This is a genomic window from Thalassomonas sp. RHCl1 (genome assembly GCF_947387555.1).
GTDB lineage: Bacteria > Pseudomonadota > Gammaproteobacteria > Enterobacterales > Alteromonadaceae > Thalassomonas.
The window spans coordinates 403,700-461,193 of the sequence record NZ_CANDNZ010000003.1 but is presented as its reverse complement, the minus strand read 5'-3'; the positions used below and the strand labels follow the sequence as shown (position 1 = coordinate 461,193).

Sequence of the window (57,494 nt, the reverse complement as noted above, 5' to 3'; positions counted from 1 at the left end):
ACGTCAGCACCATGCTTAAACCATAGCTTCATATCGTTTGGATAAGTATTTTCATCCGTATGATCATCAAAAAGTAGATACGGACAAGAAAACTCCTTCGATAATTGTTTAATTACCGAAGTTTTACCGCTGCCGGAAACACCGCTTATCGCTATTACTTTTACTTCATTCATATTTATATATTTTCTTATTATTCAAATCGCTAGCTGCTAAGCCACCTGATAAACCCGATAAAGAGTAGACTGGCTATAACCGTGCGCAACAAAAACATAATGTTGTAGCCCCAGTCCCTGCTCTTAATTGCTGTTGCCTCCTCAAAAAAAGTCGCTATCTCCTCGAAAGCCACTAAACTATCTTCTGGTGCGACAACATCATAGGTGGCGTTGTCACCGTAGGGCTCCTCGATGGTGAATGAATTTCCTTTATAGGTAAATTCGCAAAAAACATCGTCATCAAAGAACCTTGGCGATTTTGTGATCGTTACACCAGGAATCGCAGAAGCTATCTTGGTCATGCCGTTGCGAGAAATCTTGGCATTATCGACCACAAAGCAACGAAATTGCCCCTCATCATTCATGTATCTTTCTATCTTCATACTGGACAACAATGCCACATTAAGCGGCTAAATATCCCTGGTTATTGTGTTAAACAATTCACTGTATTTTTTCCGTTTGAATGTCTTGGCAGCAGCGGCCCTTTCCTCGTTTAGAAACGCTATTTTTGTAAAGCGCTCATTTATGAGCCACAGTGTTCAAAGTGCTTTTAGGCTGAATAAAGTTTTAATCGAAAGGTCAGCAGCCTCTGGATTATTCCGCTTGTGGTATTTTTAACGTTTGTCCAATTCGTATCGTATTTGAGGTGAGGTTATTTATCCTTTTTAAATGCCCGACAGAAACCTTATAGCGATGCGCGACAACAGACAGTGATTCGCCTCGGGTGACTTTATGCACTCTCACGCGATTGGCAGCTAACAAAGTACCTTCAGACGGGCTACGACTAAAATAATTATCTATCGCCGTATATATTGCTTTTGCTAACTTTTGTTGATGGGCAGAACTGTTGAGATTCTTTTCATCTGTCGGGTTAGAAATAAAACCGGTTTCAATTAACACCGATGGAATATCGGGGGCCTTAAGTACAGCCAAGCTTAATCCTTCCGGTTTTTTCTTATGCAGCTTAGTGACTTTTTTTAATTGCCTGAGAACATGTGTAGCAAATTCATAACTGCTTTTCATGGTATGTTCTTTTTTCATATCCGCCAGGGTAATCGCCAGATTTTTATCTTTCGTTTTTTTAATCGTTTCACCCGCACCGCCTAACAGCTCAGACTCTTTTTGACGGTTAGCAATCAAACGGGCAAACTCAGAGTTTGCCCTTCGTGGCGATTGTACCAATACCGAAGCGCCACTGGGTTTCGGTGAGGTAAATGCGTCTGCATGGATAGAAATTAATAAATCGGCTTTATTTTTACGTGCTAATTTGGGTTTGCGGTCATGGGTGACATAATAATCACCTTGGCGGATCATCACCGCTTTCATGCCCGGATGATTATTTATCAGTTTCGCTAATTTTTTCGCTATTTTTAAGGTGACGCGCTTCTCATAACTGCCTTTGGCGCCAATAGAGCCGGGATCTTCACCACCATGGCCGGCAACTATGGCAACAACAATATCGCGTTTTGAGTCAGTACTTTTATTGCTAATGACTTTACTGTCGCGGTCTTTATCATATAAATCGACAACCAGACGATTTCCATATTGGCCTATTGGCGCTAATGGAAACACGGTGACCTGATACTTATCTGCAAGCTCTAACACGATACGAGTTGAATCTTTATTTTTTGGCTTACTTTTTCGTATTTTTTTAATACGACGATCATCTTTAATGCTGTTTTGGAAAGAAATTAATGATTTACTATCCTTAAAATCAATAACTAAACGTTGTGGAGAGGATAAACTGAAATATTTATAATCAGGCTTTTTACTTAAATCGAAAACAATACGGGTACTTTCAGGAGCGGGCCATACACGTATACCGTTAATATGATTAGCCGCATGAACCTGAAGAGAAATACACAGCGCAAAAAAGACGGCTAATCGTTTCAGAGCATAACTAAAGTTTATTTTGTTTTTGTAATTTGTAATCAACTCATTCCCTTAGATAAATATCAAAGTATAAGTGGCTTGGGGGGCGCTACATCTCTTAAATCAGGCCGCTTATTTTCTAGCTGTGATGTTAATTCAAACCGTTTGAAATTACCGCAAAAGACTAAAGAAGTTTTTTCCCTGTTCAGTGCATTGTAACTGCCAACGATTAAAGCTTTATTTATAAGTGATTTATTAAGGGTCAGCATTGCCGAATAATAATCACCAATATAGCGGTCTGTTTCCAGATAATACAGCTCTATTTGAAAGAGTTCCGGCACATATGACGTTATGCCATTTAAAAAAAATTTGTTTCCTTGATATCTTTGACAGGAAAAAATACTTCGTATGTCTTCATGTTTTTTCCGGCACTGTTTTCAATTTCAACGGCAAAAGGAAGAAACGCTTTTTCTGTCAGTTCTCCACAAGCAAATACGTGCATTGCAAAGAAATATAAAATGAATACAGAAAACTTCAAATAATGCTCCAAAACGTCTAACGAATGACATGGACTTGCTAGCTGGTTACTACACCAGGTTACAATTATTGCTTGCCCGCCATATGAAGTAAAAATAAAGCGAAACCAGCGAATAAAACAAGACCAAGGATAATCATAATTGTTAACGTCTTTGATTCTCGCATAGAATCTGCCAACTCTTTACCTGGCGACAAGCCTAAAGCAATAAGGACACTTTCAATAATACTCATAATTAACTTTCCTGTTTATCTGCTAAGGGGTCATAGCTGAAAAGAGCGCAGCTATTGCGATTATTGAACTTGTTAGCTGTTGTTTTTACTTAAGCCGTCAATAAAACTTTTTTTAGTTTGATAAGTAAAATAAATACCGCTGCAAACCAGTGTGATTAATTGCAGGTTCAACCCTGGTAATTCTGGCTTTAAAGAAATTTCCTTTTTTAAATAAATCTTGAGAAGTCACCTATGCTCTCTAAGCTCCTAACTATTAAGCATTTAATAAAGCGTAAAATATACATTTTATACTCCTATATCAATCTATCTGCTGAAATTTCCAATATTAAGAAAATGAACGGAATACGAAACTTTTGTCTAACCACACTTTTACGCAAATATTTTTCGTAGGGTTATCATTCTTGATATAAATGCAGAGTCTTACAGCTACAAATGCGTGTTTGCCTGGTACATAGCGTCTTCGGTTGCATATGCCCATCTCTGCCGGCGGCGATAAGAGATATACTATAATGATCCTGCGCTTTTATTGAACTGAGTGTCTATTGAATGGCAGGGTTGTCCTCTATATGCCGAATATGCTTGTCCATGGCACTACTCTTAACGAATCTGTTCACCCATGCCCAGCCTGTCATACATATCGGCGCGCCATTGCCGTTTACGGGAAAACTGGCGTTAGAGGCGGCCAAACAACAGCGGGGTTATGAGCTTTGGGCCGACATTATTAACAAACAGGGAGGGATCGATATAGGTGGCAGAAACCATGCTGTTAGAATTGTTTATATTGATTATCAATCGGACTCGGCCAAAGCCCGGGAAGCTGTCGAAACCCTGGTCGGCAAAGATAACGTTAACCTCCTTTTTGCGCCCTACGGCTCTATGGCGGCAAGAGAAGCTTCTGCAGTAGCGCAAAAACATCATGTTCCGATGATCGCAGTAACAGCCTCTTCTTATCAAGCTTATAGCCGGGGGCACAAATATCTTTTTGGCATATTCACACCTAATGAAACACTAATTGAGCCGCTGATGGATTTGGTAAAGCAAACTTTGCCCCTGACTGACAAGGTGGCTTTGCTGGTACGCAAAGATCTTTTTCCGCTCTCTATTGCGCGGGAAGTGAAGATATCCAGCCAAAAGCGGGAAATGAACATAGTTTTGTACAGCCCTTACGCTATTGACGCCAGTGATCATTCGTTAGCATTGCAGCAGTTAAAAAATTTGCGTCCGAATTGGATATTTGCACTCGGGTATACCGCAGACCTGATATTTTTAAGGCAGCAAATGGCAAAGCTTGACATCACAGCCCCGGTGTTAACTATGATTGCTGCACCAGCTTACCAGGAATTTATCGACGCTGTCGGCCCCTTGGCTGAGAATGTCACCAGTGCGGCCTGGTGGCATCCCGCAGTTCAGTACACCGGCAGTGACATTTTTGGGACAACAGCAAACTTCGTTCAGGCTTTTCAAAACCGCTACGGTAAATTACCGGACTATGTTGAAGCCTCTGCTGCTCTTGCCGGTGTCTTATTTCAGCTCTCTTTAGAGCGTGCCGAGAGTATTGAGGGTGAATTGGTGCGTAATGAACTGGCCAAAATCAATGAAACGACTTTTTGGGGGCCGGTCAGATTCGGACAAAATGGACAAAATAATGCTTTGATCCCATTGGTTTTTCAAATTCAGCAGAGTAAACCGGTGATCATCTATCCAACAGCTGTCGCCACCGGTAAGCTATTGTTGGGGGTTAAATAGGGGGACGTGAAAATCAGCATTTTTATGCCAACCGTTTTGCTGGTTTCACGCTGGCAAATAACACTGCACTCGCGTTATTCGCCTTGGATGATTAATTACTTTGTACCCGCATTTCAATGGCGCTGTGTAGCCAATATTCAATATTGTAATCCACTAACTCTTGCTGCGCGTTGAAGCGTTTTCTGATGATTTTCAAGCAGGCGGCACCGCCGTTTAAGTTAAGCTGTTCGGCCTTATCATCGGGCAGGGCAGTGACAATAATGTCACTTTGCTCGTGGCTGATTTTGACTTGATAGTCATCCTGAAAAATGGTGGTGATCGAGCTATCCAGGGCTTTTTCAGCCAGGCCGGGAAACTGCTGCGCCGGACAATAAATTTCTTCAACCATCACAGGCCGATCATCGAGGTAGCGGATACGATATAGCTCATAAAAATCGCTTTGCTTATCGAGGGCAAAGGCCTGAAAAATCTCATCGCTGACCCGGGTTTGTTTGCAGGTTAACAAGTCGGTTCTTGCTTTTAGTCCCTGGTTTTTTGCCAGTTGATAAAAATTAACTTTTTGGATCGGATCCCACAGCAGGCGCTTCGGGCATAAAAACCAGCCGATGCGGTTTTGCCGGTAGATCACCCCTTCGGCTTCAAGGCGCATTAACGCCTCGCGCACTGTTACCCGGGTGGAATTAAACTGCTGTTGCAGCTGCCTTTCCGAGGGTAATTTTCCCGGGGTTTTATCACTGTCGGTCATCTCCCCTGAAAGCGTCAGCTCGGGCAGGGCATCTTTAATCGTTTGGTATAATGGCATGCTAATTATTCTTATCTGCTTTGCCGGCACTGGCGGCAAGTTTGGCCAGCTGGCAGTCTAACCAGTATGGCGGTTGTTCCAGATCTTCCATATGCTCTTTGCGCTTTACTGCTGCTTTGACCATCTTGGCTCCTAAGCTTCTTATCGGCTCGGGGGGGAAGTGCGCCAACGGGCCCCGGGCCATAGGCGAGCGGGAGTGTTCATTTTTCAAGTCTAACACTAAAGAACTTAAGAAATCACCACCTAAAAAGCTTTGTACCACGCCGTTGCCGGAATAGCCTAAGCCATAGAAAATGTTAGGGTTATCCTTTAGCGCGCCAAAAAAGGGCAAGCCGGTGGCGGAGCGATCCGAAGCGCCGGCCCAGCTGCGGGCAAACTTTGCCGGCAATTCAGGGAAAAATGCGCTAAAAGCCCGCTTTAATTGCCTTTGATAACGTGAAGGCTGATCAAACAAGGGGCGCATCTTATTGCCATAAGAAAAGTAATTGCCGCCTTTACCCAGCATCAAACGCCCCTCTGGCGTGGTGCGGTAGTAATGGACAAAAATCCGGCTGTCTGCCACCGCCATGCCATGATTTAGCCCTTGTGCCGCCAAAAGCTCCGGCATAGGCTCAGTGATCAGCATATCTGAAGACACCAATACTATGCTGCGCTTGAGCTCTTTGACGATTTCCGGGGTCCAGGCATTGGTGGCTAACACGCACTTTTTACTGCGGATGCTGCCAAAGGGTGTGTTTAATACAACAGGATTAGATTTGTGTAGCTGAGTTAACGGGGTGTGCTGGTATATTTTAACCCCCAAGGACAGCGCCACTTTTACCAGTCCCATCACTAACTTGGCTGGCTGCAAACTGCCGGCGGCCGGATTGAAGATAGCATCGATATTTTTTGCTGAGCCGCCCAGCAAGCGTTTGTGGTCATTTTTTTGCCAGCCGCTTACCCGGCTTTGCTGTAAAAAGGCGTATAAGTGGTTTAATTGCTTTATCTGGCAAGAGTTGGTGGCTGTGTATAAACTGCCGTCAATGCGGATGTCGGCATCAATACCGTGCTGCCGGCAAAAACGCTCGATGTCAAACACCGCCTGCTCGGAAAGTTTGATCAATCTTATCGCCTCTTCATAGCCATAGTGTTTTGCCAGCGATGCATATTTGGTGGAAAAGGTCAGCATACAACCGCCGTTTCTTCCCGAGGCTCCCTGGCCGCAGCGGTCTTTTTCTATAAGCACTACCTGGCTGTCGGGGGCTTGCTGTTTGATTTTGATTGCTGTCCATAAGCCGGTAAAACCGCCGCCGACGATGGCGACGTCGGCGGTGATATTGCTGTTAAGGGTAGGTAAGTTAAATTCCCCTTGCTCGGTTATCGCCTGGTCAAACCAAAAAGGTTGAAAGACATCTGTCATTTGCTTACTTTCCAGAATGTGATTTCCATTTGCCATAAACAGTTTATGGCCGTTCGCCGCGAGTGCGTCTGGCCATAATTTCCTGTACCACTAAGGTGGCGTCGGCGAGTGAGTCCACCACATAATGGGCGCCCGCCTGATATAGCTTGTTGTAGGCCCGGGTGGTTAATTCTGCCTGCTGATCCAGGGTTAATGCCTGCCATTCATGCTCGGTTAAGCCGATGGCGTTACCGGTTACGGCAATGCCGACACTCCACATACCGGCGGTTAAACCTTCGGTGACCCCCGGGGCTGAATCGTCAAATTTGATGCAGTTGGCGACATCTTTTACCCCAAGTTCAATCACGTTTTGCAGCGCCATCCAGGGACCGGGGCGGGAGCCGGGCGCTAAATCATCGCTGGCAACATAGTTGTCGGGCTTATAGCCAAAATCGGCGGCGACCGGCACTAAAGCTTCCATGACTGCCCTGGGGTAGCCGGAGCAGGAGCCGATTTTAATGTTTTGGCTTGCCAGCCACTCAAGGGTTTCCAATACTCCGGCAATCGGTTCGGCATGTTCTACCACCTTGGCGATTTGCAGCGGCATAAAGGTTTGGTAAATCTGATCTACGGTGTCATCCGTCATGCTTTGACCGAACCGGGCACGCCAGCGGGCATCTACTTCGGGCAATAAACCTAAGGCTTTGATGTGGTCCCATTTGCCCATGCCCATGGGAATACGGGCTTCGTTTAAGCTGATGTCAAAGTTGAATGCCTGTTTGAAGGCCTCGACAAAAATGCTGGTGGGGGCAACTGAGCCGTAGTCAACCACGGTACCGGCCCAATCTAAAATAACGGCTTCAATCTTGTTCATGTTTACTCCTGGTAATCATCCGGAAAATTTGTCAGGGAAAATGACCGGCTAAGCCATTTAAAGGTCAAGCCGGTGTTATTTACTATGGTTAGAAAATGGCTAGAAAAAGTCGTACTTAATGCCTATTTGTCCGCGCAGGCCGTAGTATTCAATCTGGTTGGGGCGCTGCTCTGAGCCGGTGTAATATTCCAGCGGCTCGTCGGTAAGGTTGTTGAGCTCCAGATATACCATGGCATTGTCGGTCAGGTAATAAGAGGCAGTGGCGTCAACACTGGTATAGTCACCATAGTATGTGTCTAAGTCGGTATTGCTGCCGTGATCTTCAATATATTCCCCTTTATGGTTGACGGCGACACGGGCGCTAAAATCGTTGTTGTCAAAGTAAAAGGCGAAGTTATAAAGCTCATCTGCCTGGCGGGAGATTTTCACTTTATCTCCACGGCCGGGGATATCCATTTCTGAGTCCATCAGCGTGAAGTTAAAGCTAAAGCCAAAGTTTTCCATCGCCGGGGAAATAAAACCTAAGCTGGTGTTGGTGGCAAACTCGATGCCGTGCAGCCAGGCATCGTCGCCGTTGAGCGGGCTTTTCACTGTCACCGACTGGTCACGGTAGCTGCCCTGGTAGGTTTGTGAAAATACCGGGTCGGTGATTTGCTTATAGAAATAGCCGACGGAGAACATGCCGGCATTATCGAAATAATGCTCGTACATTAAATCAAAGTTGTTGGAATAGGTAGGGTCGAGTTCCGGGTTACCCGACTTCAACTGGTTTTCCATTTCCAGATATGTGGCCCCCGGTGATAACTGGCCAAAGTCCGGACGGGCGAAGGTGCGGGTTAACGCCATTCTTACCTGGCGTAAATCATCAAGCTCATAGGTGAGATGCAGCGAAGGTAATACCGACCAGTATTTTTTACTGCCTTTTTCCGGCTCGACGCTGGTGCCGCTGTCATTTTCTACTGCAACATAGCCGTCAACTTCGGTGTCGGTATGGGTGGCCCGGATCCCGCCTAACAGGGTGAGTTCGTCATTTAACTGATAGGTGGCCATGCCGTAAAGTGAGGTGTGGCTTTCATTTAAGTCAAAATTGCGGTTTAAGCCGCCGCCGTTTTCAACGGTTTGTGAGTCTTCCGGTAAAAAGGTGAGTTTGTGTTGGTTTTGTTGCCACCAGCGCTTTAAGTCGTTGACCGGGATCACCTGGGAGAAATGCTGGTGGTAACTGAGCGGCATATCGCCGTCGAGGTAGTCGCTGCGCCCCGGCTGGTCTTTTAGCTCAACCCCCAAGTCATCGGCGATATCTGCCATGGTCGGTGTCGGGCCGTATTCGGCTTCATTCCAGCCGTAGAATTTATCGTAAAAGCTGGCGTTGCGCTCTTTTTCACGGTATTTAAAGCCGGTTTTTAATTCCAGCTGTGAGTCATAGGCATGGGTTAAATCCAATTGCAGTACGATTTTGTCACGCTCTTTAACATCTATGCCGTATAACTCGACATCCGCCAATATCGCCTGTTGTGGATCCATGACCCAGTCGTCCGGTAAATGGCTGCCGATTTCACGGCCGGGATCTGTGCCGCCGTCTATGGTGTTATACACCAGGCCGCTGCCGGTGTCGCTGCCGTTACGCTGGCCGACGTCATCATCAAATTCCACCGCTTGTTTGAATTTAACCACGTAATAGGCATTGTCTTCCTTGTTAGGAATATCGCCGTACTCAAAGGTATTTTCATAGGTGCTTAATTGCCAGTTGAGCTGGGTGTTTAAGTCAAGATCATGCTCGCCGCCGATTTGAAAACCGTGCATTTGTGTGATCAGCTCATTGTAGATTTCCTGTAGCTCCACCCGGTTTTTATTAAAGCGGATACGGTGTTTGTAGTGGGTTTCTTCATCGCTGAGGGTGCCGTACATGGCTTTGGCGAATACCAGGCCGTTATCGAGCAGGTATTCCGCCGAGGCATTTAAGCCATAGGTGGTGCGGGTGCCGGTATAGTCGCGCAGCTCCAGGCGGTGAACACCGGCGATACCGTCGTCGTCAATGGCGCGGCGCGGCTCATAGTTATCCGTGGCCCAGTCTCGCTCCCAGGCGGTGGCGTTGACCAGGTAACCAAAACGCCCGTTTGCCGAGCGGTCGCCGTATAAAACATTAAACGACTGGCTGCCACCTTGTGCTTTTTCCGAGTCGCCGGCGGCGATATTGATGGTAAAGATTTGCTCGTCCGGAGCCCGGCTGGTGATAAAGTTAACATTACCGCCGATGGCATCACCTTCCATATCCGGGGTAATGGCTTTGGAGACTTCCACCATTTCGATCATATCGGTGGGGAAAAAGTCAAAGGCGACGGCGCGGCTGGTGGTTTCTTCTTCCGCCGTGGGCAGGCGATCGCCGTTAATGCTGGTGGAGTTCCACTGCGCCGGCAGGCCGCGTACCGCGACAAAACGTCCTTCCCCCTGGTCCCGCTCAATGGAGATGCCCGGCATGCGCTGCACCGCCTCGGCGGCATTGCGGTCGGGCAACTTACCTATGCCGTCGGCAGATAAGATATTTTTGATATTGTGCGCTTCTTTTTGCATATTCATGGCGAGCATATTGCCGCGATGCATATAACCCAGGGCCACCACTTCTTCAATGGCTTGTGCTTCCTGTAAAGAGTCTGCGGCATAGCTTAGCTGCAGGGCGCCGAGATTGACTTCCTGGCTGTCGGTGACGTTAATCATCACTTCTTTGGGCTGGTAACCCAGATAATCAATTTTTAGGGTATGCTGTCCGGGAGGTAAATGGCTGAGATTAAATTTCCCCTGCTTGTCGGAAGCGGTGACAAAATTGGCGCCAACAATAGAGATCTTAGCCCCGGATAATTTACCGGAGGCATCACTAATTTCACCTATCACCGATCCGTCGGCAAACGCATTTATGCTGGTTATTGCCATGATGGCTGCCGCAACTGGCTTGAGCTTTAACATTTTATGACCCTTATCTTTATGTTGGCACTTAACTTATGAATGAGTGAGTTGTTTATGTTTTTCTGGCTTTTTTGGTCTATACCAGTTTTTTTATAATGTTAGGCCGGATAAATGACAGTTTGGTTACAGTCAAATTAAGGAAATAATAAGAAATTATTAATTGGTCTATACCAGCTTGATTCAACAAAATCTGTCGGTAAACTAGCGGAAAAACTTAATGGAAGCCCAGTGATGAAAAAAGACTCAAGCATTGCCGAACCCTGTATTGAGGTTAATAACATGCCTTCAATCCACCAGAGTAATATTAAGCTGCATCAGGTGCCGGTAATTCCCGCCACTCAGGCAAATTTTTCCCCGTTTGGCCGCTTGGTTAAAAGCTATGATAATGAGCAAGTGATCATTGAAACCTGGCCTGCGCCCGGCTGGCGTAAGGTCGAACAAGGTACGGGTAATGAAGGAGGCATCACCGAAGGCCGGTTTATTTTCGAGCGAAAAGGAGGTTTGATGCTGGCGCGAAATCATGCGGTAGACGGCAATTATATCTCCGGCTGGTTTGCCGATCCGGCAACAGCATCCGAGTCGCAAACCGATATTGATTATAGCCGGGTGCTGATCAGGGAGGCTAACTATCACCCGGACGGCGGCCAGGTATTTTATCCCGCTGACGGCACTCCTTTTATCGCCTTGCTGGCATTACCGGGGGATGATATTTCGCCGGATGACTTTGTCGGCTTTTATTGTGACGGCAGTTTCGGTATTCAAATCTTGCCGAATATCTGGCACCAGCCGATATTTCCCCTGGCGAAAAATGCGAATTTTCAAGGTAAACAGGGCAAGGTACATGCTTGTATTGCCTGTGATTTTGTTGAAGAGTTTGGTTGTTATTTAAGCCTTGAGTTGGCTCAGCCTAAGTAAAATCATGTTAAGAAAAATTAAATGAAAGTAGGGCATAACCAGGGGGAATGCCTTGACAACTGCGTGTTTGAGCTTGATTTAACTCCTATCGATATTGACGCTACCAAAGTTTGGCTAGCTTTTTAGCATAATAAAAATTGCCTTGCTGCACACTGCTAATAGAAGCATGCCGATAACTTCTGTTAATAGTCAGGTGCAGCAATTTGCAAAATAAGCGCTTGCTCCGAAAATTTTTGCCCGAGGGTCATCGCTAGAAATAGCAATAGCATCACTTCGATTTTTCATTTGGGGTGTATGAGAATTGCTTGTCATATAAAAAAACACAGCGCGAGCACTTCTCAAAAAATTTATTTTTCTTTAAATCGGCTTTAAAACTTCGGCTTACGGGGCCAGCCAAAATAGACCTGAGATCACCATTGCGCTTGAAGTTGCCAAGTTCCAGCCCGAGGCAATTAGTGACACTGCCATCACCATAGATACGACAATCTGACCAGGGAATTTTACATGCGCCATAGCTTGATTTATTAAAGCTGTCGGTGTTGAGAATATTTAACTTATCCAGTTCCTCAGCCTGATTGAAGTCAATAATTTTTGGCCGAAAATAACTCTTGATGTCTCGTGCCTGATTGTAATGTCGGATCTTTTCCAGCATAGCCATGATCACATCCCAGTTTTTATAGTTTGGCGGGGCTTCTGGAATATTGAGGGAATCATAGGGGCGCATTTTATCGCATAGCTGCATTTCTGTGCCGTTTAAGGTGCAGTAAGTTACATAATCACATTCAAGTTCTTCATGGAGAAACCTGTGTGTGTCAAATAAATCATGCGCTGTTTCATCTAACAATACGCAAGCAGCGCCAAGTTTAGGCTTATTTGCTTTGTGCTTTCGCTTTTCATTGTAAGATTTTATGCCATCGACCAGGCGGGTCCATTGCCGCTTGGTAAAATCCCGGTTGTAATTGCCGATACAGTCAATGGAAACGGCAATATCTTCCAACTTATCTGCTTCGAGTAAAACATCAACTTTTTTTTGTGTTAATAGGGTGCCGTTGGTCACTATGGTGCAGCGAAATTTATTGGCTATGTAGGAATATATTTCGTCAAAGTGATTGTAGAACATGGGCTCGCCGCCAAATAAAATAACCCTGGAGTAATCAGGCAGCTGATCGGTAACTTGTTTCCAGTCATCCAAACCCATTTTAAACTTACCGCAGTGCTTTTCAAGAAAACAGAAGGGGCAATTTAAATTGCACTCATTGGTCAGTCCCAAAACATATCGGACCGGCATATTGAAATTTTCATCCCTGTAAATATCACTGATTAAATTATTTTCCTCACGGAACAAACGGGTATCATCGTTCGTTGTTTTCATCGACTTTGTACCTGAAATATCATGTTAAAAAAGGGAGTTAATATCACTTTTGAGCATATAAGGTTGTGCAGAAATTCTTTTTGATTCTGGTCAATTTTTCTATCGACAGCTTAGCAAATGAGTACGACCTGCTTTTATAGTTTCCTGAATATGATGAAACGCAATAAATCATATTTAAGGGGCTTTGATTGCTGGTGTTGATTTTTAATGATATTGTCTTGTTATTCATTGGTTAATTTTTTGTTTGTTTGTTTGTTTGTTTGTTTGTTTGCGCTGCGTGTGGTGCGCAAACAGTAATGATGATTTTGTCGAATTTGAGCGAACAAGGAGTTCCATATATGAATAAAAGACTAATAACGTTATTACTCAGTGTAGGAGTAGGAGTTGGTATGCTGAATTCGGCATCAGCAGCTGAGGGTTTCCTGTCGTATTATTGCGGGCAGCAATATGATCTTTGCATCAGTTCAGGTGAAAACCGCGTGGAATGCGGAATCCAATATAAATCCTGTATGGTGTTCTAATCACCCGTTTATTAAGGCCATTATCAGCATCAAATCTGATAATGGTGGTTAGTACTGACTGCTGGCGCTTGTGTTACAGCTGACATTAACTGCCCAGATAAAGACCTTATCTCTTTAAGTTTATTGTCGAACAAACGAATATATTGGCTAATGTAAAAAACGGATTATGCTTGATATAAATCAGTTTGGCTGTTCAGCATAGTTTCTGTTAAATCAATAGATTTAGAATCGAATAATTAGGTGCTTATGCGTTGGAATAGAAATAAAACACATGCTTTTGTTATCGTAGCATTACTGCTTCTCATACAGTCATGCACAATATTTAGAACACATATAGATACAGCCTGCGCAAGTCAATTTGCTAACCAATATACAAGCCCCAAAAAATCTCGCTTTGTTCTCCCCTGGAAAGTAGGTGAAAGTTATACGCTAACACAGGGAAATTGTACTATGGAGTCACATAACCTGGCAGAAAAACAACATATGTCTTTCGATTTCAAAATGCCTGTTGGAACTCCCATAGTCGCAATTGACGACGGCCGTATTGTTCTGGTAACCGAGAATTTTAAAGATAACAAGGATAACGAGTCTTTCCAATCCAATTTCATCGGCATAGAACATGAAGGCGGCATTCTTTCCTGGTATGGGCATTTGATGTTTGAAGGGGCAATAGTAAAAGCGGGAGACAAGGTATTACAAGGCGAGGTTATCGGTTATAGCGGCAATACGGGAAATTCAGCATACCCGCACTTACACCTTTATGCTCAACAAATCACAGAAGATTGTTTTGATGCTGAAAACTCGGCTGTGAAATTGGAACTTTGTCCGCCAATTCCAATATCATTTAAAAATGCAAATCCAAGTCAGGCAATACTAACAGAATTTAAAACCTATACTGCCTTGCCTTATGAGAGTTGAGGTGTGGTGATTGGAGTGAAATTTAATAACTTTATGAAAAGTTAGCAAAAATTCTCGTACTATTAGCAAGGCGTTATATTTACGCCCGTCAGTTGGGAGCAAATATGTCAAATATCTTTATATCTCATTCATCAAGTGACAAACCCTTTGTCAAGAAACTTGCTAGCGCACTCCTGTCTGAGGGATTTCCTGTATGGCTGGATTCCTGGAAACTTGAATTGGGTGATTCGCTCATCGACAAGATTTATGACGGGATTGAGGCCAGCAGCCTGGTACTGCTTGTAGTATCCAAGTCAGCGATAGAATCAGGCTGGGTAAACCGGGAAATCAATGCGGCCCTGGTCAAAGAAGAAACGATAGGGCGCAAATTCTTGATCCCCTTAAGGTTAGACGATTGCGAGTTTCCTTTGAAAATTGCTGATCGTCTCTATGGAGATTTCTCCTCTTCATTCTCTGCCCCGCTTTCTCTGCTTGTTGAACTGCTGGACAAATATGGCGGCAGAAATATACAGCCGCCAAAAGAACGTGAATTACTCGCTCTTAGTTTCTCGCGAGAGGTTCATTTGAATACCTCATCCTTAACTAAGGCAATAGATTGCATTGCTTCTCGTCAGGACGCTTTGTCACTGAGCAGCGATCAAATTGTGATAAGCAATGATGAGGAGTACGAAAGGCTACTCAGTCGATTACATCAGCGCATTGATAATATTGAAACAGACCCGTACTTTAGCCCGGAGCTGGAAAGCGGGCTTAGCCATGCACTTGATTTTGTTAAAAGCGGAGAGAAAAATATCCGCAAAGGAGTGGCGTTAATGGTAAATCACGGCTGTTCCTCTGAGGCCATCTACTGGTTTGCCAAGGTATTGCGTGCGCAAATCGTGTATAAATTATGGTTCGTTCAATCCCCGGAAGATCCCCAAAATTCTGAATATGGCAGAATGTGGCAGTCGGCATCACTTGGCAGCAATGTCTCTGCTGCTAACTTCTTTGAGGTTTCGTCTGTTGAATCCGTTGTTGTGTGGCAGGCCTCGTCCCCTGATTTAGCTTTTAATTTGTGGGTAGGCGAAGATGAGATAAAGCGGCTCAAAAACGAAGAGGGCGTCTATGAGGGGCCTGATGTCCTGATAGAGGTCTGTAATTACAGAAATCTCGATAAATATGTGTATCCTCAACTAGTTATAAGGCATCTTGTTAATGGCACAACCCCAGTTCCCTGGAAGCTTGATGCTTCCGATGTGCTGGCAGGTATCAGCTGAAATTCTTCCCAAATTTAATCATAAAAAAAGACTATTTCGCTATTGATTCAGCCCGCTTAATAGTCTTTATTTATAGTGCTACCCCTTCAACCAAGGAGAGCATTTACCTCAATATTTTCTATTCAAGCACCGCTGTTATCATGTAAGTAACGCGATAACAGCAGTAACCCAAGTCGCAACCCCTGAGTGCGCACACACCCAGAGGTCGCTAACCACAACGAACTAGCTAGGAGTAAGTCATGGCTGAATATCATCATACGTCAGAGCCAGGCCCGGCAAAAGTAAAATATCCTATTTATCGACAACTTACCGTGTTGGAAACCAGCTGCGAGTCAGCAGGTAAAACCCGCGGCATCGGCATTAACTATGTTCCTGTGAACATTGAACCTTGTGTGGTACTCAGGGGGAAATGGCTGCGGCGGGCCGGTTTTTCTGTTGGCCAGAAAGTTAGTGTTATGGTAAATCAGGAGGAAATTGTCATCAAACCTAAGCACGTCGCACCTGAATAGGTTTATCTAAACTCGGCCATCAGGAAGCAGTATTGGTAAGAGTGCAGTCGGGCGGTTGCGGTTAAACACAGCTGCCCGGCTTGGTTTAGCTTCTCTGGTGGATAGGGGATGGGTAGAAGCATTGCATCAGTAATTTTGAGTATTATGGCGAACTTTTCTTATTAGACAATATAAAGCGGTATTTCATGCAGTGAAAATGCTAGAAATTGTTTATAAAAAACTGATAATGCTAATAATTGTTTAGAATAAACTGATATGGTTGGATAATTGTCTATTGTAATTAATTCGGTAAAATCGTCTTGAATTGGCTTCAAGAGCATTGGCCTTTCTCTAAAATTGCATTTCCCGGTAGAAATATTACCTGGAAAGAGTGGGCTAAAGAGCCAAAATGTCGTTAGCCGCTTAATGTGGTGTTATGTGTTTCTCAAGTCAGGGTAAAATGAATCAATGGAAAATATATTTGCGCATTACGGGATTGATTGGTTTGCAATTGCTTTAAGCTTGTATGCCGTATATCTGCTTGGAAATAAGCAAAAATCAGGTTTTGTTATATTTGCAATTTCAAACGTGTTTTGGATTGTGTTGGGTTTGTTTTTTATGTCTAGCTACGGTATGGCTATCGGCAATTTTGCCTTTTTCCTCATTAATGTCAGGGGATTTATCAATTGGAATAAGGCGGCTTTAAAAGAAGAGTCTGCTGCATTAAATACATAACAGGGACTATGGTGCCAATTCCTGATTTTTAACTCATTTTAGGAATTTATATGACACCATCTCAGACCTTTACTTTTTAAGGGCAATCTATTCTCTTCGCCGCTATGTCCTTTAAAAGCAGAGTTGCATTGGTTTACTTACTAAATACCACGGTTTTTTGGCCGTGTAGGAAGATTCGGTGTTCGATATGACAACGAACCGCTCGCGCCAGGGTTAAACATTCTATATCACGTCCCTTTGCGGCCAGGTCTTGTGGGTAATAGCAGTGATCAACCGTTTCTACGCCTTGGCTAATAATCGGCCCTTCGTCAAGATCGTCACTTACATAATGTGCTGTAGCGCCAACTAGCTTAATGCCGCGATCATAAGCTTGATAATAAGGCCTTGCGCCCTTAAAACCCGGTAGCAGTGAGTGATGGATATTAATTGCTTTACCTGAAAGTTTTTCGCACATGTCACTCGATAAAACCTGCATATAACGTGCTAATACCACCAGGTCGGCTTCACAGTCCTGGATGATTTTCCATACTTTTGCTTCCTGTTGCGGTTTAGTTTCTTTGCTGATTGGCAGGTGGTAATACGGAATGCCATGCCATTTAGCCAGTTCCTCTAAATCAGGATGGTTAGAGATGATCGCTGGAATCTCTATCGCCAAATCACCCGTGCGGTACCGGTATAATAAATCGTTAAGGCAATGGTCGTGTTTCGAGACCATAATGACGACTTTTGATTTAAACGGGCTGGAGGCAAGTTGCCATTGCATATCAAATTCACTGGCCCGCTTATCAAATTCGCTGCAGAACGCATCGCGATCGAATACTTGTTCTTTATCGGGCCTGAATTCCACACGGATAAAGAAACGCTCTTTATCGGTATCATCGAACGAGTGAATTTCATTGATATAAAATCCCTGCTGATATAAAAAACGGGTAACAACGTCCACCGTACCGGGCTGGCTAGGGCTGTCTGCCGTTAAAATGTGGGTTTGTGGTGCCGGTGTTGTATCGGACATTTTCGATCCTTTATTGTTAATAAAAAGCCAGTTAGCACTCATAAGTTCTAGCTGAGTTGCTTTTATTGAAGTAAGTATTGCTCCTTTTAATACATCAAAAACGGCAATGCAAATCTTACTGGGGTTTATTATGCATTTAACAATGCTTGGGTTGTATGCTTTATGGCTCTACACCTTTAAAACCAATTTAGCTTTGGCAGGTTTAAGTGCTGAGCTAAAGCAAATCTATGTATTATCAAATTACTTTGGTAGCGGTCTGGGGCAAGCTGTTTGGCAATGCGGTCGAGCAAGCCATAAAAAATAGCCATAAGAAAGAGATGTCAGTAATACATAGAGACTCGTATATGAATCAAGCCCTTGCCCCGGCAGGGTCACCAGGGCAAAGGCGTAATTTTTACTGAAAAAGATTGGTAATGCTGTCTTGCATTGATTTAAAGGGCCAATCAGGGTCACGCTTGTTATGCTTGTCTAAATCTGTTTTACCTTCCAGCCTTTTTATTGCATTAAGCACTAAGCCGGTATCACTTGATGACAAGCCGGCAGACAAATCTAATGCCTGCTCATAAAACCCTTTGGCGGAATCAGACTCTCCCTGGATATCCAGGCATACGCCTAAGTTATACATCAGCGCCGGAGATTGGCTATAATCAGATGCCGCTTGTTCGAATTTTGCACAAGCACGGTCAAGCATGTCATTTTCAGCAAAAAATAATCCCCGGTCAAAAACGCCTTTTACTGTTTCAGGCATTGCAGTGTTATCACCATCAATCAGCTTTAAATTCAGCAAAAGTGAGTAAGGGGCAATATCCCTTCTCATTTGTGCAAATATGATATCGAGTGAATCACCGACCAGTGCACTATTTGATTTGAACGTTTTATTTTCCTCATTTGGACATTCTTTAAAGGTAGCGCTTGCTTTATAGGTTTTTGCATAAACTATCTCGCCGCTCTCTACCTTGGTTGCTTTGGGGGTGAATTCAACATTTACAGTTTTCTTTTCACAATCAACAGTTATTTCATCGTATTCATAACAGCCGCTTCCTTCTCCCAGGAAATTCGTCACTTTTTCCGTGGCTTCGTGCTCTTTAAGACATTCTCCTCGAACCTTGGCCTGATAAGTGGATGTTTCTATATCTGAAACTTGGTAATGAGCCATGAAAACGGTATCGGCGCTCACTGAGCGTCCCAATTTTATCGCGGTTTCTTCATCAGAAGTTGCCTGAGATGAGATCTGCTGCTCTTCCTTCTCACGCTCAATGTGGGATTGGTCAATCACGTTAAAATAGCGCTCTCCGTCAACATCAATATTGGCAAGAAAAGCCTCAAATTTTGGCAAGGCATCCTTCTTAAGGTCGCTATACCAGGGCTTATCTGTGCCATCAACCTGGATCACCGCGATACTTTTTACTCCTTGCATACCATTAATTTTGGCTGGCATCAGCACTGATTTTTTAGCACTGGGGGTTGATAGACAACCTGTGATAACAGTAACAGCGATTGCTGCAATTAATAAATTTTTCATTAGATAAGGTCTCACTATGTTTGGTTAGTTTATTGAATGTTTTATTTCAGCTTCTCGCTCCTCCTTAGTTGTGTGGGCCTTAAACTCTTGATAGGGAAAATTTTGTTCTGTCGGCTTGTCTTTTAAGCGAGATTTATCAACGACATGCTTGAAAAGTACCTCAACAGCATCCGGGCTTAAAGCAACCAGGGTGCAGTAATAATCGACATTATTAATGGTGGCAATGTCGAACTTAACGGCCCGGATACCATTTAAGGTTTCGCTGGTGAGCTGCCTGGAAATTGAAGTAAAAGTTGAATTTGAAGTTGTACTATCGTTTAAATCGCTTCTGCTGTCATAGGTTTTGTCCAACGCCTCAGCCCAGGTTTGCACTTGCTGAGCCAGAAAGGTACGGGCATTGGCAGTGGCTTTTTTTTGGTCAGTGGAAATGTTTCCTGAAAACTTTACACAATTCGATGCCGCAATCCCGTCCTTAATCACAGGGTTGAAAACCCATTGAGGAATATGACTTTTTGGGCTGACAGGTTGATTTACTTCTATTTTTTCACTTGAATGGCTACAGGCACTGAACAGCGTTGTTAAAAGCATAACAAGAAATATTGGTTTCATCGGTCAATTTCTCATTTGCTGCTAAGTAGATATAACTCCTCCCTGTGTTGTTTATTCCCTATACATATATATCTAGCAAAGCAGTAAAGCTAAAAATACTGTTTTTTATGGTGTGTATCAGCGCATAAGCATTGTCATGAAACATCACCTCAAAAGGTGGCAATTTCAACTTTTTCATTGAAAAATCATCAAGAGTTGAAATTTTTAACCATTAAAAACAACAGTTTCGTGAAGTAATTATTCATTACTTATCGTCCGTCACGATTGTGCACATACCTGATAATGATGAGCCTGAGTCAGGTTCAAATGTTAACTTATTACCATGGCCTCAATTGAGAAGCTTTGAATGCACTTGGAGTCATAGTGTCTCAAAGCAGTAAGTTCTCGCACTTTAATTATCAAAAACTTTCCCTGTATTCCTGGAGCCCCATATAGTGATAAAAATAAGCAGATAAATTTGATGGAATATGCAAATGGTTGAGTATTTCTGTTTGATTTAAAAAGAGTTTATTCAATCGTAATTCTGTGTATCTGGCTCTTGGCCTTTTGTTATTACCAGCAGGTACCGAAAAGTATTTAGCCGCATGCAATAATGTTGCGTAAGACTATTAAGTAAGGTTTAAACAGCACAAAAGCTTGGCGGGTTAACGGTAATAATTGTTTTAGTTATGCCACAATCTTATTTTTTATAGTTTCATGTGTTTAGTGGCCGGAAGCTCGTTAATTGCGCAAAAGCAGCGCCTGAACGCTGTTGGCAAGGGGCTGTGCTTTGTACTAACAGGGTTATTACTGCCAGCCACTTAATTGAATTTTATATAAGTAGAGTTTGATGAAGCCTATTGTTTGCAGACGTAAGTTAAAGTGACAAACTATCCAGCCATTGTTTTGGCGACATGCCGCAGGTTTTCCTGAACACCCGGGCTAATGCCGATGCGGTATCGTAGCCGACGCTGTTGGCAACCAGGCTGACGCTTTTGCCCTGTTTTAATAACGATTGTGCGGTAGCGACACGCCAGCTCACCAGGTAGTCGTTGGGGGTCTGGCCTATCACTGTTTTAAATATCTCGGCAAACTTTGAGCGCGACATCAGGGCCAGTTCGGCCATTTTATTTAACGACCAGTTCTCCTGCGGGGCATTATGCAGCTGCTGTAAGACCTGTTTCAGCTGCGGGTGCATCAAACCTGCTAACATTCCACGGGCAAGCTCTCCCTTGACCAATAATGACCGCAGCATATTGATAATGAAAATCTCCATCAGACGGTTCATGACCGCCTGACGTCCCTGTTGTTCATCGCCTGCTTCGCTGATTATCCAGTCAATATTGGTTTGTAAAAACGGCGATGACTCTAACGGCAAGATCAACATGTCGGGTAGGGCATCGGCCAGCAAACTGGTACTGCTGCTGTCGTAAGTGATGTTGGCACAAATCAACTCGGCATTATCTATTTCGCGTGCTTTAAGGCTGTGTTTTGTCGGCCGCGGCAAAAAAATGATGGAAGGCTGGTCAAGCACAAGTGGCGACTTGTCCAGGCCGTTTACAGCCAGTACGCCGCTGCGCAATAAGTGGATATGCCCTTCTAGGGCTTCATTTTCATTGAAGTGCGACAAACCACAAAGCTTGCCTGTGTAGAAAACGCCGGCGGTTAATTTGAAGTGGTCAATGATTTGTGAAAGGTGATCCATGACATCTCTGGACGATTTGACTCAAAGTTCGGACGATTGTATCCCACAGCCCCGTTATTCAACAGTATTATTTCTCCCGTCCTTAACAAACAATACCCGAGGAAATTTTATGTTTACCACACGTTTAAAGTCTGCTTTAGCTGTTTCTTTGTTTGCTGTTAGCAGCCTGTCATTTGCGGCTGACATCGACATGAACGCAGATGCCAATGACTTGGCCATTAAAGGTTACGACCCGGTGAGTTATTACACCATGACAGCGCCGAAAATGGGCAGTGCTGATTATACCGCAACCTATAAAGGCGGCATATACCGCTTCAGCAGTGAAGAAAACCGCGACATGTTTAATAAGAATCCGGCCAGGTACGCGCCTCAATACGGCGGTTATTGTGCCTTTGGTGTCGCGATGGAAAAGAAATTTGATACCGACCCGTTAGCCTGGAAAATTGTTGATGGAAAACTTTACCTCAACCTCAATAAAGACGTGCAAAAGAAATGGCTGACCGATGTGCCCGGCTACCTTGCCCAGTCAGACGATAACTGGCAGGACATCAGAAAAGTGCCGGCGGCCGAACTTTAATTTTGCCAGCTAGACGGCGAACGCAAAAGTTTATTACTCCTGAAAACAAGATGTTTTCAGGGGCGTAAATCAGTATTAATTTCAGGAGAGTCACATGAGTCATAAATTAGCCATATCAACCGCACTTGCCGCCACTTTAGCTTTAGGCGTTTTATCCGATGCCGAAGCGGCGGAAAGACGGGCGAAAAAAGAGAAGTGTTACGGCATCAGCCCGGCAGGACAAAACGATTGCAGTAATTTGGCGGGAACCCACTCCTGTGCCGGGCAATCAACCGTTGATAACGATCCGGGCGAATGGCGCTTAGTCACCAAAGGTTTGTGTAAAAGCCAGGGAGGATACACCCGCAAAGAAGCCCGTGAAATTATTAAGCAGCTGAAAAAAGCTAAATAGTGCCCCTTTTCGATATTACTGGAGAAAAACATGATGTTTCCTACACAGTTGAAGACACCGACAGACTTGCCGAAAATCGGTGTTGGTTTAAGGCATGTGCATTATCAAGATGCCTTAGACACTCCAGCTAATATCGACTTTATTGAACTGCATGCAGAAAACTTTTTTGCTGCAGGCGGCGTGAGCCGGGCGTTGCTGGCTGATATCAAGCAACACTATGATATCAGTTTGCATGCCACATCACTCGGGCTGGGATCGGCTTTGCCGGCGCCGCAGGCACAAATTCAGCAGCTGGCCGATTTGATCAGGCTTTGCCAGCCGATAATGGTGTCCGATCATGCCTGTTTTAGCTGGGCTGAGATAAACGGCCAGCCGGTTCACGGCGGCGATCTGCTGCCTGTGCCTTTTAATGATGAAACCTTGGCAGTGATGGCGGCCAATATCAGCCGGGTGCAGGCGATATTAAAACGGCCCATTTTGCTGGAAAACCTGTCGGCTTACCTGGTATTGCCCGGTTCTACCTACAGTGAAAGTGAGTTTTTAGTGGCACTTTGCCGCTTAACCGGCTGCAAGTTATTAATCGATATTAATAACTTAGTGGTTAATGCTCAAAATCATGCCTTGTTGCAGCCAAATGGCGGCAAGCTTGATGTTATCGAGCATACCAAGAAATGGTTAACTACTATCCCTCAAGATTGTGTCGGTGAATTGCACCTTGCCGGTTGTACTCCTGTGGAGGAAGGAGAGCTGATGATAGATGATCATAGCCAGGCGGTCTCTCCCGAGGTCTGGACTTTATACCGCTTTGCGTTGGAAAGATTTGGCGCTGTCGCCACCCTGATCGAGTGGGACAATGATCTACCTTGCTGGCAAACCCTGGTTGGCGAAGCGGCTAAAGCAAAAGCTATCGCCTTGGAGGTTTTTAAAGACGTGTATAGTGCTGACACACAGGTTTCGGAGCAGGTACCGGGTGCGCATCATCAAGTCATGGCGGAGGCGGTAAATTATGGCGCTTGAACATCAGCAATCAAGTTTACTTGAAGCTATTTTTTCACAAACCCGTCCCGGTGCGCCAATCACTGCACAGGGACTGGCGATTTATCAACGAAGTTTGCTTAACAATGCCTGCTTTGCATTAAAAATCACCTTCGCCACGGTACATTCGTTTGTTGGTGAAGCGGTGTTTCAAGGCTTGGTAAAAAATTACCTGCAAACCGGGTTTAAGAGCGAATATGACTGGGGAGAGTTTGGTTTTGATTTTCCGCACTTTATTGCCGGGCAAGCCATTAACCATGCTGCATTGCTTGCCTCGCTTGCTGAGCTTGATTATGCCTGTCATCAATGCGAGCGCAGTGAAAATATCAGCCGGGATCTGGACTCGCTTAATTTATTGTCAGGGCAAGATCCATATCGGCTTTCCCTGAGCTTAAGCGCCGGTACCCGGGTAGTAAAGTCTGCTTTTCCCTTAGATGTGATCATCAATGAAATGACGCAATTAAGTAAAGAAAACCCAAGTTTAACGCTTAAGGAGATAGACATGCACTTAGGCTTTTGTTCGCAAAAATATCGGGGAAAGTCTCAAGACAGCAACAGGGAAAATAACGGTGATAAGGGCTTCTATTACCTTGTCTGGCGCCCGCATTTTCAGGCGCAATATGCCTCAATTACCGCTGCTGAATATCAGTGGTTACAGCTGTGGCTGTCGGCTAAGCCTGATCGGGCTTTATCCCTCGGTCAGGCATTAGATCAGGTCAGTGAAGACTTCGCTATTGTCGACTGGCTGCCAAAAGCCATCGAACAACAGCAACTTAACGGCGTTTATTTAACGCCGACGGCTTAACGCCACTTAGAGTTAGGCTAAATAACATTTATCTATCTTAGCGCGCCGGTAAGCGATCGGCGTCAACCACAGGAGTTATTATTATGACACTGCTAGAAGCCAGGTTATTACACAACCGGATTTTAGATTTCAGCCATTATTTGCTTTCACCGGCGAATGTCCTGGTTCGGATTTATATTGCCGGTATTTTCTTTAAATCGGGACTGACCAAGTTGCGCGATTGGGAGTCGACTCTGATGTTGTTCGAATACGAGTATGAAGTTCCGTTATTATCCCCGGCTGCCGCCGCCTGGTCCGGCACCTTAGGTGAGTTGATATTGCCGGTATTATTGGCTTTAGGTTTGTTCACCCGGTTGTCGGCGCTGGGATTGTTTGTGGTGAATTATGTCGCGGTATTGAGTTTGGTGGATATCAGCCCGGCGGCGTTAAACCAGCATGTGCTATGGGGCAGTTTATTGGTGATGCTTGTACTGCTTGGCGGCGAACGTTTCAGCCTGGACCGCAAATTGAAAATATCGTAGTGAGATGAACTTGCTGAGAATGAATCCGGCTGGTTTTGCAATGTTCATTGCATTTCCAGCCGTTTTTTATTGCCGGTTCAAGACGAATACAGCGAAATTACTTTGAAGTCAGTATGGAAAAGTGCTGATCTTTAATCAGCCTAAATTTGGTGGGACTCGGACCATACCCTTAGGTCTTCTAAAAGGCTCAGGGCGCTTCTGCCAAATTCGGTGAGCTCATAGGTTACTGCAACCGGCCTGTCATTAATGACGGTACGTAACACCATGCCTTCGCTTTCTAATTCTTTTAACCGTTGATCGACCATTTTCTTACTGGCGCCGCCGAGCATGCGGGTTAAATCATTAAAACGTACGGGTTCATCTTTTAACTTATAAATAATAGAGCCTTTCCATTTCCCGCCAATTAAACGCATGCCCTTTTCGATCGCACAAGGTTCAGTACAGGCGTTTAAAACTTTTTTTCTGCCGTTACTATCTGTTTCTACAACACATTTTTCCATTTATCACCAGTGTTAATCCAGGTTACCAAAAGTAAACTAATTGATAAGGTTTATTAGGTAACTAAAATATACCACAGGCTGGAAGGGAGCGAAATCATCTGATTCAGCCAATATTCGCTGTTTTCTAATGCTAATGCTGACTTGGTTAAGCTGGCTTCAACTATGCTTTATGGCATAGGTGATAAACCCGGATGTCATATTTCAAGTTTTAGCCGTAGCTAAAGCCTTAGTACTCACCACCTGTGGGCGCTGATCTTGTGATTGCCAATGCCAGGCAACGGGTTTTTCTGGTGCAAATTGCCGAAAACAGCGGAGGTTTATCTAAAGGCATTTTTACAAGGCAAGATTTATGAGTAATCAGTTATCTCATCTTTTAACACAGTGGTATGCAAAGAAAGATCAGGGCGAATGGGTATTAGGCACCATTTATGATCATAACGGCCCTTGTTATCGCAAAGCCGGTGCTATGATGTTATTCAACAGTTTCGGTCAGCAATTTGGCATGTTAAGCGGTGGCTGCTTAGAGTCGGACATTGCGAAAAATGCCCGTAAAGTGATGCAAACCGGGCAAAGCATGCTGCTTTGTTATGATGGCAGCGACGAAGATGACTTGTCTTTTCAGCTCGGCATTGGCTGTGGCGGTACCCTGTATATCATGTTGCAGCTGATAAATAGTGATAACAACTACCTTGAGCTCTCCTGTGTATTTGATGCGCTAAAAGCCAGGAAAACCGGGATTTATTATCAAAGAATTCCAGATAACGGCGAGCCTGATCAAGCCAGTTTTGAATTATCCGTATTTGCTGATAAAAACCCCCGGGCAAAGTTTGCTCCCCGTAAGCATAACAATGAAATAAGCCAATGGTTAGCAACACCTGTGGTTGCCGAGCCGCATATCCTGGTGGCGGGCGGCGGTTTTGACGCCCGTCCGGTGGTTGAAATTGCCTATCAGTTAGGCTGGCGCGTGAGCCTTTGGGATCCCAGGCCGGCGAATGCAAGAAAAGAATACTTTTTAAAAGCTAAGGATATCATTTCCGGCGACGAGCAGGCGCTTAGCTCCTTTATTCAAGCCAATCAAATAGATGCGGCTGTGGTCATGACACATAACATCAGCCTGGACGCTAAAGCCGTGACGGCCTTGCTGACATCTTCTATCAGTTATCTGGCGTTATTGGGGCCGGCACACCGCAAACTTCAGGTGCTGGAGCAAGCCAAGCTGGCGCCTGAACAGCTACCTTTCCCTTTGGCAGGCCCTGCCGGTTTAGATATAGGCGCTGAGCTGCCTGAAAGTATTGCGCTGGCTATTTTGAGTGAATGCCATGCCAGTTTAAAACAGAAAACGGCGAAATCTATCAGTGGAGTTTTAGGGCAAACGCCGGTGGTTAATCACCTTAAGCGCTTGGCCTAACTTTTTTAATACGCCCTGTGCTTTAGTGAGTAACTTATTGTTAATTCATGAAATTACCGGGTTTTATATGATGAGTAGGAAAAATTATGATTGAATTTATGCTCAATGGTAAAAAAGTGACCACTTCGGTCGCCCAGGATACCCCGTTACTTTGGGTGCTTCGTGACGAATTTAAACTCACGGGCACTAAGTTTGGCTGCGGTATTGCCATGTGCGGGGCCTGTACCGTGCATTTAGGTGATCAGGCCACCCGCTCTTGCGTGTTACCTGTGAGTGCTGTTGCCGGACAAGAAGTCAGGACAATAGAGGGGCTGGAAGGGAAACATCCTTTACAAAAAGCCTGGGTAGACGAGCAAGTGCCCCAGTGCGGTTATTGCCAGTCGGGGCAAATTATGCAGGCAGCGACTTTGCTTGCCACCAATGCCAATCCGTCTGATGACGATATTGTCAATCATATGAATTCGAACCTGTGCCGCTGCATGGCCTATAAACGTATCAAATCAGCGATAAAAACCGCGGCTGCAACGTCTGCCGGGACAGTTGAAATTTATGATCCGCAATCAGAGAGTGCCAGGGAGTTAAGCGAATGAGCAAGCAAAAAAATGAGCAGCAAAATGAGATAGATGCTTCACGGCGTCGCTTTATGATCGGCAGTGTCGGTACTTCATTACTGATGGCCTTTGGCGGTGTCTCGGGTTTGGTCAATTCGCCTTCGGCACAAGCCTTACTGGCCAGTAAGTCGTTCAGCCCGAATGTCTGGATAGAAATGAACAGCGAGGGCGAAGTGCTGGTAAATATTGCCAAGGCCGAAATGGGGCAGCATGTTGGCACGGCCTTCGCGCGCATTGTTTGTGATGAGCTGGGGGCTGACTGGTATTCGGTTCGTATCCGCCATGTTGATACCGATCCTAAATGGGGCTTTATGGTCACCGGCGGTTCCTGGTCGGTATTCCAGAACTTCAAAATGTTGTCACAAGCCGGTGCTGCCGGACGGATAGCCTTGATAGAGGCCGGTGCCAAAATGTTGGGGGTGAGTCCCGAAAGCTGCGATACCGAGCAGGGCTTTGTGATCTCCGGTGACAAGAAAGTAAGTTTTTCTGAGATCATCCAGCGCGGCAAATTTGATAAAATCTTAACGCCGGAAGAGATAAAAAACCTGCCGTTAAAACCGGTGAAGCAGTTGAAGCTGGTGGGGAAAAAAAGTCAGGCACTGGATATCCCGGCGAAAACCGACGGCAGTGCCAAATATGGCATAGACGTGGAAGTACCGGGCATGGTGTATGCGCGTCCTATTGTGCCGCCGACACGTTATGGTAGCAAGGTTATAGAGGTAAAAGATCAGGCAGCCAAAGGCATTGCCGGTTATTTAGGTTATGAGATCATCACAGACCCCAGTGACATGATACAAGGTTGGGTTATCGTGCTTGGCGAAACTTATGCTGCGGCCATGAATGCTGTTAAGGCGATAAGCGTTTCTTACCAAAAAGGCCCCACAGCTGCAGTATCGGAAGAAGATATCCAGCAAGAAGGTACCCGGCTGGTTAATGATAAAAACCAGGGAGTGCTGTTTGTTGATGAAGGGGATGTTGGCGCGGTTACAGATCTGACAGAAACTCACTTAACTTCGACCTATAAAACAGCGTCTGCTATTCACTTCCAGCTGGAGCCCTTAAATGCAACGGTAGAGTTTATCGACGGCGTCTGTCATGTCCATAGCGGCAATCAATGGCAGTCGCTCACCTTACCGGCGGTAGCAAAAGCACTCGGTTTACCGGCCGAAAAGGTGGTGATACATCAGTATTATCTTGGCGGTGGATTTGGCAGGAGGCTTTTTGGCGATTATATGCTCCCGGCAGCTTTAGTGGCGCAGAAAATCTCGAAGCCGGTGAAACTCATTTTTACTCGTGAAGATGACTCTATTTTCAGTCAACCGCGTTCACCGTCGGTACAACGCTTTGACGCCGCTTTTGACGGAAAAAATGCCTTACTCTCGGTTGAGCATGCCCTGACGGCAGGCTGGCCAACCCTGTCGATGGCACCGGGCTTTATGCCGGACAGTCTCGATAAAAAAGGTAAAATAGATCCCTTTTCAACCAGTGGTGCGGATCACTGGTACAGCATAGAGAACCATAGGGTTCGGGCGATCAATAACGATCTGGCACAGCGCACTTTCTTACCCGGCTGGTTACGTTCGGTTGGCCCCGGTTGGATCGGTTGGGGAGTTGAGTCTTTTATGGATGAAATTGCCCATCAAAGTAAACAGGACCCGTTAGCGTTTCGTTTAAACCTGCTTGACGGCAAAGGGAAAAATAAAGCCGGTGCTGAACGCTTGGCGCATACCCTTAAACAGGCGAAAGAAGCTTCCGGCTGGGGAGAAAAACTGGCTGCTGATGAGGGCATGGGCGTTGCGGTTTGCGCGGGCCAGGAACGTACTATGCCTACCTGGATAAGCTGTGTCGCAAAAGTTAAAGTTAACCGTGGCACAGGTGAAGTTACCCTGAAAAAACTCACCCTGGTGGTCGATTGCGGATTGGTTGTCCATCCTGACGGGGCATTGGCGCAGCTTGAAGGCTCGGTACTGTGGGGCGTGAGTTTGGCCTTGCATGAAGGTAATGCTTTTAAAGAGGGCAAAATATCAGCGACCAATTTAAATAGCTATTCTCCCCTTCGCATGAATGATGTCCCTGAATTGGATATTCGTTTTGTTGAAAGCGAAGAAGCGCCGGTTGGTTTAGGTGAGCCCGGAGTTATTGCCGTAGCTCCGGCGATAGGCAATGCTATTTTTGATGCGGTTGGTGTCAGGGTACGTGACTTACCTATTCGTGCCGACGAAGTTAAGCGCCTTTTAAACAGCTAGGGAAACTTAGCTGCCCTTGATGAATCTGCCCAAGTGGCAATAGCTCTGTTTAGGGCTGCCACCTGCAATAGGGAGTGAATCCGCTCCCTTATCCCACAATGATTTTATAAAAGCGATGGACATGAGGATGATTTATTACAATGACTCCTCATTAATAGCAGTTAATTTTTATAAATAGTTCAAAATATATCCTTTAAAAGTTTGAAACTAAAAAGCTTTACGGTAGATAATGGAGCAATTAAGTAGATGGAATTACTGAGATGTCTGCATAATAAACGTTAGCTTTAGGGACAGGAAGTTACAGACTACTTGCTCACTGCCATAAGTAGGCGCTTATTGTTTTGACTCACCCTCTTTAATCTACAACAAAAATACATTCTGTTGAAAATTAAGAGTACCCGTACTCTGCAACCAACGGCAAAAGAGAGCAAGGGAAAGAAATGTCACTACCAAAGCTGTTCATAAGTTATAAAAGTGGCCACCAGGCCAGTGATGGGGTCATTCAAGAGATTGAAAAGGAACTTGGCCAAGATTTTGACTTGCTACGCGACGCTGATATGGAAGTTAGCAAACGCTGGACGCGTGAACTCTATGATTGGCTGCTTGGTTGTGATGCCGCCATTGTTATTCTAAGTAAGGAAGCCAACGCTTCAGACTGGTGTCGAAGAGAGTGGGCGGTACTTGTTGCCCGCTGGAATATAATGGATATCCAGGTGATTCCTGTTTGCGTTGAAAGTGAATTTTTTGATACGGGGATACTTGATGAAATTCAAGGTACTAAGGGGGTCATAACTGCTGATAATTATCTCGAAAAAATAAAAACTGCCTTATCAGGTGTTTCCTCTCAAGAACGTACTGCAAATGATTATCTGGCAGCCCATCAGGCATGGCTCTATTGGCAATATCACGATGCGCCAATATTTCAAAAAGAACCTTATGCACTTGCCGATGTTTACATTGAACCGGAGTGCGGGTCATTGCTGTGGGAGCAGGTTCAAAATGACAAAAAAGATCCTTTTCAAGAGAAAGGTGAATGTGGTGGGCGAGAGCCCATGCTTGAAACCGTACTCTCTTTGATGGGAAATTCTGATTTTTCAGATTTAATTACCATTCAAGCTGGGCCTGGTGCAGGTAAGTCGGCCTTTACCTATCGACTGGCAAGTAAATTAATTGATGAAGGTTTGCAACCAATCATCATTAAATTTAAAGACTTACGTTTAAGTAGTTTTTCAACGGTAGATGAATTACTGGATGATGCAATCCGAATCGGCTTTGCTGATGAAGACTCACCAAACCCGGATTCAGAGATCATTAATACTCTGCTTGAAGAGAGAATAAAGTTTCAGCAAGCTGAAATTTGTAAAACAGTTATTATCCTTGATGGTTGGGATGAGGTAAGTCTTACCGGCAACGTCTCATTTAAAGCTCAATTATCTACATGGCTGCCAAAAATACGTGATTATTTCATCAAGAAACGTGGCGTAAAGATGCGTTTGGTATTGACGGGACGTCCTTCAAACGAGGTTTCTCACAGTGGAGTTCTGCGAAAAACTACACCAATACTTACCATGCGCGCCATGCGTCCGGAGCAGCTACAACAATATGCAAAAAATATTTCTCAGTACCTCCTTGATGCGCAAAATAACCCCTGTGGAGAGATAGGAAAGACTGCCTGGTCAATTGACCTGCAAACACTTAAACCTGTGTTTGATCATTATGAGGCTTGGTTTAATGAAGAGCAGCAGAATTCTGATTCTACAGGGGATTTTCTCGGAAATCCTTTGTTGGCATACCTTTCATTCAGAGTTTTTTCAGAAACAGACAAGTTACCTCAAGATCTTATCAGCAAGCCCACGGCGCTCTACCATGAATTAATCAATATTACAGTGAAGCATGCCGGTAAGGGACAAGATGAAGACCTGGAAGATGCTGCTCACCGTGGTGGAGAAAATTTGCGGCGGTTATTACAAGAAGTTGCAGCGACCATCAGTATACTGCGAGGGGAGTCAGTCTCTTTTACTGAGTTAGAAGCTCGCTTTGAAGACAGCGAATTACCCATACTAGAACATTTATTGAGTAATTGGCACCATCAAGCGGATACAGAAACAGCATTACAAGAGCTGGTTATCAATTTTTACTTTAAAGGCGGCAATACCAACCTTGGCTGTGAGTTTCTACATAAAAGTTTTCGTGAATATTTGTTTGCAGAAGCAATCTTTTCAGCGCTGCTAGATGTCGCTAAAACACAACAAGGCCTGTTTGAACCACATAAAAATTATGACTATTGGCAAGATTTTGACCGTGGCACCCCTGAGTACGATCTGTCAAGACGACTTGCTTATTTATTGTCACCGCAATGGTTAACAGAAGAAGTAAGAACTCATTTATTTTGGTTAATTGAAAACCACATGGCGTCAAACCTTAATCAGTGGCAATGGTTACGGGATGCCGTTTTATCTGTTTATGCCTGGTGGGCTGAGGGGGCTTTGCTTCGGCACCAGCCTACAGGAAGCCGTGCTCGTTCACGCTGGGAAGAGCCTTATATTGATGCGCTCTTTCAACAAGTGATTCCATTTGATACTAATGATGATTTGGCTCCAATCCGCACAAGTGTGCTGGACTCCCATTTGGGGCATGCACTAATGCAAATAACCGCATATATTTTTGAGCGACTATCGAAGCGACTAAGCCCTGAAAATAACCTTAAAAAGCGGGAGCTAACCTATTGCTCAGATCTGGGGCGCACTCTTCGCTTTCAGCCTGGCGGTGTAGGTTTTTTCAAAGCATTAATTTCTAAGTTTACAACTGAAGGGTGGGGGAAGCAGGACATTAACCTTATGTTTTTAGAAAGGATTAAACTTCATAAAAATGAGTTTTCAGGGTTTATCATGGCAATCGGTTGTGATTTACGTGAGGCAGATCTCTATAACGTTAATTTGGCACAGGGTAATTATACAGGCTCAAATCTTAGTAACGCTAATTTAAGCAAGGCCATTCTCATGGGAGCATTCCTATCGGGAGCTAATCTCAATGGAGCTGCTCTCAGCAGAGCTGATCTCAGTAGAGCTTATCTCATAAGAGCTGATCTGAGAAATGCTGGGCTTTATCGAGCTGAACTCTATCGAACTGAGCTCGATAGAGCTAATCTCAGTGGAGCTAATCTCAGTGAAGCTAATCTTAATGAGGCTAATCTCAATGAGGCTAATCTCAGTGGAGCCAATCTCAGTGGAGCTAATCTCAGTAGAGCTAATCTCAGTGAAGCTAATCTTAATGAGGCTAATCTTAATGAGGCTAATCTCAGTGGAGCCAATCTCAGTGGAGCTAATCTCAGTGAAGCTAATCTCAGTGGAGCTGATCTCAGTGGAGCTAATCTCAATGGAGCTGATCTCAGCGATGTTATCGGTTACAGCTCATAGTCATAATCTGGAGCACTAAAGTGGATTCATCGAAAAAAGCTAATGCTGTTTCTAACGAAAAGCGCATCCTATCCATCGATGGTGGAGGAATTCGTGGTTGTCTAACACTTGGCTACCTACAAAATATTGAAACAATAGTGCGTAAGGAACTTGATAAGGAAGATGCCGTTCTTTCTGATTATTTTGACTTGATCGGCGGGACGAGCACCGGCGCACTTATTGCGGCACAGTTAGCACTTGGTTTTGATGTAGCAACGATAAGAAAGAATTATGAAAAACTAGGAAAAAAAGTTTTTTCAAAGCCTGCATACCTGATAAAGCATCTTCCTCTTATTGGACGCTTGGTAGACAAGCTTTATACCAAGTGGTCTGTTAAACCACTTGAGAAAGCAATCAAAGAAATCATCTCAGAAAAAATCACCTTAGGCTCACCTAGCATCAAAACAGGCCTTTGTGTTGTTACCAAGCGTGCAGATAATTTTAGTACCTGGCCTTTTATCAACCACCCTGACGGCAAATTCTTTGAGGACAATTGTGATATCCCGCTGTGGAAAATACTACGTGCAAGCTCTGCTGCGCCGACTTTTTTTAAACCGATAGAGCTGGATGTTGGCTTATCTGCGGAGCCTGACTTTGGCATGTTTGTTGATGGCGGCGTAAGTATGGCAAATAACCCGGCATTACAACTTTTTCTTATCGCCACGCTTGATGGTTTCCCTTATCACTGGTCTGCCAATAAAGAAGATCTATTGATTGTTTCTGTTGGTACAGGCTTTTGGAAGCGCCGTTTAGATGCCAAGAAACTCAAAAATCCGTGGAATATCTTTTGGGCGCAAAATGTACCGGAAATGTTGATGTTGGATGCTTGTGACAATACTGAACTGCTGATGCAGTACTTATCAAACTCACCCACAAACCGTTATATCAATTATGAAATTGGCGATCTCTCAGGTGATCTGCTCTCAGGTAAGCCTTCTTTATCGTATGTCCGCTACAACGTAGAATTAGAAACAAGTGAAAACTATCGGAAGTACCACGGAGATAAAAATCCTGATATTGCTGCTGCGCTATCCAAATATAGTGAGGCTGATATTGAACGGTTGAGGGAAATGGATAAGGGGAGCAATACTGAAGAACTCCTTAAACTTGGAGATATATTTGCTAAAGAAGAAGTTAAGGCAGAGCACTTCATACTATGATGGTGAGATTGAAGGCAAGTAAAATATAAGTCGAACAGCTGTTTTGGATCTGATTGTTGTTATACAAAAGCTAATCGCCTTTCAATTATCTCCGGCAACTCTAAGAGATTGATGAAAAGGCCTAAATTAGAGCTTAAAAAAATTAAATATTCACTCATTTGTCATCATTAACTGACATTCTAAGCTGAGACTTTTTAAGCATTATAAATAGGAGTAGGGCATCCCCATGAAGCCGACAGCAATCACCGCCGTGTTTGATCTTGATTTCACCCTTATCAACATTGACAGTGCTGAAGGCTGGTTAGCCTTTTTAGCTGAGAAAAAGTTGCCTCACAGCCTACAGGCGATAAAAGAATGTCAGCAGATCATGACAGATTATGATAATGGCACCATGGATATGGCCGCTTATTTAAAAAGCTGGTTTAAACCCATTAATGGTATGCCTATAGCTGATGTTAACGGCCTGGCGCGGCAATTTGCTGAGCAAGTGGTGGCCCCGAAAAGCTTTGCCCGGGGGATCGAAAGGTTAAACTGGCATTTACAGCAAAACCATAAGATCTTAATTGTCTCTGCCAGCCCGGCGATAATCGTGAACCCCATAGCCAAGCTTTTTTCAGTAGCGGATAGTGTCGGCATTGAAAATAGATTGAATGGTAACTGTATCACCGACAAGGTGATTGAACCCTTTAGCTTTAAGGAAGGTAAGGTATTGGCGGTGAACCAGTGGTTAACTTCTCTTTCTTTGACTCCTGATGTGGTTGATTATGCTTATAGCGATTCGATAAATGATGTCCCCCTATTGCAAATGGCTAAACAGGCAATGTGTATCAACCCTGATGTCCGTCTAACTGAAGTTGCCAAACAGCAAGGCTGGACTATTTCGGATTGGCAAGAGCAGGGATAACCTCGAAGTTTAATCATTTATTCGCTTGGGCATGTATTGCAGCAAACTGATATTATCGAAAAATAATTTACTTTAAATATCAGTATAGATAGATAAACTGCCTTAGCTCTCCAACTTCCCGTAAACGTGAGCATTAAGCAATAACCAGTAAGGATTACCATGAGTATTACCCGAATAAATGAATTTTTAGCGGCTGAAGGCAAGGCTGAAGAGCTGTTCACTTTTTTAAAGTCATTAATGTCTTACATATCATCATCAGAAGGTTGCCAGTCATGTGAGGTATTGCAAAGCCAAGATGATGAAAACATTTTTGTCGTGATAGAAAAATGGGACTCTGAGCACTGTCATAAACAATCAGTAGAAAACTATCCAAAAGAAAAAATGGCAGCTGCAATGCCGCTTATTGGCGCTCCGCCAAAGGGGAGTTTTTACCGTAGTTAATAAGTGATTTAATTGTGACTAGCCAAGGCTGTCACGCCATTTTTGAAATAAATCGCTCGTCAGTGCTTGGCTCATATATTAACCAGGTGCTAGAGAACAGTGTTTTAGACTTTATGAAGAAATTTGCAGGTTTTTGGTATAGTTTTGTGGTCGTTGTGGTATTGATTGCTGCCCTAGCAGGAATGTTCGATCAATATTCATATGAAGGTGGTTGGAGCCAAGCTTCGCTATTGGAAAAAGTAGGGATCCCTACGGTTTTTATTACTTTTGTTGGTTTCTGGCTGTTAATGTTAGAAGATTTCTTTGACAATGATGAAATCAAACACAGAGTTTTAGTTGGTTGCAGTTTGTTTTTTCTACATTGGCTAGCCATTTTAATATATTTTTGGACAGTCGTTTACCGCCGTAAAAATACATCATAAGGCCATCAGTTTGTCCGCCTTAAGGCCGAGCTTTTGGCGGTAAACTCTGGTGGCGTCATCTTTCAAAGTTGCTCCTGGAGTGTTAATGGCTAATAGCAAGGTTATTTCACATATTGAAATAGAGGACTCCACAGATCAGGTTATGCGTGCTGTGGAAGTCAGTATTACCTTGAAAGACGGCTCCAAACGTTGGTGTTTCTTCCATTCTCCAGAAACAATCAAGCATTGTGGTGATTTTCTAACAGGAACAAAAGTTCGCTTTCATTACGGAGCAAGGCATATGTTTGTTGTATCCACTTTAACTGAAGAGGTTATACGGCAAGCTTTAATTCAAATCGATGTGGCAGGTAAATAATAGAATGCACAATGCCAATCGAATAAAACATGACAACGGGTATCGTGCAGAAAAATGAGTCGCTTCGCGTCTGCTCTTCTGGTGTGCCAAACATTAGTTGACTATGGAAATAAAAGCAAAGATTGGTGTTGATAAAATTTATCTCGGCATGAATATGACTGAGGTTAGGGCTGCCTGGGGAGATCCTGAAGAAATAAGTACCTTTATCCCTCTCGAAGATAAGCCGCAGGATAGGACTGTAGACTGGAAATATTCTAACGGCATTGAGTTGTGCTTTGATTCGGAAGATGACTTTTTGATCACTAGCATTACTTGTGAGTCACAGCAGGTAACAATAAATGGCTTACTTGTTATTGGCTTAACATCAAAAGAGTTAAGGTTAAGGTTTCCGGCAATAAAACTGGATGATGAGTTTGTACTGGCTATCGACGAGTACAGGCATCCAAGTCTGGAGCTGTCTTTTTGGGTACAAAATGATAGGGTGAATGCCGTGACTATTTATCCGGCATATGACGAGTCAGGCAAAGAAATTATTTGGCCTGAAAGAAATCATTAATAAGATACCAGCCGGTGTTTCGGGCAGTTATAATCCAGGAGGGCATTGATGAAGTTTAATATTTGGTATTTGATTCTTGCTGTAGTTTGTTTTCTGAATTTTTATGTTTCGGTTTATATCGCAAAGCGTGATGATCTTGAGCGCTTTCAAAAAATCGCTCAAGTCATTATCGTGTGGCTGATTCCAATCGTTGGAGCTATTGGCTTGTGGCTATTTCATCGAAGCAATGACCAGGATAGTGCTCCCGGTGGTGGTTCTTTTGGTGGTGGCTCACATAACGGTATCGGTGCTGGTGGCGGTGGAGATTAGCAAAAGTTATAGTTAATTGATAAATAAGGGAAATGATAACTGATTGCTGCGTTTCTAAACCGTTATCATTATCTGGTTATGTAAGGTGCTAACTGTTATTTATTATTCCCGGGAGTGGAAAGAATTATGATTACTGGAGAATGCAATTGCGGAGATATAGCCTTCGAAATTACAGCTAAGGTTTCGGATGTGTATGTTTGCCATTGCTCAATCTGTCGAAGGGCCACCGGTAGTAATGGCATCGCTGTGGTAGTAGTAAATAATAAGGAATTTAGCTGGATTAGAGGGAAAGAGCTAATCAAAACCTGGCATAAGCCTGAACATGACTGGGAAACGAGCTTTTGCCAAAATTGCGGATCATCATTACCTGGCGCCAATGATGAATCACGGATGTATGTCCCTGCCGGGGTCATTTCTAGTGGCGCTGATGAGCTCAGGGTTGCTCACCATATATGCGTTGACTCTAAAGCCAGTTGGGATGAGATAGCAGATAATGGCAAGCAACACCGGGAAGGGTTTACAGGTTAAGTCAGGGTTACGCAGCTAATAAATCAAATCACGATTGCTTGCAAAGCTAGCTGGAGCTACGCACTGCGTACGCCGGGCCATGTTTGAGGCGTTAACTTCACGGGATGAATATGAGTATTTTAGGATTTTTTACACGCTTCACCATCGTTTATACGTTAGTGATGGCAGCAACAGGGATCACAATGGGGCTTTTAGAGGTAGAAAAAGCTGACAGCCTTAATACACCAATATTGATGGCTATCGCCTACTGGTTTTTCTATTCCTACTCGAATAAAAACGCAAGAGTTATCGAAGGCAGCGAGAAATGGAAATTAATTTTCTCTGCGCTGGCAGGTGATGTCTTGGCGAGTCTTTTACTGGGCATTCCAACCATGCTTGCCAGTGAAGTGCCGGTTAAATTTCTGTTCGTTGGTTTGGCAGTAATCATTCCACTGCATTTGTTGTTATTCCTTGCAGTTAATTTTGGAGTTAAAAAACAAATTGTAAAACAGCGGCCAGAGCTTGCACAAAGTTCAGGCCAGCCAGAGTGACGGTCCAACTGTAACAGGCGGAGCTAGCTTTATAATTACTATGCGTATTTTCTTAATGTATTTTATTTTTATCAGTAGTAACTATGACGAATGACAAACCTGAAGGAGTAACTGAGCAAGATTGGCAAAAATATCTTGAACATCAGGCATCTTGGGAAAATAAGCTTAAAGAGCTTTTTGATCAAGAACTTAAACAGAACCCACCGCTCCCGCCATGGCTGAAATATCCGGAATTCGATAACACTGATCTGTTTTGGCGGATGGGGCAAGGGGAAGAATATTTAGCTGATTACTTTGGTGTTTATTTTAAGTACGCTTCAAAAACAGAAGTAGAAAAGTATATTGCTAAATACCCTGAAAAAGAGGGTTGGCAAGGTATATATGAAAGTTATAAAAATGAATAATTGCAGTTTGCAAAGTCGCCTGCCAGCGTTAAGTACTTATGATAAAGCCGCGCTATATTATATGGAGTATATTTCTGTTGAGTTTTCCAAAGAAGGTGAATCCGTGAAGCAAAGGCTGCAAGAGGTGTTATTAGCTAAAGGAACAGCAGCCTCTGAGAAAAGCTTTTGGGAGACTTGTAATCCATTATAGGTTAGGTGAACCGGCAATAGCATCGCGTGAGACTAGTGTCATCGTTTTTTCATAAGAAGGCGTCAGCTTGATATTAGGTTAATGCTTATTCTGAGGTCATCTCCAAAAACTCTTGCCACAATCGCATATCAACAGCCTCCTTGCTTAATAAGTCACTAAATTCATCTTCATCCATAATATCGGCCTGCAATAATAAGTAGGCTTCAGATAAAGCATTGGCTTTATATAACAGCTTGGCCAGGGGAGAAGACGGGGTAATGCGCTGTTGCAGCAAGGCCTGGCAGTATATTTCCGGTATGCCCCACTCTTTAGCGATGTGATAAGAGATATCCAGAGACATTTCAGACATCAGCTCTTTAAATATCTGGCTTCCCGGTGATTCGCCTGGCGCTATGGCTTTTAAGGCATCGCAGAGGCAATTGTAAATAACAACTTTACCTATATCATGAATTAACCCTAAGAAATGAGCATCAACTCCGTTCTCGCCCTCGTCTTCGGCTAACAGCTCACACATAACAGCGCATTGTTGCGAGTGCTTCCAGATTTGAAGGCCAAACTTCTTGTGGTAGGCAGGTGATACGGAAACTAAAGCTTCCATCAATACCGATAAGGCAATTTTGGTTATCCCTGCGGTGCCAAGCACATTAACAGCCTTGTGTACCGAGACAATTTCTTGCTCGCGCCTGGCGTACTTCGCGCTGTTGGCAACCTTTAAAACAGCAGAAGCCAGGCCCGGATCTTTTTTGATAAGCGCGACATATTGCAAGAACTCGCTATTAGGATCCTTTAACATATCGAGTAACTTAATGAGAATGTCAGGCAATGGCGGTATTGCTTTGTTTAGTTTTTTGGCATCCGTCAAGATATCTCTGACATTATGAAATGTTTTTTCTTCTACTATGCTCAAATCGTCATTTTCATTTCCCTTGCCAAACATAACATCATAAAAATCGGTGGATACATTTATCGACATATGGCCTCCCGCCAATAAGTCACGCTTTATCAAAATGTATATAGACAACAGCTTGTAATAAGTAAAGCAGACTTAGGGGGATGCTATCAACTAGTTGAATATTCTGGTTATTTGCTTCTGGAGCTTTAAGAAAGGGCTGCATTAATACAGCCTGTACAATGCCTTTAGTGGTTTATTATCAGGCTGTGGCAAATGTAGTTGCTCTTTTTTGTTGTTTTACCAATGAATTTGACGGAGGGGGGAAATAGAGGTATGCAATTGCAGTTCATTGGCCTGTAGCAGTGTTTGTGTGTGCTCGGTGACTCTTGTCACTAGAGCTTCATTGCTACAGCCGGTTTGGCTGCTTAGTCCTACCCAGGAGTTTCGGCTGGTTTTTTTAGCAGCAAAAAGGCAAAAGTCTGCGACATCAACCACTTGATGCCAGGCTAATGCCGCAGGTTCTTGCGGCAGAAACGGGTAGGTGGCAAAACCGATAGAGCAGGTTTTCTTCAGTACTTTGCCGCTGCCGATATCAAAAGCATGGTTTTCAACCGCCTGCCTTAATCGTTCTGCCAATTGCGGTGCTTCATTACGATCGGCAAAGCGGGTGAGCACCAAAAACTCTTCGCCGCCCCAACGGATCAGAAAATCAGCGTCCCGGCAGATTTGCTCAAGAATTTCTTTTATTTGAATCAACACATTATCGCCGGCAGTATGGCCGTGAACATCGTTGACCAGCTTAAAATGATCTAAGTCGATCATGAAGAATGTCAGATCGGCGTCAAGCGGCTGCTCGGTGCTTTTTCCTTCATTCCAGCGCTGATATTTACGCAGTGCCAGGGCAATGTCCTGCTCTATGTTATTGGCTAAAAAGCGGCGGTTTTTCAGCCCGGTCAGGGGGTCGGTTAAACTCACTTGCTCTAATTGGCTGTAGGCCGCTTGTAATTCCTGGGTTTTACTTTGTAATTGTCGGGTACGTTCAGCAACTTTGCTTTCTAAATGGCGGTTAATATCCAACAGTTTTAACTGGTTTTCCACCCGGGTTAACAATTCGACTTTAGATACGGGTTTACTCAGGTAATCATTGGCGCCGATAGCAAAGCAGTGCACCAGGTCATTCACCTGGTTTTTGGCGGTTAAAAAAATCACCGGCAACTCATTGACGGGATAGCGGTCACGAATTTTCTGGCAGACGTCATAACCGGAGATTTTCGGCATCATAATATCGAGTAACACCAGATCAAAAGGCTCTTTTGCTTCAAGCGCCTGCAATGCCTGTTCGCCGCTGCCGGCTTCCACCAGCTGATAATTTTGCAGCGCAAGGTGGTTATGCAATACCTGGCGGTTAACCGGTTCATCGTCAACGATTAATATCCTGAATTTTTCATTATTGGCTTGGGGCAGCGGTGAAAAGGCTTCCTGCAAGGTTTCATCCTCATCGTTTTCTATCAGGTGCAGGCGTGCTACCGTTGGATTGCCGACAAGTTGTTTATCCGCCTGCTTTTTCGACACCGGTAAGGTAAAACTGAAGGTTGAGCCCCGGCCAAGTTCAGAGTCAACTGTGATTAAACCGCCGTGTAATTCCACCAGTTGCTTGCTTACGGCAAGGCCCAATCCGGTGCCGCCGTAATTTCGGGTTGCGCTGCCCTGAACCTGCGCAAACGACTCGAAGATGGCCTTAAATTTATCTTTTTCAATGCCGATACCACAATCGCAGACATTGATTTTAAGCCAGGTCTTTTCTATTTGAGCTGAGATCTGTATACGGCCTTTATCGGTGAATTTGATCGCATTTTCCACCAGGTTATGCAGTATTTGCTGTACCCTGTCTTCATCGGCCCAGGCGGGGGGCAAGTCACTATGGATAGCATTGATCAGCTCAAGTGGTTTATCGGCAATAAGCGGCTTTGACAAGGTCAACACTACCTCTGTGATGGTATGTAAATCAACCGGCTTGGCATGCAGCACCAGGTTATGATTTTTTAATTTGGAAAAATCAAGAATATCATTCACCAAATTCGCCAGCCGTTTGCCGCTGGCAATGATCATGGCAAGGTTGGTGGTACTGGCTTTTGACTGGCTGCCGCCGACACCATCAATCAAGGACTCGGCAATGCCGATAATGCCGTTTAACGGTGTGCGTAATTCATGTGAAGTATTGGCCAGAAATTCATCTTTGAGTTTATCTACCTGCTTGAGCTGGCGATTGATTGCGCGCTCATAGTGTACTTTTTTACGCTGGGCATAAACAAAGGCAAATACCGCACTTGCAAACAACATGGCATAGATAAAATAAGCCCACCAGGCTTTCCACCAGGGCGGCAATACCGTGATATCAATGGCAGTGCCCTGTTCGTTCCATACTCCCTCGCTATTGGCGGCCTTAACTTTAAAAACATAGTGCCCGGGATCCAGGTTGGTGTAGGTAGCCATGTGATCATTGCCGATGTAGTTCCATTCTTTGTCAAAGCCCTGTAATTGATAGGCGTATTGGTTTTTTTCTGCCAGGCGGTAGTTGAGGGCGGCAAACTTAAAGGAAAATACCGATTGGCTGTGTTTCAGGGTGAGCGTTTTACTTTGGTTAATGGCATATTGTAGCGGTGAATCCTTCGCGCCGATAACCGCCACCTGATTGAAAATTTGCAGCTCGGTGATCACCACCGGCGGCGGGATGGGATCGGCAAAAATTTTACCGGTATCAATAATGGTAAAGCCGTTGGTGCTGCCGAAGATAATTTCCCCCCGCCGGGTTTTTATATGTGCGGGGCGATTATAAACATTGCCCGGCAAGCCGTGTGCTTTATCATAATTTTGAAATTTGTGGCTGCTCGGGTCAAAACGGGATAAGCCGTTTTCCGTGCTCAGCCATAAATACCCCTGATCGTCTTGTAAAATACCTGTGACCACGTTATTCGCCAGGCCGTCTTTAACCCGGTAGCTGGTAAATTTTCCCGTTTGCCGATCGAAATGTTTGAGTCCGTTGCCATGCGTGCCCAGCCAAAGATTCCCGGCCTTGTCCTCATAGATACACCAAATATAATCGCGGTTTAAACGGCTCAGATCCTGCTCCTGGCTTTGAAAATGATCAAAAGAAAAACTTTCCCTGTCCATCAGGTTGAGGCCGCCGGAGGTGCCGACCCAGAAATTGCCCCGGGTGTCTTCGTGAAAGTCATGCACCTCACCCGAGGGAAAAGTGCTTGCTTGTCGGAGATCGGCGCTATTGCTGATAAACCGGTTGGCTTGGCGATCGAAACGGTTGACCTCTCCGTCATGTGTGCCTGTCCACAGGTTTTTTTGGCTGTCTTCATAGATGGTCCAGATAGTGGCATTGCTCAAACTATAGGGGGCTTTATGTGCCGGCCGGTAATGAATAAACTTTCCGGTTTCAGCGTTAAAACGGCTGATGCCACCGCCGGCACTGCCCACCCACAGGGTGCCGAGGTGATCTTCAAGCAGCGTTAATGTGGCGGGGGCGGGCAGGCTGTCAGCAAGTTGCGGATCGTGCTTATAGTGGTTAAAAGCACCTGTTTGCCGGTTAAAATAGTTGAGACCACCTTCGGTACCCACCCACAGGTTGCCCCGCTCGTCTTCGGTAAAGGCCAGTACGCCGTTGTGACTCAGGCTGTTATTATCCCGAGGATTATGTTGATAGTTAGTAAAAGATGAGGCGTAGGGGTCCAGCCGGGAGATGCCGACAGGGAAGTGACCAAACCACCAGTCGCCGTGTTTGTCCTGATAGATGCTTCGGATTTTGTTGCTGGGCAGGCTGTCCGGTTCGCCCGGGCGATGGAGAAAGCGTAAGAAACGGCCCGTGTCCGGGTCAAACTGGTTAAGGCCGCTGCCTTCGGTGGTGATCCACAGCTTACCGCTTTTGTCTTCGGCGATATCCGTGACGGTATTGGCGCCTATACTGGTGATGTCATTGGGGTCGTGGTGATAACGGATGAACTTGTCGCTGCCAGGTTCCAGGCGGTTTAAACCGCCGCCAAAAGTGCATATCCACAGCCGTTGTTTGCTGTCTTCATAGATACTTGAAACATCATTATCACTTAGGCTGTTGGCATCATTGGCATCATTGGCATCGTAACGGTAGCGTTTCACTTGTTGATTTCGCGGATCGAAGCGGATCAAGCCTTCCCCCTGGGTTGCCAGCCATAATATACCTTGAGAGTCTTCGTAAACCATACGCAAAATGTCGTGGCCTATGTCCTTGGCATTATCTGTTTGCTGCTGGTAGCGGGTTGTGTGCCGGGTATCGGGGTTAAATAAATTAAGGCCGCCGCTCCAGGTGGCCAGCCAGAGCTTACCGTCTTTGCGCTCAAACATCGAACGTACGCTGTCATGGCTGATGCTTAATGGGTTATCTGGTTCATGCTGATAACGGACAAAGCTGTCGCTCAGAGGTTCATAGCGGTTAATGCCGCCGCCTCGTGTTGCAACCCATAGCCGCTGTTTGCTATCAACAATGAGATCTGAGATATAGTTGTTACTTAAACTGCCGGCATCGGCAGGGTCGTGCCGGTAGATCTTAACGCTGTAGCCGTCGTAACGGGCCAGTCCCGAAGGTCCGCCAAACCACATAAACCCCTGCGGGTCTTGTACTATGGCCCAGGGGACGCCGATAGCATCGAGCTCAGCATTTTCAATGGTTTTAAAGCGTGGTGTGTGCGCCGTCTTACGGCTGATTTCAGTTGCTTTTTCAATGACTTCACTGCTGTAACTCAGGCAGGGCAAGAGTAGCAGGGCGATCAGGGACAAGTGCTGACAGATTATTGAAAAGATGTGTCTGCAAACGAAGTATTTATGGCTCAAAGAAATGTTGCCGGGATTCGTGATGTCAGAGCAGTTAAGCCGAGGTTTAATAGTTTTTGATGCTAAGAGTTCATACAGATGAAGCTGCTGCTTATTCATCGCTATTTAGTCCTTCGGCTACTTGGCCTGGTGAGCTGGCGGCAATGTTGGCAAAGGGAGGGGAACGAAAGTTGCAGGAAAACCCCGGGCTGCCGGGTGAAGACTAACCATGGAAAATAGCGCTGTTTTGTCATATCTATCAAAAAAGGAATGCTAACTTACCGACAACCTTTCATTAGCTTAGTCTAGTTAATATTATTTTGAAGATAGCGGCTGGCTTGAGCTGCTTTTGAAGCAGTTAATTTTTCTCAGGCCGTTCTTCAAGCAAATTTGAGCGGGCTGTCCGCTGGATTTATTCTCTTGAACATTTGCTAAGCGCGTCGGATATAAACGTGGCAAAGCACTCCCGTCAATTTTTGAGAAACCAGAGTTTAAAAATTGTTTTTATCGTTTAATCATATTTGGCTTGACTCGACGGGGAGGGAGCATCTCTCTGCTGAGGAATAGGGAAGGAGGAGGTTAACTGGTGAGTGAGCAGCTGTGAGTGGCTGGGATTATGGAGGTGACCTGAGTCGATAACAGTCTGAGAAATTTTTGGCAACACAAAATCAACGGCTGTGTCTTAGCTTTACATCATATAACGGGAAGGCATTCGGCTCCTTGTTTATTACAGGAGTTCGGGCAAATTTCGTTCGGTACTCATTTACCTCTCTCAGTTAAGGTTAAGGCGGAGCAATGGCATTTATTTGCGGTATTATTTTATTAATTTTGAGCCTGTTTGGCGGATATAAGTTTATGAACGGCAATCTGTCGACACTATGGCAGCCCTTTGAGATCATTATGATTATTGGTGCCGCGGCCGGTGCCTTTATCATAGCGAACCCCCGCCATATCATTAAGGCGGTATACGACAATATCCTCATTTTTATCTCACCTAAAAAGCATCAGGCGGTCGACCCGTTAGACGTGTTAGGGCTGATTTATTCGTTGTTGGAGATTTTAAATAATGAGGGGGCCCAGGCTTTGGGTAAGCACATTAATGCCCCGAAACGCAGTGAACTGTTTAAGCAATATCCGCTGGTTTTGTCTGATATCTGCCTGACCAACTTTATTGTCGATTATTTCCGTATTATTTCTACCGGCAAAATGAGCAGCAAGGAAATTGGCGATCTTATCGATATAGAGATCGAAAGCCGCCTTCAGGAATTGTCTATGCCCGCTGCGGCCTTAAATAAAACCGCCGATTATTTACCCGGTTTCGGTATTTTATCCGCGATATTGGGAATAGTGACTGCGATGGGATCACTGGGGGGAGATCCTATGTTATTAGGTCAGCAGGTAGCCTCGGCCTTAATCGGTACTTTTATCGGTTTATTGCTCGGATATGGACTTATCGGCCCGTTAAGCAGTGCCCTTGCCTATCGGGCGTTAGAAGAAATTAAATTATTCGATGCCTGTAAGGGCGCCCTGATTGCCACCGTAAGCGGTATTCCGCCGAAGTTGGCGATTGAATTCGGTCGAAAAACCTTGTTTAGCACCGACCGGCCGAGCTTCAAGCAGGTGCAAAAACTCACTCAGGTAACAGCGTCATGAACCGTATAGACAGTATTCTCGACTCTCATGGCGGTGGCAGCTGGAAAATTGCCTTTGCCGATTTTGCCATGGCGATGATGGCGGTATTCTTAGTGTTATGGATGACCGCGGTACTCGATCAAAAGCAGAAAGTGATGGTGGCGCAGTATTTTTTAGATAAGGATAAGATGAAAGCTCTCACTCCCGCTAATGAAGTGAAGAAAAAAGTGGAAGAGGCGGAGCCTGAGCCTTTGCCTTTGCCGCAGGAGTTAGAATTCCCCCTGATTGAGCAAGAGTCAAAACAAGAACAGGTGCAAGAACAGGAGCAAACGCCGCCAGAGCCGGTCGCATTAAGCCCGGTTGAGGTCTTGATGGAAAAAATTCAGCAAAGTCCGGCGCTGCAGGAATATTCAGAAGAAGTTGTATTGTCGATGCATGCTTTGGGATTAAAAATTCAAATTATGGACTCGGTTAACCAGTCCATGTTTACCCTGGGGGACAGCCAGTTAACAGCGGCTTCTGATCAGATATTGGCAGAGCTGGCTCCACTGCTGAATGCAACTGAGCATCGTATCAGTATTAGCGGTCATACCGACAGCCTGGCATTTCCCGATGATTTTGCCACCGATAACTGGACATTGTCCCTTAACCGGGCCGACAGCGCCCGCCACTCGTTGCTTAAAGCCGGGCTGCAAGCGGATAGAATCGCGGAAATTGTCGGTATGGGCGACTCGCTGCCCTACGATGCAGAAAATCCGGAAGCGGCCATTAACCGCCGTATTGCTATCGTTGTATTAAATAAGGACGTAGATCAATCGATGATGAAGGCACGCTCCGGGCACTAAGCCTGGGGCCAGGGGCATGACTTGTCGTCGGGGGAGATACATGATTTATCAAGCTAAGTTACATAAAAAGGTGTTTAATTTTTAATGAGCTCAGTTACTCCCCCCAATATGCCGTTAAATAAGGCAATTGATGTCGGTTGCAGCATCAGCCATGGCGGGCAGGAAAATCGCCACCGTTTAGTGCAGCACTCGGGCAACGAAGTCAGAGGCCCGCAACGACAGGATGCTACGCCTCTGACCCAGGCAAAAAATCGCCGTCATCTCAATACCTTGACGGCTGCCGCCTTTCGCCCCTGGGAGCGTCTCACGGCAGGGCAAATGCATATACTTAACCAGCAGAATTTAGCCTTGGGGGTACCTGGCGTTGATATTAAGCAGCCCAGCATTAAAGCTATCCCTTGCGGTAACCTTTCAGCTAAGTTACCGCCGATAAAGCACCAATCTTTAAAACGAAGGAAAGTGAAAAAAGCCCATCAACTAAAACAAACAGAAAATATTATTGAATTGGTAGAAACACTTTTTAAAGAATGGTTTCTTAAAGGTTAAATAATACGGTTTTCTGGCTTCGAGCGACCTGGTTTGGACTTACCGGTTTTTACCCGTTGTTCGCAGCTGTTAATGCCTGTTTCGTTTGTCTTCATCCGGGGCCGGTTTAAGTGATTTTGCGGTTCATCTCAAGTCTCGTAAAACTCAAATGCAAAAAATTGCTTAAGATCTCGGTAAAGCGGCGTAAAGAAATAAACCAGAGAAGTCCATTCCGGGGCATTTCCTATTAAGCCGGTTCGGGACAACCTGCCAAGTAAAGCACCAAGCACATCTGAATTTACTTTAACCTGATAAGCACAGTACTGGCTGGCTTCTTCGTATTGTACATGCGGGTTAGGCAAAGTATCATCATCCGCCGCTCTTTCAGGTTCCTTGACATGTAAATCATCTGTGTAGGGCAGCCCGCCCTTATCCAGATAAAAGAGGATCAATATCTCCCGGTATGATAACTCCGAAAATATTGATAGTATTTCCTGGTAAAAATCAGGTTGTTTCTCAATTAATCCCGAAGAGTCGCTGGCCACAAATAACTTCTTTAAAGTATTCACTTTTTCTACTGAAGATGCTCTTTCAACAGCCTCAATAGTCCTGATAAGGCATGCTAAATAGCCTGGACTTGCTTTTTTAACGTCAGAAAGGCTTATTTCATCAGACTCTAATCCTGTGAGCACTTTGTTTACCGCATTTTTATTCGCCATCTTTTTTATGATGGAAAATACTTTAGCTGCTGATTTTATCTCGGGTGTTATAAGAGAAGTCATTTCTGTTTTCCATTTTAGTAATGCCGATATATTGCCAGGTATTGAATTTATAGCGGACTCATTCCGGGGCGAAACTCCCTGAAAATTAAGGTTACTGGATATGGCACCGGCGTGCCATGACTTTATCAAGCACTGTCCGGTTTTCGTACCAATTATAGCTGTTAAATTCCGGGAAATTGCTTTGCCATGTTTACCTGTTATAGGGGGATCGGCGACAGAGGCGAGCGTTAGTGCTCTGATGCTCCCGGGCATTAATTGCTGCTGCCAATTGCTCTGCATGATTACCGGTGTGAATTTTGACCTGGCTAAAGTCTTTAGCAAAGCGGGGTTCAAAAAAGGCCCGCTCTCGTGTGGAAATTGATGTGCCTTTGGTGTTCAACTCTTCAACCGCAGACTTTATATGGCGGGGGGCAGGCATTTCACTATCTGCTTGATTTTTTGACTGAACCCCACGGGATAGACTTTTGGCTGCTTTACTCTGCGGCCGATTAATCAAGTCGGCATTGGAGGTCTTTATGACGTTGTCGGCGATATGGTCGGCTTCGCGGCTTGAGTTCAATCTATGAGCGCAACACACTGGTTAAATCTTTCAGCAGGTGTTTCATATTGTAGAGTCTTCCTTGGTCTTTCGTTAAGTTTTCTGGCGACGCTACTCAATTTTTGCTGGCTATGTTTAGATAAATCGGTTCCTTTTGGGAAATATTGCCTGAGTAACCTATTTGTATTTTCATTTGAGCCTCTTTGCCATGGTGAGTATGGATCGCAAAGATAGACATCGACTTTTGTCGCCAGAGTAAATTCTTTGTGGTTTGTTATCTCATAGCCTCTATCCCATGTAAGAGATTTATACATTTCACGGGGTAACTTTTTAGCTTGTTTGATTAATGCTTCTATGACGGTATTTGTTTTACTGTCTTGCACTTTAGCAAGCATTACATAGCGAGAATGGCGTTCCACAAGTGTTGCAATGTACGAATTATTTGAGCCTTTAATAAGGTCTCCCTCCCAATACCCAGGGACAGCTCTATCTTCAACAGATGCTGGTCGTTCACTTATTGAGACTGCATCTGGTATTTTACCTAACCCTTTGTTTTTTAGAGTAGCATGTGTGGAATAGCGCATAACCCGCTTTGATCTCAAGCACTTCTGTAGCTCTTTCTTCAAAGCACCTCTAGCTTGAATATACAAAGTTTTATATATCGTCTCATGTGACACGTGAAAGCCCTCATCGCTGGGGAAAGTTCTTTGTAACCAGCCTGCAATTTGCTGTGGTGACCATGAACATCTAAGCTTTCGAGCAACAAGGGTTGCCAGCGACTTGTTCAAAGCCAGTTTACAGTCCTTTGGACGCATTGCGTTGTCCCATGCCGCTTTATCAGCTTTTACTACACGATACTTATCATAACCACCGTTACGCTTTATTTCACGACAAACTGTTGAAGGGGCGCGTTTGAGTTTTTCTGCGATGGCTCTAATTGATTGTTTGGCTGATATGCCTCGAGATATTTCTTCTCATTCATATAGCGTTAAGTGGCTTTTATCCCTCCGCCTATCACGAGGTCGAATTCCTCCCGATTCCCCAATAATTCTAGCTATCGGAGGATGGTGCCGATCAAATAATCTGGCAATATCATGAAGTGAACAGCCTTGTTGGTATTTTTCCCACATCAATGCTCTTTGCTGAGCGGTATAAATTATACGAGTTCTTCTTTTCATTGCTACGCTCCTTTGAATTAAGGATAGCGTTGCATTCATCATTTGAACTCAAGGGGCAAAACAGCCACTTAACCCGGTTCACACGGGCTAATTGACTAAGCTTTGTGCAAACGCTTGACCATCCCTGTACAGCGGAGGCATTCCAGTGTAACGTGCGCCCTTTTGCTGTAATCAATACCGGGTAAAAGGTTTATGAGTAGTGCTTTTTCACGTCGTTTTCTAGAGTTAGTAGAGCAGTTTGCCGGCGGCAACAAGCGCCAGTTTGCCGAATTAACCGGTAAATCATCCTCACATATTTACCGTATTTGCCGCGGATTAGGGCGCCCGTCAATGGCATATCTGGAACATTTATATGGCCTGTTTTCAGTCGATTTAAACTGGTTACTTACCGGCGAGCGCGCCCATGATAATCCGGTGCAACACAGCAGCGACGAGCTGCTGCTGGTGCCCAAGCTTGATGTTGAAGCCAGTGCCGGTTTCGGTACTATCAACGGCGCCGAGGAAGTCACCGAACAGTTTGCCTTAAATAAACGCTGGTTAAGCTCACAACTTGGGGTGCACGGCGAACATCTTGCGTTTGTAACGGTACGGGGCGACAGTATGCTGCCGACCTTACATCACGGCGATATGGTACTGGTTGATTTAAACCAGCAACAAGCCGCCCGCGAAGGTATTTATGTATTGCAAACCCAGGATGGTTTGATGGCAAAACGGTTAAAACAAAAGTCAGATCATGTGGAAGTGATCAGCGACAACCAGGAATACCCCAACTGGCAAATTAACCACGACAATGCCGAGCAACATGCCGTGGCTGGGCGTATTGTCTGGTGCGGGCGAAGCCTGTAATTTTAAAAATTTAACCAGGCATTATTTGCCGTTAACAAACGGGCTTTGCACCACCTGGTTCCGGCCGCTTTTTTTGGCGAGATAAAGGGCGGCATCAACCCGGGAAATTAATTGCGCTAAACTTTCCGGAGCAGTGAAAGCCGCCACGCCAAAACTGGCGGTTTGCTTTTTTACAATCGGAAATTCGGCCTCTTCAGCGGCTTTTCGCAACTTTTGTGCGATCAGATTACATTTCCTCAAACCGGTTTCCGGGCAAACAATGATAAACTCCTCGCCGCCCCAGCGGGCTGCCAGGTCATTTTTCCGGGTATGCTTTATCAGCAGTTTGGCAAAAAGGCTCAACACCATATCGCCGGTTTGATGGCCGAACTTGTCATTGACCTGCTTAAAATAATCTATATCTATCAAGATCACGCTAAATTGATTGCCGTAACGCCGGGCCCTGTTTATTTCCGCTTCCAGTACGGCATCTGCTTTATGGCGGTTAAACAACCCGGTCAGTTTATCGGTGACTGCGGCCTTGGCTAACTTGTCATTACTTTTCCTGAGTTTGGCAATTAAACTTAAAATAGCGGTTCTCGCCATTTCAAAGCTGCGCCCGACCAGGCCTATTTCACTGTTTTCCCGCCAGCAAAAGGCGTGCTCTAACTCATTGTCTTGAAAGTTTCTCGCCTGCTGGGCCAGACGGTTCAGGGGCCTGAAAATAATAAAATGTACTAAAGGGAACATGATAATCAGGTTGACCACAAAGGTGTAGCCAAAAACCTTAACCATTAACTCCCGTTTGTTCTTCATTTCCTTTTGCTGGCGAATATTGTTAAAGACAATGTTAAGTTCGCCAATATTGACCTTGCCATAAACGATATCGGCCCGGTTGCTAAACAGCATACCCGATTTTCTTTGCGGTATATCTATGTTGATAAAGGGCATCTCATTTAAGTTATCGTATATTTCCAGGGACACTATACTGGGATCTCGTTTGATCAGGGTCAGGATCAAGCCGGCGTTATTGGGGGAAAGAAAATAAATGGGCTCAGCCATAGCGGTGGCGATTTTTTCGGTGAGCTCAGCCCGTTCAAGGGAAAACTCCTGATAAAGTTTATTTTCAATTGTTGAAATCACGTACCAGCCAGCGCCGCCAAAGGAGCACAATAGCGCCAATAAGATCCCTAAAATAATGGTAATTTTGATGGAGTGATGCTGTAGTCTAAAAAATGGTCCCATGTTGATCGATACATTGCTTAGTGATCACATAATTTGGCAAATCGATCTTTTTTAAAATAATATCGGCCTGTAATTGATCGATTTCAGCTTTTAACTGTGCGGAGATTAAGGGGGCATTATGCCGGTCAAATGCCAGGCCCACTCCGTTTTCCTGCAATCCCAATATTTTCAGCTGCTCCCGCCAGATATTGCGGTAGGCGGCCACTAAAGCGCGATAGGCGGCGTCGCCGACATTAACCAAAACAGAAGTTAATACGCTGCCCGGATATACACCATTTTGATTGCTGTCCGCCCCTATACTATATACCCCTTTTTCATGTGCTGCCCTCAATACTCCCTGGCCACTTGCTCCGGCGGCGGCATATAAGACATCAACGCCGCCGGCTATCTGCTCCATGGCTATTTCATAGGCCTGTTGCGGGTTATTCCAGCCATCAAGTGCATCACTGATAAAAGTTACCTTAACCTCAGCTCCGGCCAAGGCATGGCGTGCCCCTTTAATATAACCACAAAGAGAATTTCTGATCCCCGAGATATCTCTGCCGCCGATAAAACCTAGCTTTTTGCTGTTACTTTTTTGGGCAGCCAGATAACCGGCCAAAAAAGCGGCTTCCTGATAGGAAAACATGAAAAAATGAGCATTGGGAACATTATAAATGCCGTTAAAAACAATAAACCTTAATTTCGGCTCCTGGCGCACGATTTTACGCATAGTCTCATTGTCAAAATCGTTGATCATAATGGGATTAAAACCAGCTTTTGCATGGGCAAATACCGCCTCGATTAAGGAGTTTGCATTTGGCGTTAAATTATTGGCAAAAATTCTCGCTTCCTTGACCTCAATGCCAAATTTCTTTTCAAACTTTTCAATACCTGTATGAACGGCTTCATTCCAGGCATTATCCATAATTTCTTCGCCGTCATAGATCATGACGGGTTTGAAATCATAAGCCATAGCGGGGCATAAACAGAAAAGTGACACTAACAGCGCTTTTAACTTCATGAAACAGTTAAGCGATAGGGGCAATAGACGAAGAATAGTTCGACTTTTTAGTAAAGTCTATTTACCAAAACCGGGTCAGTCCGAAGAGGAAAACGCTGGCCAACTGCCTGGCTAACCATCATGGTTTTTCTGATACTTGCCGCTGGCTAGCGTTATTTTCTAGGTAAGTAACCGTTTTTATTGTCATAATAGTCCCCATAAAGCACCTGTATCGGTTTTAGCGATAAAATCGTGAGGACAAGGTTTAGCTGGATATCCAACAGAGAAAACTAGCTTACCGGCAACAAATTACATTAAATCAAGAGATTAACATGACGGACAATTACAAAAAACGCGCTATTGGCGAGCATCGGTTACAACCGGAATCACTCATGATGGGCTATGGTTATGATCCCCGGTTATCAGAAGGTTCAATCAAATGTCCAAACTTTCAAACCTCTACCTTTGTTTTTGAGTCGGCAGAGCAGGGAAAGCATTTTTTTGATGTTGCCTCCGGGCGCATTCAACTGGAGGAAGGGCAGCAGGCCGGCCTGGTGTATTCCCGTTTTAATAACCCGACCATAGAAATTGCAGAAAACCGCATTGCCGTTTGGGACGGAGCACAAGACTGCCTGATCACCGGCAGCGGTATGTCGGCCATTTCAACCATGCTGCTGGCGCTTTCTAAACCGGGCGATGTCATCGTTTATTCAGAGCCTATCTACGGCGGTACAGATAGCCTGATCAACGGCATTTTGGCACAAATGAATATTCAGGCGGTGGGCTTTATCTCCAGCGAAGGCACCAAAGGGTTAGAGCAGGCGCTAAGCAAAGCAAGCCAGATGGGCAATATCTCTGTGGTCATGGTGGAAACCCCCGACAATCCCACCAATAACCTGATTGATATCGCCCAGTGCCGCCAGCTTATCGAGACTTTTACCAATCAAAATACCGGTAAACAAGCTGCCCGGCCGGTACTGGCAGTCGACAACACCATGTTGGGGCCGCTATGGCAGAAGCCGTTAGCACACGGCGCCGATTTATGTCTGTATTCCCTGACCAAATATGTCGGCGGACATTCAGACCTTATTGGCGGCAGCTGCTCCGGTGATAAAGCCCTGATCTCAAAAATTAGAAAAATCAGGAACAGTATCGGCACCACCATGGACTCCCATACCGCCTGGCTGATTCTACGCTCGTTGGAAACCTTAAAAATCCGTATGCAGGCGGCAACCAGCGGCGCAAAAGAGGTAGTAGAGTTTTTACAGGCGCATGATCAGGTGACCCGCATCGACTACCCGGGTTTATTAACCCCGGATGAACCGCAATACCAGGTTTATCAAAAACAATGTAAAGGAGCGGGATCAACTTTTTCCTTTGAAGTAAAAGGGGGTGAACAAGCGGCATTTAACGTGCTGAACCGCCTTAAACTGGTGAAACTTGCCGTCAGCCTGGGAGGGACAGAAAGCCTGGCCCAGCATCCTGCCGCCATGACACATTCCGGCGTGCCTAAAGAACGCCGGGAATCGATAGGTATTACCGAGGGATTGATCCGGATCTCTATTGGTATTGAAGAGCCGCAAGATATCATTGCCGATCTTGCCCAAGCCTTGGCCTGATCTCAGCACGGGTTTTAACTCAGTGCTCATGCGATTTTTCCTCCAGGAAATTTGCTGCCAGATGAATCACAGGCAGAATGACAGCAATTCTGCCTCACAACTTTAGCTGCTACATGATCCGGTTCAAGTTGAGTTTTAGTCATAACTTGATAAAGCTGCTTTTTAACTGACTATACATTTCCACGTGAAGTGATTTTTTGCTACAGGAAAATTGAAATAGTGGGCATAATAAAAATACTGGTTTTACCGTTCCTCATTGTATGCTCAACAGCAGATGCAAACAATTCTGTCGCAGCAGCATCCAAAGGGGTTGAACATAGACTTATTCAGGTATTAAAAGATGATGTTAACGGCGTAGATGGCCTGGATAACCCCAGGGCCGTAGCTGTGACGCCAGATAACTCCCGGGTTTTTGTCGTTAGCGGTGATGATAATGCCTTTGCTGTATTTAATCTTGATAAGCACTTTAATTTAAGCTTTAGCCAGATCTTTAAAAATGCTAACCCTGCAGTTAGCGGTTTAGAGGGAGCCTCGGCAGTGGCCTTGTTGAACAAAGGGAATAAAGCCATTGTTAGCAGTTTTTATGACGGCTCCTTATCCATCTTTTCCCACAAACAGGATCGCTACCATTTGCATAAAACAATCTCTGACGGCCTGACTGTTCAAAGAGTTTTTGGTGACAAAAAAGCTGTTGGCGACCTGGACACCCTGGGATTATTGGGAGCCTGGCAGCTGGTTAGCACAACCGATAATAAGCAGCTGTTTATTACCGGCTATAAGAGTAATGCTGTTTCTGTTTTTGATATTACGCCGGATGAAAAAGTTGTCTTTAGGCGGTTCATTACCACTGGCATGGCGTCTGCCGGCGGTTTAGGAAACCCTACCGGCCTGGCATTATCCCCCTCGAATGAAGAGTTATTTGTACTTGGTTTTGATGAGCACAAACTGACTATTTTTAATCGGGATAAAAACGGCAATTTATCGGCGAAGCAGCTTTTGCAACATGGAATGAATGGCGTAGATCAATTTTTAAACCCGCAAAAAATAGTTGTCTCACCGGATGGGAAATTTTTATATATAGCGTGCTCCGGTAGTCATTCGCTTGTTGTCTTTAGAAAAGCCGAGAATGACCGTTATGTCTTTTTACAGGCTATCACTAATAAAGAAGTTGATGGTGGCTTAAAGGGGGCGGGCAGCCTGGTAATTTCGTCAGATGGCGCTTTGATATATGCGGCAGGCGAAGCTGATACCGGTTTAGTATTATTTCAAAAGCAAATAGACGGAAAGCTCAAGCTAATCAGCCGGTTGCCAAATAAAGGCAAGCCGATTGATAACCTGAACGGGATCTCCTCCATTAATCTTAGCCCTGACGGCCGCCACCTTTTGCTGACAGCTACCGAGAGTGATGCTTTATTTGTCTTTGAAGTGGTGAATAGATAAAGGAGATACTTTGATAGTGCCAGTAACCCAGAGGAGCTTTCTGGAATTTAGGTAATTTATTGGCAATCAAGTTTCTCAGTTTCAGATAAATAGATACTCATCCGGAATGGTTATTTACTTAGCGTACACCAGAGAAATTTTATTATTTGGCTGTTAAATTTCTGGTGTACCCGGCACATACATTCAGCGCCTTAATCGCTGAACAAATTTTATCTGCCGTGCCTGTAAAGAACTTTTCTTTTTCCTGTAAATGTTACAGCTAAAAGCCCCAAAGACAGTAAAACAATGCTTGCAGGCTCAGGCACCGTAGCCTGCTGCAACCTGTGCTCTCCCAGACCGGGCTGTACTTCAATAATTTCGGTAATAAAAAAATCAGCATATTCACCTGAAGGCGGTATATGTTGATTGGCATTAATATCACCGTAACTACCGGGGACTATCACAGTATCGGGATGTGGAGTTTGCTGCCATTGGCCAAGTCCATGTAAACCTAACAGAGGCAGTGCTGTAATTGTTTCCACCAGAATGTCTGTATCAGCGACAAAAAAGTGGATATCAACAAAAACATCAAAAAAGGACTCAAAACTCCCGGATACTGCAGCTTCATCATCCAGTGTCAGGGTTAATTGCCCCAGCGAAGGCATGGTGGGAGTAAGCGCAATGGACAAATCAAAATCCGTTCCGCCGATATCAACGGGGTCTACGCTAACTAGAGAAAGCGCCACCAACTCTACGTCGATAGTATCAGAGGAGCCTTCTCCCGGCAGCACAGCATCATCCAGGCGCCTGACCAGGGTATCGGTATTACCAGGTCCTGCCGGATCACCAATAAAATCAACAATACCTATTTCAGGCATGGGTGAGCCGGGAAAGCTAAAGTCTAAAAAGGTCCCGGCGGTGGTTTCCAAATAGTCGGATCCGGCCATAATTATTGTGGCGGAAAGCGGAGAGCAAAACATCAGCAACAATGCCGCAAATGCTCCTTTTAACGAAGGGGTCTTGAATAACTGTATTGAAAATTTGACTGATAGAAATGATAACATCTTGGTTTTTCTGAGCATAATAGCATTCCTCATTATCAAGTGACATGCCTGCCTTGTTTGTGCATAACAAACAGGTAATGCATAAAATTGGTATGTATGAACAATAA

Annotated in this window: 55 protein-coding genes and 1 pseudogene (1 of these 56 cut by a window edge); 33 read left to right on the top strand and 23 right to left on the bottom strand. The window is 44.7% G+C overall.

All coding sequences use genetic code 11. From position 1 onward, the window contains the following. The 5 genes from QL234_RS12375 to QL234_RS12355 all read right to left on the bottom strand — a co-directional run. Positions 1-173 carry the 5' end (the start) of an AAA family ATPase gene (locus tag QL234_RS12375; RefSeq protein WP_281558148.1) on the bottom strand. The gene continues 382 nt to the left of window position 1, outside the view, so only the first 173 of its 555 coding nucleotides appear in the window; its start codon is at positions 171-173; its stop codon lies beyond the left edge, outside the window. A gap of 29 nt (positions 174-202) precedes the next feature. Continuing rightward, positions 203-577, bottom strand: coding sequence for a hypothetical protein (locus tag QL234_RS12370; protein WP_281558147.1), 375 nt, complete (start codon positions 575-577; stop codon positions 203-205). A 229-nt stretch (positions 578-806) separates the two neighbouring features. Continuing rightward, positions 807-2,105, bottom strand: a complete 1,299-nt coding sequence (locus tag QL234_RS12365; RefSeq protein WP_281558242.1) for an N-acetylmuramoyl-L-alanine amidase — start codon at positions 2,103-2,105, stop codon at positions 807-809. A gap of 337 nt (positions 2,106-2,442) precedes the next feature. After that, complete coding sequence (locus QL234_RS12360; RefSeq protein WP_281558146.1) at positions 2,443-2,622, bottom strand: hypothetical protein; 180 nt, start codon at positions 2,620-2,622, stop codon at positions 2,443-2,445. 65 nt (positions 2,623-2,687) lie between these two features. Next, positions 2,688-2,852, bottom strand: a complete 165-nt coding sequence (locus QL234_RS12355) for a hypothetical protein (RefSeq protein WP_281558145.1) — start codon at positions 2,850-2,852, stop codon at positions 2,688-2,690. A 585-nt stretch (positions 2,853-3,437) separates the two neighbouring features. Here QL234_RS12355 and QL234_RS12350 point away from each other — a divergent pair. Beyond that, positions 3,438-4,598, top strand: a complete 1,161-nt coding sequence (locus tag QL234_RS12350) for an amino acid ABC transporter substrate-binding protein (protein ID WP_281558241.1) — start codon at positions 3,438-3,440, stop codon at positions 4,596-4,598. A 91-nt stretch (positions 4,599-4,689) separates the two neighbouring features. On the opposite strand, the gene QL234_RS12345 is transcribed toward QL234_RS12350, so the two are convergent. From QL234_RS12345 to QL234_RS12330, 4 genes are all read right to left on the bottom strand, one after another. Beyond that, complete coding sequence (locus tag QL234_RS12345; protein WP_281558144.1) at positions 4,690-5,400, bottom strand: UTRA domain-containing protein; 711 nt, start codon at positions 5,398-5,400, stop codon at positions 4,690-4,692. Position 5,401: 1 nt separating this feature from the next. Then, on the bottom strand, positions 5,402-6,799 hold the full coding sequence (locus tag QL234_RS12340; RefSeq protein ID WP_281558143.1) for an FAD-dependent oxidoreductase: 1,398 nt from the start codon (positions 6,797-6,799) through the stop codon (positions 5,402-5,404). 43 nt (positions 6,800-6,842) lie between these two features. Then, entirely contained in the window at positions 6,843-7,652 is an 810-nt protein-coding gene (gene phnX / locus QL234_RS12335; RefSeq protein ID WP_281558142.1) for a phosphonoacetaldehyde hydrolase, read from the bottom strand. Positions 7,653-7,751: 99 nt separating this feature from the next. Beyond that, on the bottom strand, positions 7,752-10,610 hold the full coding sequence (locus tag QL234_RS12330; protein WP_281558141.1) for a TonB-dependent receptor: 2,859 nt from the start codon (positions 10,608-10,610) through the stop codon (positions 7,752-7,754). A gap of 231 nt (positions 10,611-10,841) precedes the next feature. Between QL234_RS12330 and QL234_RS12325 the strand changes: the two genes are divergently transcribed. Further along, entirely contained in the window at positions 10,842-11,525 is a 684-nt protein-coding gene (locus tag QL234_RS12325) for an ureidoglycolate lyase (RefSeq protein WP_281558140.1), read from the top strand. 268 nt (positions 11,526-11,793) lie between these two features. Here the strand turns inward: QL234_RS12325 and QL234_RS12320 are convergent, their stop codons facing one another. After that, positions 11,794-12,897 carry a radical SAM protein gene (locus QL234_RS12320; protein WP_281558139.1) on the bottom strand — a complete coding sequence of 368 codons (1,104 nt, stop codon included), beginning with the start codon at positions 12,895-12,897 and terminating at the stop codon, positions 11,794-11,796. A 971-nt stretch (positions 12,898-13,868) separates the two neighbouring features. On the opposite strand from QL234_RS12320, the gene QL234_RS12315 reads away from it, so the two are divergent. The 4 genes from QL234_RS12315 to QL234_RS12300 all read left to right on the top strand — a co-directional run bounded on the left by QL234_RS12315 (position 13,869) and on the right by QL234_RS12300 (position 16,815). Continuing rightward, on the top strand, positions 13,869-14,336 hold the full coding sequence (locus QL234_RS12315) for a M23 family metallopeptidase (protein ID WP_281558138.1): 468 nt from the start codon (positions 13,869-13,871) through the stop codon (positions 14,334-14,336). A gap of 104 nt (positions 14,337-14,440) precedes the next feature. Next, positions 14,441-15,592, top strand: coding sequence for a toll/interleukin-1 receptor domain-containing protein (locus tag QL234_RS12310; protein WP_281558137.1), 1,152 nt, complete (start codon positions 14,441-14,443; stop codon positions 15,590-15,592). 239 nt (positions 15,593-15,831) lie between these two features. Further along, complete coding sequence (locus tag QL234_RS12305) at positions 15,832-16,101, top strand: SymE family type I addiction module toxin (protein ID WP_281558136.1); 270 nt, start codon at positions 15,832-15,834, stop codon at positions 16,099-16,101. A 447-nt stretch (positions 16,102-16,548) separates the two neighbouring features. Then, positions 16,549-16,815, top strand: coding sequence for a nicotinamide mononucleotide transporter (locus QL234_RS12300; RefSeq protein ID WP_281558135.1), 267 nt, complete (start codon positions 16,549-16,551; stop codon positions 16,813-16,815). A 133-nt stretch (positions 16,816-16,948) separates the two neighbouring features. Here the strand turns inward: QL234_RS12300 and purU are convergent, their stop codons facing one another. After that, positions 16,949-17,827, bottom strand: coding sequence for a formyltetrahydrofolate deformylase (purU, locus tag QL234_RS12295; protein WP_281558134.1), 879 nt, complete (start codon positions 17,825-17,827; stop codon positions 16,949-16,951). 130 nt (positions 17,828-17,957) lie between these two features. Between purU and QL234_RS12290 the strand changes: the two genes are divergently transcribed. Further along, positions 17,958-18,131, top strand: coding sequence for a hypothetical protein (locus tag QL234_RS12290; RefSeq protein WP_281558133.1), 174 nt, complete (start codon positions 17,958-17,960; stop codon positions 18,129-18,131). Positions 18,132-18,221: 90 nt separating this feature from the next. Here QL234_RS12290 and QL234_RS12285 read toward each other — a convergent pair whose 3' ends face one another. From QL234_RS12285 to QL234_RS12275, 3 genes are all read right to left on the bottom strand, one after another. After that, positions 18,222-19,349: a hypothetical protein gene (locus QL234_RS12285; RefSeq protein ID WP_281558132.1), complete on the bottom strand. Its 1,128-nt coding sequence runs from the start codon at positions 19,347-19,349 to the stop codon at positions 18,222-18,224. 24 nt (positions 19,350-19,373) lie between these two features. Then, positions 19,374-19,958 (bottom strand): hypothetical protein, encoded by a 585-nt coding sequence (locus tag QL234_RS12280; protein ID WP_281558131.1) that lies wholly within the window; start codon positions 19,956-19,958, stop codon positions 19,374-19,376. A gap of 856 nt (positions 19,959-20,814) precedes the next feature. Continuing rightward, positions 20,815-21,642, bottom strand: a complete 828-nt coding sequence (locus QL234_RS12275; protein WP_281558130.1) for an AraC family transcriptional regulator — start codon at positions 21,640-21,642, stop codon at positions 20,815-20,817. Between the two features lie 109 nt (positions 21,643-21,751). Between QL234_RS12275 and QL234_RS12270 the strand changes: the two genes are divergently transcribed. The 5 genes from QL234_RS12270 (at position 21,752) to QL234_RS12250 (ending at position 24,971) form a co-directional block, all read left to right on the top strand. Beyond that, positions 21,752-22,219 carry a YHS domain-containing (seleno)protein gene (locus tag QL234_RS12270; protein WP_281558129.1) on the top strand — a complete coding sequence of 156 codons (468 nt, stop codon included), beginning with the start codon at positions 21,752-21,754 and terminating at the stop codon, positions 22,217-22,219. Positions 22,220-22,313: 94 nt separating this feature from the next. Beyond that, entirely contained in the window at positions 22,314-22,610 is a 297-nt protein-coding gene (locus QL234_RS12265) for a DUF2282 domain-containing protein (RefSeq protein ID WP_281558128.1), read from the top strand. 30 nt (positions 22,611-22,640) lie between these two features. Further along, a complete protein-coding gene (locus QL234_RS12260; RefSeq protein ID WP_281558127.1) occupies positions 22,641-23,627 on the top strand; it encodes a DUF692 domain-containing protein in 987 nt (328 codons plus the stop codon). Continuing rightward, positions 23,617-24,450, top strand: a complete 834-nt coding sequence (locus tag QL234_RS12255; RefSeq protein ID WP_281558126.1) for a putative DNA-binding domain-containing protein — start codon at positions 23,617-23,619, stop codon at positions 24,448-24,450. The genes QL234_RS12260 and QL234_RS12255 overlap by 11 nt, the downstream gene beginning before the upstream one ends. A gap of 83 nt (positions 24,451-24,533) precedes the next feature. After that, positions 24,534-24,971, top strand: a complete 438-nt coding sequence (locus tag QL234_RS12250; protein WP_281558125.1) for a DoxX family protein — start codon at positions 24,534-24,536, stop codon at positions 24,969-24,971. Between the two features lie 140 nt (positions 24,972-25,111). Here QL234_RS12250 and QL234_RS12245 read toward each other — a convergent pair whose 3' ends face one another. Beyond that, entirely contained in the window at positions 25,112-25,471 is a 360-nt protein-coding gene (locus QL234_RS12245) for a helix-turn-helix domain-containing protein (RefSeq protein ID WP_044833790.1), read from the bottom strand. Between the two features lie 349 nt (positions 25,472-25,820). Here QL234_RS12245 and QL234_RS12240 point away from each other — a divergent pair, with 349 nt between their 5' ends. The 15 genes from QL234_RS12240 (at position 25,821) to QL234_RS12170 (ending at position 38,990) form a co-directional block, all read left to right on the top strand. Beyond that, complete coding sequence (locus QL234_RS12240) at positions 25,821-26,879, top strand: XdhC/CoxI family protein (protein WP_281558124.1); 1,059 nt, start codon at positions 25,821-25,823, stop codon at positions 26,877-26,879. Positions 26,880-26,965: 86 nt separating this feature from the next. Next, positions 26,966-27,469: a (2Fe-2S)-binding protein gene (locus QL234_RS12235; RefSeq protein ID WP_044833792.1), complete on the top strand. Its 504-nt coding sequence runs from the start codon at positions 26,966-26,968 to the stop codon at positions 27,467-27,469. After that, positions 27,466-29,736 (top strand): molybdopterin cofactor-binding domain-containing protein, encoded by a 2,271-nt coding sequence (locus tag QL234_RS12230; protein ID WP_281558123.1) that lies wholly within the window; start codon positions 27,466-27,468, stop codon positions 29,734-29,736. The genes QL234_RS12235 and QL234_RS12230 overlap by 4 nt, the downstream gene beginning before the upstream one ends. 440 nt (positions 29,737-30,176) lie before the next feature. Then, complete coding sequence (locus QL234_RS12225) at positions 30,177-33,152, top strand: pentapeptide repeat-containing protein (RefSeq protein ID WP_281558122.1); 2,976 nt, start codon at positions 30,177-30,179, stop codon at positions 33,150-33,152. Between the two features lie 20 nt (positions 33,153-33,172). Further along, positions 33,173-34,351, top strand: coding sequence for a patatin-like phospholipase family protein (locus QL234_RS12220; protein WP_281558121.1), 1,179 nt, complete (start codon positions 33,173-33,175; stop codon positions 34,349-34,351). A 226-nt stretch (positions 34,352-34,577) separates the two neighbouring features. Next, the gene (locus QL234_RS12215) at positions 34,578-35,255 is read left to right on the top strand and encodes an HAD family hydrolase (protein WP_281558120.1); all 678 of its coding nucleotides are present in this window, start codon (positions 34,578-34,580) and stop codon (positions 35,253-35,255) included. A gap of 159 nt (positions 35,256-35,414) precedes the next feature. Then, positions 35,415-35,696: an antibiotic biosynthesis monooxygenase family protein gene (locus tag QL234_RS12210; protein ID WP_281558119.1), complete on the top strand. Its 282-nt coding sequence runs from the start codon at positions 35,415-35,417 to the stop codon at positions 35,694-35,696. A gap of 14 nt (positions 35,697-35,710) precedes the next feature. Continuing rightward, the gene (locus tag QL234_RS12205) at positions 35,711-36,118 is read left to right on the top strand and encodes a hypothetical protein (protein WP_281558118.1); all 408 of its coding nucleotides are present in this window, start codon (positions 35,711-35,713) and stop codon (positions 36,116-36,118) included. Positions 36,119-36,203: 85 nt separating this feature from the next. Next, the gene (locus QL234_RS12200; RefSeq protein WP_281558117.1) at positions 36,204-36,473 is read left to right on the top strand and encodes a hypothetical protein; all 270 of its coding nucleotides are present in this window, start codon (positions 36,204-36,206) and stop codon (positions 36,471-36,473) included. Positions 36,474-36,576: 103 nt separating this feature from the next. Next, positions 36,577-37,029: a hypothetical protein gene (locus QL234_RS12195; RefSeq protein WP_281558116.1), complete on the top strand. Its 453-nt coding sequence runs from the start codon at positions 36,577-36,579 to the stop codon at positions 37,027-37,029. Between the two features lie 48 nt (positions 37,030-37,077). Further along, positions 37,078-37,338, top strand: coding sequence for a hypothetical protein (locus tag QL234_RS12190; RefSeq protein WP_281558115.1), 261 nt, complete (start codon positions 37,078-37,080; stop codon positions 37,336-37,338). Positions 37,339-37,464: 126 nt separating this feature from the next. Beyond that, entirely contained in the window at positions 37,465-37,866 is a 402-nt protein-coding gene (locus tag QL234_RS12185) for a GFA family protein (protein ID WP_281558114.1), read from the top strand. Between the two features lie 110 nt (positions 37,867-37,976). Next, positions 37,977-38,396 (top strand): ABZJ_00895 family protein, encoded by a 420-nt coding sequence (locus QL234_RS12180; protein WP_281558113.1) that lies wholly within the window; start codon positions 37,977-37,979, stop codon positions 38,394-38,396. An 83-nt stretch (positions 38,397-38,479) separates the two neighbouring features. Next, entirely contained in the window at positions 38,480-38,800 is a 321-nt protein-coding gene (locus QL234_RS12175; RefSeq protein WP_281558112.1) for a hypothetical protein, read from the top strand. Beyond that, positions 38,778-38,990 carry a hypothetical protein gene (locus QL234_RS12170; RefSeq protein WP_281558111.1) on the top strand — a complete coding sequence of 71 codons (213 nt, stop codon included), beginning with the start codon at positions 38,778-38,780 and terminating at the stop codon, positions 38,988-38,990. Before QL234_RS12175 ends, QL234_RS12170 begins: the two co-directional genes overlap by 23 nt. 85 nt (positions 38,991-39,075) lie before the next feature. On the opposite strand, the gene QL234_RS12165 is transcribed toward QL234_RS12170, so the two are convergent. Both QL234_RS12165 and QL234_RS12160 read right to left on the bottom strand, forming a co-directional pair. After that, positions 39,076-39,963 carry an HDOD domain-containing protein gene (locus QL234_RS12165; RefSeq protein ID WP_281558110.1) on the bottom strand — a complete coding sequence of 296 codons (888 nt, stop codon included), beginning with the start codon at positions 39,961-39,963 and terminating at the stop codon, positions 39,076-39,078. A 216-nt stretch (positions 39,964-40,179) separates the two neighbouring features. Then, entirely contained in the window at positions 40,180-44,754 is a 4,575-nt protein-coding gene (locus QL234_RS12160) for a two-component regulator propeller domain-containing protein (RefSeq protein ID WP_281558109.1), read from the bottom strand. A 774-nt stretch (positions 44,755-45,528) separates the two neighbouring features. On the opposite strand from QL234_RS12160, the gene motA reads away from it, so the two are divergent. The 3 genes from motA to QL234_RS12145 all read left to right on the top strand — a co-directional run bounded on the left by motA (position 45,529) and on the right by QL234_RS12145 (position 47,756). Next, positions 45,529-46,386, top strand: a complete 858-nt coding sequence (motA, locus tag QL234_RS12155) for a flagellar motor stator protein MotA (protein WP_281558108.1) — start codon at positions 45,529-45,531, stop codon at positions 46,384-46,386. Beyond that, entirely contained in the window at positions 46,383-47,210 is an 828-nt protein-coding gene (locus tag QL234_RS12150) for an OmpA family protein (protein ID WP_281558107.1), read from the top strand. Before motA ends, QL234_RS12150 begins: the two co-directional genes overlap by 4 nt. An 84-nt stretch (positions 47,211-47,294) precedes the next feature. Further along, positions 47,295-47,756, top strand: coding sequence for a hypothetical protein (locus tag QL234_RS12145; RefSeq protein ID WP_281558106.1), 462 nt, complete (start codon positions 47,295-47,297; stop codon positions 47,754-47,756). A gap of 128 nt (positions 47,757-47,884) precedes the next feature. Here QL234_RS12145 and QL234_RS12140 read toward each other — a convergent pair whose 3' ends face one another. The 3 genes and pseudogenes from QL234_RS12140 to QL234_RS12130 all read right to left on the bottom strand — a co-directional run bounded on the left by QL234_RS12140 (position 47,885) and on the right by QL234_RS12130 (position 50,233). Further along, positions 47,885-48,517 (bottom strand): hypothetical protein, encoded by a 633-nt coding sequence (locus QL234_RS12140; protein WP_281558105.1) that lies wholly within the window; start codon positions 48,515-48,517, stop codon positions 47,885-47,887. Between the two features lie 190 nt (positions 48,518-48,707). After that, entirely contained in the window at positions 48,708-48,935 is a 228-nt protein-coding gene (locus tag QL234_RS12135; RefSeq protein ID WP_281558104.1) for a DUF4157 domain-containing protein, read from the bottom strand. 137 nt (positions 48,936-49,072) lie between these two features. Continuing rightward, positions 49,073-50,233: pseudogene (locus QL234_RS12130) on the bottom strand (IS30 family transposase). Positions 50,234-50,425: 192 nt separating this feature from the next. On the opposite strand from QL234_RS12130, the gene QL234_RS12125 reads away from it, so the two are divergent. Continuing rightward, a complete protein-coding gene (locus QL234_RS12125; RefSeq protein ID WP_281558103.1) occupies positions 50,426-51,079 on the top strand; it encodes an XRE family transcriptional regulator in 654 nt (217 codons plus the stop codon). Between the two features lie 21 nt (positions 51,080-51,100). Here the strand turns inward: QL234_RS12125 and QL234_RS12120 are convergent, their stop codons facing one another. Together QL234_RS12120 and QL234_RS12115 are read right to left on the bottom strand one after the other, a co-directional pair. Beyond that, positions 51,101-52,303, bottom strand: a complete 1,203-nt coding sequence (locus QL234_RS12120; RefSeq protein WP_281558102.1) for a diguanylate cyclase — start codon at positions 52,301-52,303, stop codon at positions 51,101-51,103. Beyond that, positions 52,287-53,285, bottom strand: coding sequence for a BMP family ABC transporter substrate-binding protein (locus tag QL234_RS12115; protein ID WP_281558101.1), 999 nt, complete (start codon positions 53,283-53,285; stop codon positions 52,287-52,289). The genes QL234_RS12120 and QL234_RS12115 overlap by 17 nt, the downstream gene beginning before the upstream one ends. A gap of 332 nt (positions 53,286-53,617) precedes the next feature. Here QL234_RS12115 and QL234_RS12110 point away from each other — a divergent pair, with 332 nt between their 5' ends. Both QL234_RS12110 and QL234_RS12105 read left to right on the top strand, forming a co-directional pair. Then, positions 53,618-54,904 carry a cystathionine gamma-synthase family protein gene (locus QL234_RS12110; RefSeq protein ID WP_281558100.1) on the top strand — a complete coding sequence of 429 codons (1,287 nt, stop codon included), beginning with the start codon at positions 53,618-53,620 and terminating at the stop codon, positions 54,902-54,904. Positions 54,905-55,123: 219 nt separating this feature from the next. Next, entirely contained in the window at positions 55,124-56,344 is a 1,221-nt protein-coding gene (locus tag QL234_RS12105) for a beta-propeller fold lactonase family protein (RefSeq protein WP_281558099.1), read from the top strand. Between the two features lie 209 nt (positions 56,345-56,553). On the opposite strand, the gene QL234_RS12100 is transcribed toward QL234_RS12105, so the two are convergent. Next, positions 56,554-57,405, bottom strand: a complete 852-nt coding sequence (locus QL234_RS12100) for a PEP-CTERM sorting domain-containing protein (RefSeq protein ID WP_281558098.1) — start codon at positions 57,403-57,405, stop codon at positions 56,554-56,556. Between the last annotated feature and the right edge of the window lie 89 nt (positions 57,406-57,494).

What these genes read in the sequence shown, in the direction of transcription:
- QL234_RS12255 (WP_281558126.1), top strand. Translation starts at nt 23,617, where the DNA reads ATGGCGCTTGAACATCAGCAATCAAGTTTACTTGAAGCTATTTTTTCA.
- QL234_RS12240 (WP_281558124.1), top strand. Translation starts at nt 25,821, where the DNA reads ATGAGTAATCAGTTATCTCATCTTTTAACACAGTGGTATGCAAAGAAA.
- purU (WP_281558134.1), bottom strand. Translation starts at nt 17,827, where the DNA reads ATGTCCGATACAACACCGGCACCACAAACCCACATTTTAACGGCAGAC.
- QL234_RS12310 (WP_281558137.1), top strand. Translation starts at nt 14,441, where the DNA reads ATGTCAAATATCTTTATATCTCATTCATCAAGTGACAAACCCTTTGTC.
- QL234_RS12235 (WP_044833792.1), top strand. Translation starts at nt 26,966, where the DNA reads ATGATTGAATTTATGCTCAATGGTAAAAAAGTGACCACTTCGGTCGCC.
- QL234_RS12325 (WP_281558140.1), top strand. Translation starts at nt 10,842, where the DNA reads ATGAAAAAAGACTCAAGCATTGCCGAACCCTGTATTGAGGTTAATAAC.
- QL234_RS12280 (WP_281558131.1), bottom strand. Translation starts at nt 19,958, where the DNA reads ATGAAACCAATATTTCTTGTTATGCTTTTAACAACGCTGTTCAGTGCC.
- QL234_RS12305 (WP_281558136.1), top strand. Translation starts at nt 15,832, where the DNA reads ATGGCTGAATATCATCATACGTCAGAGCCAGGCCCGGCAAAAGTAAAA.
- QL234_RS12150 (WP_281558107.1), top strand. Translation starts at nt 46,383, where the DNA reads ATGAACCGTATAGACAGTATTCTCGACTCTCATGGCGGTGGCAGCTGG.
- QL234_RS12300 (WP_281558135.1), top strand. Translation starts at nt 16,549, where the DNA reads ATGGAAAATATATTTGCGCATTACGGGATTGATTGGTTTGCAATTGCT.
- QL234_RS12275 (WP_281558130.1), bottom strand. Translation starts at nt 21,642, where the DNA reads ATGGATCACCTTTCACAAATCATTGACCACTTCAAATTAACCGCCGGC.
- QL234_RS12185 (WP_281558114.1), top strand. Translation starts at nt 37,465, where the DNA reads ATGATTACTGGAGAATGCAATTGCGGAGATATAGCCTTCGAAATTACA.
- QL234_RS12320 (WP_281558139.1), bottom strand. Translation starts at nt 12,897, where the DNA reads ATGAAAACAACGAACGATGATACCCGTTTGTTCCGTGAGGAAAATAAT.
- QL234_RS12315 (WP_281558138.1), top strand. Translation starts at nt 13,869, where the DNA reads ATGGAGTCACATAACCTGGCAGAAAAACAACATATGTCTTTCGATTTC.
- QL234_RS12165 (WP_281558110.1), bottom strand. Translation starts at nt 39,963, where the DNA reads ATGTCGATAAATGTATCCACCGATTTTTATGATGTTATGTTTGGCAAG.
- QL234_RS12145 (WP_281558106.1), top strand. Translation starts at nt 47,295, where the DNA reads ATGAGCTCAGTTACTCCCCCCAATATGCCGTTAAATAAGGCAATTGAT.
- QL234_RS12175 (WP_281558112.1), top strand. Translation starts at nt 38,480, where the DNA reads ATGACGAATGACAAACCTGAAGGAGTAACTGAGCAAGATTGGCAAAAA.
- QL234_RS12250 (WP_281558125.1), top strand. Translation starts at nt 24,534, where the DNA reads ATGACACTGCTAGAAGCCAGGTTATTACACAACCGGATTTTAGATTTC.
- QL234_RS12140 (WP_281558105.1), bottom strand. Translation starts at nt 48,517, where the DNA reads ATGACTTCTCTTATAACACCCGAGATAAAATCAGCAGCTAAAGTATTT.
- QL234_RS12100 (WP_281558098.1), bottom strand. Translation starts at nt 57,405, where the DNA reads ATGCTCAGAAAAACCAAGATGTTATCATTTCTATCAGTCAAATTTTCA.
- QL234_RS12215 (WP_281558120.1), top strand. Translation starts at nt 34,578, where the DNA reads ATGAAGCCGACAGCAATCACCGCCGTGTTTGATCTTGATTTCACCCTT.
- QL234_RS12290 (WP_281558133.1), top strand. Translation starts at nt 17,958, where the DNA reads ATGCATTTAACAATGCTTGGGTTGTATGCTTTATGGCTCTACACCTTT.
- QL234_RS12225 (WP_281558122.1), top strand. Translation starts at nt 30,177, where the DNA reads ATGTCACTACCAAAGCTGTTCATAAGTTATAAAAGTGGCCACCAGGCC.
- QL234_RS12190 (WP_281558115.1), top strand. Translation starts at nt 37,078, where the DNA reads ATGAAGTTTAATATTTGGTATTTGATTCTTGCTGTAGTTTGTTTTCTG.
- QL234_RS12230 (WP_281558123.1), top strand. Translation starts at nt 27,466, where the DNA reads ATGAGCAAGCAAAAAAATGAGCAGCAAAATGAGATAGATGCTTCACGG.
- QL234_RS12330 (WP_281558141.1), bottom strand. Translation starts at nt 10,610, where the DNA reads ATGTTAAAGCTCAAGCCAGTTGCGGCAGCCATCATGGCAATAACCAGC.
- QL234_RS12110 (WP_281558100.1), top strand. Translation starts at nt 53,618, where the DNA reads ATGACGGACAATTACAAAAAACGCGCTATTGGCGAGCATCGGTTACAA.
- QL234_RS12135 (WP_281558104.1), bottom strand. Translation starts at nt 48,935, where the DNA reads ATGCCTGCCCCCCGCCATATAAAGTCTGCGGTTGAAGAGTTGAACACC.
- QL234_RS12260 (WP_281558127.1), top strand. Translation starts at nt 22,641, where the DNA reads ATGATGTTTCCTACACAGTTGAAGACACCGACAGACTTGCCGAAAATC.
- QL234_RS12200 (WP_281558117.1), top strand. Translation starts at nt 36,204, where the DNA reads ATGGCTAATAGCAAGGTTATTTCACATATTGAAATAGAGGACTCCACA.
- QL234_RS12355 (WP_281558145.1), bottom strand. Translation starts at nt 2,852, where the DNA reads ATGAGTATTATTGAAAGTGTCCTTATTGCTTTAGGCTTGTCGCCAGGT.
- QL234_RS12270 (WP_281558129.1), top strand. Translation starts at nt 21,752, where the DNA reads ATGTTTACCACACGTTTAAAGTCTGCTTTAGCTGTTTCTTTGTTTGCT.
- phnX (WP_281558142.1), bottom strand. Translation starts at nt 7,652, where the DNA reads ATGAACAAGATTGAAGCCGTTATTTTAGATTGGGCCGGTACCGTGGTT.
- QL234_RS12180 (WP_281558113.1), top strand. Translation starts at nt 37,977, where the DNA reads ATGAGTATTTTAGGATTTTTTACACGCTTCACCATCGTTTATACGTTA.
- QL234_RS12120 (WP_281558102.1), bottom strand. Translation starts at nt 52,303, where the DNA reads ATGGGACCATTTTTTAGACTACAGCATCACTCCATCAAAATTACCATT.
- motA (WP_281558108.1), top strand. Translation starts at nt 45,529, where the DNA reads ATGGCATTTATTTGCGGTATTATTTTATTAATTTTGAGCCTGTTTGGC.
- QL234_RS12195 (WP_281558116.1), top strand. Translation starts at nt 36,577, where the DNA reads ATGGAAATAAAAGCAAAGATTGGTGTTGATAAAATTTATCTCGGCATG.
- QL234_RS12285 (WP_281558132.1), bottom strand. Translation starts at nt 19,349, where the DNA reads ATGAAAAATTTATTAATTGCAGCAATCGCTGTTACTGTTATCACAGGT.
- QL234_RS12340 (WP_281558143.1), bottom strand. Translation starts at nt 6,799, where the DNA reads ATGACAGATGTCTTTCAACCTTTTTGGTTTGACCAGGCGATAACCGAG.
- QL234_RS12370 (WP_281558147.1), bottom strand. Translation starts at nt 577, where the DNA reads ATGAATGATGAGGGGCAATTTCGTTGCTTTGTGGTCGATAATGCCAAG.
- QL234_RS12125 (WP_281558103.1), top strand. Translation starts at nt 50,426, where the DNA reads ATGAGTAGTGCTTTTTCACGTCGTTTTCTAGAGTTAGTAGAGCAGTTT.
- QL234_RS12350 (WP_281558241.1), top strand. Translation starts at nt 3,438, where the DNA reads ATGGCACTACTCTTAACGAATCTGTTCACCCATGCCCAGCCTGTCATA.
- QL234_RS12345 (WP_281558144.1), bottom strand. Translation starts at nt 5,400, where the DNA reads ATGCCATTATACCAAACGATTAAAGATGCCCTGCCCGAGCTGACGCTT.
- QL234_RS12170 (WP_281558111.1), top strand. Translation starts at nt 38,778, where the DNA reads ATGAAAGTTATAAAAATGAATAATTGCAGTTTGCAAAGTCGCCTGCCA.
- QL234_RS12265 (WP_281558128.1), top strand. Translation starts at nt 22,314, where the DNA reads ATGAGTCATAAATTAGCCATATCAACCGCACTTGCCGCCACTTTAGCT.
- QL234_RS12210 (WP_281558119.1), top strand. Translation starts at nt 35,415, where the DNA reads ATGAGTATTACCCGAATAAATGAATTTTTAGCGGCTGAAGGCAAGGCT.
- QL234_RS12245 (WP_044833790.1), bottom strand. Translation starts at nt 25,471, where the DNA reads ATGGAAAAATGTGTTGTAGAAACAGATAGTAACGGCAGAAAAAAAGTT.